53 protein-coding genes and 2 pseudogenes (2 of these 55 running past the window's edge) are annotated in these 57,421 nt (G+C 62.6%); 25 read left to right on the forward strand and 30 right to left on the reverse strand.

The genetic code is table 11. The features are described 5' to 3' along the window. Positions 1 to 186 carry the final stretch of a CoA transferase gene (locus D5400_RS04185; protein ID WP_126007958.1) on the forward strand. 1,227 nt of this gene lie to the left of the window's left edge, so the window shows 186 of its 1,413 coding nt (coding positions 1,228-1,413); the start codon falls outside the window, past its left edge; it ends in the stop codon at positions 184 to 186. Here D5400_RS04185 and D5400_RS04190 read toward each other — a convergent pair. After that, positions 170 to 859, reverse strand: coding sequence for a GntR family transcriptional regulator (locus tag D5400_RS04190; protein ID WP_126007960.1), 690 nt, complete (start codon positions 857 to 859; stop codon positions 170 to 172). The two genes, D5400_RS04185 and D5400_RS04190, sit on opposite strands and share 17 nt — an antisense overlap. A gap of 251 nt (positions 860 to 1,110) precedes the next feature. Here D5400_RS04190 and D5400_RS04195 point away from each other — a divergent pair, with 251 nt between their 5' ends. The 6 genes from D5400_RS04195 to rraA all read left to right on the forward strand — a co-directional run bounded on the left by D5400_RS04195 (position 1,111) and on the right by rraA (position 6,122). Next, positions 1,111 to 2,181, forward strand: coding sequence for an AbrB family transcriptional regulator (locus D5400_RS04195; protein ID WP_164527788.1), 1,071 nt, complete (start codon positions 1,111 to 1,113; stop codon positions 2,179 to 2,181). Between the two features lie 117 nt (positions 2,182 to 2,298). Beyond that, positions 2,299 to 2,451 carry a hypothetical protein gene (locus D5400_RS21055; protein ID WP_164527789.1) on the forward strand — a complete coding sequence of 51 codons (153 nt, stop codon included), beginning with the start codon at positions 2,299 to 2,301 and terminating at the stop codon, positions 2,449 to 2,451. 120 nt (positions 2,452 to 2,571) lie between these two features. Beyond that, entirely contained in the window at positions 2,572 to 3,489 is a 918-nt protein-coding gene (locus D5400_RS04200) for a LysR family transcriptional regulator (protein WP_164527790.1), read from the forward strand. A gap of 87 nt (positions 3,490 to 3,576) precedes the next feature. Next, positions 3,577 to 4,668, forward strand: a complete 1,092-nt coding sequence (locus D5400_RS04205; protein WP_126007967.1) for an Ldh family oxidoreductase — start codon at positions 3,577 to 3,579, stop codon at positions 4,666 to 4,668. Beyond that, positions 4,665 to 5,627, forward strand: a complete 963-nt coding sequence (locus D5400_RS04210) for a D-2-hydroxyacid dehydrogenase family protein (protein WP_126007969.1) — start codon at positions 4,665 to 4,667, stop codon at positions 5,625 to 5,627. The genes D5400_RS04205 and D5400_RS04210 overlap by 4 nt, the downstream gene beginning before the upstream one ends. Before the next feature lie 12 nt (positions 5,628 to 5,639). Further along, positions 5,640 to 6,122, forward strand: a complete 483-nt coding sequence (gene rraA, locus D5400_RS04215; protein ID WP_126007971.1) for a ribonuclease E activity regulator RraA — start codon at positions 5,640 to 5,642, stop codon at positions 6,120 to 6,122. A gap of 19 nt (positions 6,123 to 6,141) precedes the next feature. Here the strand turns inward: rraA and D5400_RS04220 are convergent, their stop codons facing one another. The 15 genes and pseudogenes from D5400_RS04220 to D5400_RS04290 all read right to left on the reverse strand — a co-directional run bounded on the left by D5400_RS04220 (position 6,142) and on the right by D5400_RS04290 (position 22,483). After that, positions 6,142 to 6,867: a permease gene (locus tag D5400_RS04220; RefSeq protein ID WP_205665513.1), complete on the reverse strand. Its 726-nt coding sequence runs from the start codon at positions 6,865 to 6,867 to the stop codon at positions 6,142 to 6,144. A gap of 17 nt (positions 6,868 to 6,884) precedes the next feature. After that, positions 6,885 to 7,592, reverse strand: a complete 708-nt coding sequence (locus D5400_RS04225; RefSeq protein WP_164527791.1) for a siderophore ferric iron reductase — start codon at positions 7,590 to 7,592, stop codon at positions 6,885 to 6,887. Positions 7,593 to 7,677: 85 nt separating this feature from the next. Continuing rightward, a complete protein-coding gene (locus tag D5400_RS04230) occupies positions 7,678 to 9,768 on the reverse strand; it encodes a TonB-dependent siderophore receptor (RefSeq protein WP_126007976.1) in 2,091 nt (696 codons plus the stop codon). A gap of 103 nt (positions 9,769 to 9,871) precedes the next feature. Then, positions 9,872 to 11,074, reverse strand: a complete 1,203-nt coding sequence (locus D5400_RS04235; protein ID WP_126007978.1) for a BaiN/RdsA family NAD(P)/FAD-dependent oxidoreductase — start codon at positions 11,072 to 11,074, stop codon at positions 9,872 to 9,874. 136 nt (positions 11,075 to 11,210) lie between these two features. After that, a complete protein-coding gene (locus D5400_RS04240; RefSeq protein ID WP_126007981.1) occupies positions 11,211 to 12,800 on the reverse strand; it encodes an FGGY-family carbohydrate kinase in 1,590 nt (529 codons plus the stop codon). 16 nt (positions 12,801 to 12,816) lie between these two features. Next, complete coding sequence (locus tag D5400_RS04245; protein ID WP_245451424.1) at positions 12,817 to 13,512, reverse strand: HAD family hydrolase; 696 nt, start codon at positions 13,510 to 13,512, stop codon at positions 12,817 to 12,819. Between the two features lie 11 nt (positions 13,513 to 13,523). Further along, complete coding sequence (locus tag D5400_RS04250; protein ID WP_126012715.1) at positions 13,524 to 14,999, reverse strand: mannitol dehydrogenase family protein; 1,476 nt, start codon at positions 14,997 to 14,999, stop codon at positions 13,524 to 13,526. A gap of 36 nt (positions 15,000 to 15,035) precedes the next feature. Continuing rightward, the gene (locus tag D5400_RS04255) at positions 15,036 to 15,809 is read right to left on the reverse strand and encodes an L-iditol 2-dehydrogenase (RefSeq protein WP_126007983.1); all 774 of its coding nucleotides are present in this window, start codon (positions 15,807 to 15,809) and stop codon (positions 15,036 to 15,038) included. Beyond that, complete coding sequence (locus D5400_RS04260) at positions 15,806 to 16,819, reverse strand: ABC transporter ATP-binding protein (protein WP_126007985.1); 1,014 nt, start codon at positions 16,817 to 16,819, stop codon at positions 15,806 to 15,808. Before D5400_RS04260 ends, D5400_RS04255 begins: the two co-directional genes overlap by 4 nt. Positions 16,820 to 16,830: 11 nt before the next feature. Further along, positions 16,831 to 17,661 (reverse strand): carbohydrate ABC transporter permease, encoded by an 831-nt coding sequence (locus D5400_RS04265; protein ID WP_126007988.1) that lies wholly within the window; start codon positions 17,659 to 17,661, stop codon positions 16,831 to 16,833. A gap of 13 nt (positions 17,662 to 17,674) precedes the next feature. Beyond that, positions 17,675 to 17,995 (reverse strand): annotated as a pseudogene (locus D5400_RS04270) (carbohydrate ABC transporter permease); the annotation flags it as partial. Positions 17,996 to 18,035: 40 nt separating this feature from the next. Beyond that, positions 18,036 to 19,264, reverse strand: a protein-coding gene (locus tag D5400_RS04275; protein WP_245451425.1) for an IS3 family transposase whose coding sequence is annotated in 2 segments (ribosomal slippage) — positions 18,036 to 18,916 and positions 18,916 to 19,264 — 1,230 coding nt in all. Because the reading frame shifts where the segments join, the coding sequence is not laid out codon by codon here. A 57-nt stretch (positions 19,265 to 19,321) separates the two neighbouring features. Continuing rightward, positions 19,322 to 19,894: pseudogene (locus D5400_RS04280) on the reverse strand (carbohydrate ABC transporter permease); the annotation flags it as partial. A 179-nt stretch (positions 19,895 to 20,073) separates the two neighbouring features. Then, the gene (locus D5400_RS04285) at positions 20,074 to 21,396 is read right to left on the reverse strand and encodes an ABC transporter substrate-binding protein (protein ID WP_126007990.1); all 1,323 of its coding nucleotides are present in this window, start codon (positions 21,394 to 21,396) and stop codon (positions 20,074 to 20,076) included. 145 nt (positions 21,397 to 21,541) lie between these two features. Then, the gene (locus D5400_RS04290; protein ID WP_126007993.1) at positions 21,542 to 22,483 is read right to left on the reverse strand and encodes a sugar-binding transcriptional regulator; all 942 of its coding nucleotides are present in this window, start codon (positions 22,481 to 22,483) and stop codon (positions 21,542 to 21,544) included. A 206-nt stretch (positions 22,484 to 22,689) separates the two neighbouring features. Between D5400_RS04290 and phnD the strand changes: the two genes are divergently transcribed. The 10 genes from phnD (at position 22,690) to D5400_RS04335 (ending at position 31,150) form a co-directional block, all read left to right on the forward strand. Then, positions 22,690 to 23,637, forward strand: coding sequence for a phosphate/phosphite/phosphonate ABC transporter substrate-binding protein (gene phnD / locus D5400_RS04295; RefSeq protein ID WP_126007995.1), 948 nt, complete (start codon positions 22,690 to 22,692; stop codon positions 23,635 to 23,637). 80 nt (positions 23,638 to 23,717) lie between these two features. Continuing rightward, a complete protein-coding gene (gene phnC / locus D5400_RS04300) occupies positions 23,718 to 24,548 on the forward strand; it encodes a phosphonate ABC transporter ATP-binding protein (RefSeq protein ID WP_126007997.1) in 831 nt (276 codons plus the stop codon). After that, positions 24,548 to 25,363, forward strand: a complete 816-nt coding sequence (phnE, locus tag D5400_RS04305; RefSeq protein WP_126008000.1) for a phosphonate ABC transporter, permease protein PhnE — start codon at positions 24,548 to 24,550, stop codon at positions 25,361 to 25,363. Before phnC ends, phnE (D5400_RS04305) begins: the two co-directional genes overlap by 1 nt. Beyond that, positions 25,363 to 26,178, forward strand: a complete 816-nt coding sequence (phnE, locus tag D5400_RS04310; RefSeq protein ID WP_126008002.1) for a phosphonate ABC transporter, permease protein PhnE — start codon at positions 25,363 to 25,365, stop codon at positions 26,176 to 26,178. The genes phnE (D5400_RS04305) and phnE (D5400_RS04310) overlap by 1 nt, the downstream gene beginning before the upstream one ends. Before the next feature lie 115 nt (positions 26,179 to 26,293). Next, positions 26,294 to 27,043, forward strand: a complete 750-nt coding sequence (locus D5400_RS04315) for a FadR/GntR family transcriptional regulator (protein WP_245451426.1) — start codon at positions 26,294 to 26,296, stop codon at positions 27,041 to 27,043. Further along, complete coding sequence (locus D5400_RS04320) at positions 27,040 to 27,846, forward strand: ABC transporter substrate-binding protein (protein ID WP_245451427.1); 807 nt, start codon at positions 27,040 to 27,042, stop codon at positions 27,844 to 27,846. Before D5400_RS04315 ends, D5400_RS04320 begins: the two co-directional genes overlap by 4 nt. Beyond that, entirely contained in the window at positions 27,801 to 28,034 is a 234-nt protein-coding gene (locus D5400_RS21470; protein ID WP_245451428.1) for a hypothetical protein, read from the forward strand. Before D5400_RS04320 ends, D5400_RS21470 begins: the two co-directional genes overlap by 46 nt. 76 nt (positions 28,035 to 28,110) lie before the next feature. Further along, positions 28,111 to 29,094 carry a Bug family tripartite tricarboxylate transporter substrate binding protein gene (locus D5400_RS04325; protein WP_245451429.1) on the forward strand — a complete coding sequence of 328 codons (984 nt, stop codon included), beginning with the start codon at positions 28,111 to 28,113 and terminating at the stop codon, positions 29,092 to 29,094. A gap of 28 nt (positions 29,095 to 29,122) precedes the next feature. Continuing rightward, a complete protein-coding gene (locus tag D5400_RS04330) occupies positions 29,123 to 29,641 on the forward strand; it encodes a tripartite tricarboxylate transporter TctB family protein (protein WP_126008004.1) in 519 nt (172 codons plus the stop codon). 24 nt (positions 29,642 to 29,665) lie between these two features. After that, positions 29,666 to 31,150: a tripartite tricarboxylate transporter permease gene (locus D5400_RS04335; protein ID WP_126008006.1), complete on the forward strand. Its 1,485-nt coding sequence runs from the start codon at positions 29,666 to 29,668 to the stop codon at positions 31,148 to 31,150. 64 nt (positions 31,151 to 31,214) lie between these two features. On the opposite strand, the gene D5400_RS04340 is transcribed toward D5400_RS04335, so the two are convergent. The 7 genes from D5400_RS04340 to gpmI form a co-directional block, all read right to left on the reverse strand. After that, complete coding sequence (locus D5400_RS04340; protein ID WP_126008009.1) at positions 31,215 to 33,014, reverse strand: NAD(P)/FAD-dependent oxidoreductase; 1,800 nt, start codon at positions 33,012 to 33,014, stop codon at positions 31,215 to 31,217. Between the two features lie 65 nt (positions 33,015 to 33,079). Continuing rightward, positions 33,080 to 34,153, reverse strand: coding sequence for a 2,3-butanediol dehydrogenase (locus D5400_RS04345; RefSeq protein ID WP_126008011.1), 1,074 nt, complete (start codon positions 34,151 to 34,153; stop codon positions 33,080 to 33,082). Between the two features lie 18 nt (positions 34,154 to 34,171). Continuing rightward, positions 34,172 to 34,960, reverse strand: coding sequence for a glucose 1-dehydrogenase (locus tag D5400_RS04350; protein WP_126008013.1), 789 nt, complete (start codon positions 34,958 to 34,960; stop codon positions 34,172 to 34,174). Positions 34,961 to 35,124: 164 nt separating this feature from the next. Continuing rightward, positions 35,125 to 37,011: a sigma-54-dependent Fis family transcriptional regulator gene (locus D5400_RS04355; RefSeq protein ID WP_126008015.1), complete on the reverse strand. Its 1,887-nt coding sequence runs from the start codon at positions 37,009 to 37,011 to the stop codon at positions 35,125 to 35,127. Positions 37,012 to 37,109: 98 nt separating this feature from the next. Next, positions 37,110 to 38,729, reverse strand: a complete 1,620-nt coding sequence (locus tag D5400_RS04360; RefSeq protein WP_126008017.1) for a GMC family oxidoreductase — start codon at positions 38,727 to 38,729, stop codon at positions 37,110 to 37,112. A gap of 29 nt (positions 38,730 to 38,758) precedes the next feature. After that, positions 38,759 to 39,976, reverse strand: a complete 1,218-nt coding sequence (locus D5400_RS04365) for an acyl-CoA dehydrogenase family protein (RefSeq protein ID WP_126008019.1) — start codon at positions 39,974 to 39,976, stop codon at positions 38,759 to 38,761. 110 nt (positions 39,977 to 40,086) lie between these two features. Further along, complete coding sequence (gpmI, locus tag D5400_RS04370; RefSeq protein WP_126008021.1) at positions 40,087 to 41,613, reverse strand: 2,3-bisphosphoglycerate-independent phosphoglycerate mutase; 1,527 nt, start codon at positions 41,611 to 41,613, stop codon at positions 40,087 to 40,089. A gap of 245 nt (positions 41,614 to 41,858) precedes the next feature. Between gpmI and D5400_RS04375 the strand changes: the two genes are divergently transcribed. From D5400_RS04375 to D5400_RS04385, 3 genes are all read left to right on the forward strand, one after another. After that, a complete protein-coding gene (locus tag D5400_RS04375) occupies positions 41,859 to 42,695 on the forward strand; it encodes a universal stress protein (RefSeq protein ID WP_126008023.1) in 837 nt (278 codons plus the stop codon). Between the two features lie 11 nt (positions 42,696 to 42,706). Beyond that, a complete protein-coding gene (locus D5400_RS04380; protein WP_245451430.1) occupies positions 42,707 to 45,007 on the forward strand; it encodes a heavy metal translocating P-type ATPase in 2,301 nt (766 codons plus the stop codon). 87 nt (positions 45,008 to 45,094) lie between these two features. Beyond that, a complete protein-coding gene (locus D5400_RS04385) occupies positions 45,095 to 45,931 on the forward strand; it encodes a universal stress protein (RefSeq protein ID WP_126008028.1) in 837 nt (278 codons plus the stop codon). 32 nt (positions 45,932 to 45,963) lie between these two features. Here the strand turns inward: D5400_RS04385 and D5400_RS04390 are convergent, their stop codons facing one another. From D5400_RS04390 to D5400_RS04415, 6 genes are all read right to left on the reverse strand, one after another. Then, positions 45,964 to 46,584, reverse strand: coding sequence for a Crp/Fnr family transcriptional regulator (locus D5400_RS04390; RefSeq protein ID WP_164527792.1), 621 nt, complete (start codon positions 46,582 to 46,584; stop codon positions 45,964 to 45,966). Between the two features lie 139 nt (positions 46,585 to 46,723). Beyond that, a complete protein-coding gene (locus tag D5400_RS04395; RefSeq protein ID WP_126008033.1) occupies positions 46,724 to 47,947 on the reverse strand; it encodes a glycoside hydrolase family 18 protein in 1,224 nt (407 codons plus the stop codon). Between the two features lie 2 nt (positions 47,948 to 47,949). Then, positions 47,950 to 49,239 (reverse strand): polysaccharide biosynthesis/export family protein, encoded by a 1,290-nt coding sequence (locus tag D5400_RS04400; protein WP_164527793.1) that lies wholly within the window; start codon positions 49,237 to 49,239, stop codon positions 47,950 to 47,952. Positions 49,240 to 49,348: 109 nt separating this feature from the next. Further along, complete coding sequence (locus tag D5400_RS04405) at positions 49,349 to 52,759, reverse strand: polysaccharide deacetylase family protein (protein ID WP_126008038.1); 3,411 nt, start codon at positions 52,757 to 52,759, stop codon at positions 49,349 to 49,351. Positions 52,760 to 52,987: 228 nt separating this feature from the next. Next, on the reverse strand, positions 52,988 to 53,656 hold the full coding sequence (locus D5400_RS04410; RefSeq protein WP_126008040.1) for a response regulator transcription factor: 669 nt from the start codon (positions 53,654 to 53,656) through the stop codon (positions 52,988 to 52,990). A 324-nt stretch (positions 53,657 to 53,980) separates the two neighbouring features. Continuing rightward, positions 53,981 to 54,574 carry a sigma-70 family RNA polymerase sigma factor gene (locus tag D5400_RS04415; RefSeq protein WP_425364900.1) on the reverse strand — a complete coding sequence of 198 codons (594 nt, stop codon included), beginning with the start codon at positions 54,572 to 54,574 and terminating at the stop codon, positions 53,981 to 53,983. Positions 54,575 to 54,831: 257 nt separating this feature from the next. On the opposite strand from D5400_RS04415, the gene D5400_RS04420 reads away from it, so the two are divergent. Further along, complete coding sequence (locus D5400_RS04420) at positions 54,832 to 55,152, forward strand: BON domain-containing protein (RefSeq protein WP_164527794.1); 321 nt, start codon at positions 54,832 to 54,834, stop codon at positions 55,150 to 55,152. 30 nt (positions 55,153 to 55,182) lie between these two features. Here the strand turns inward: D5400_RS04420 and D5400_RS04425 are convergent, their stop codons facing one another. Then, positions 55,183 to 55,386 (reverse strand): hypothetical protein, encoded by a 204-nt coding sequence (locus tag D5400_RS04425; RefSeq protein WP_126008045.1) that lies wholly within the window; start codon positions 55,384 to 55,386, stop codon positions 55,183 to 55,185. A 192-nt stretch (positions 55,387 to 55,578) separates the two neighbouring features. Here D5400_RS04425 and D5400_RS04430 point away from each other — a divergent pair, with 192 nt between their 5' ends. The 4 genes from D5400_RS04430 to D5400_RS04445 all read left to right on the forward strand — a co-directional run. Then, positions 55,579 to 55,863, forward strand: coding sequence for a hypothetical protein (locus D5400_RS04430; protein WP_126008047.1), 285 nt, complete (start codon positions 55,579 to 55,581; stop codon positions 55,861 to 55,863). Between the two features lie 19 nt (positions 55,864 to 55,882). Then, positions 55,883 to 56,470 carry a DNA-3-methyladenine glycosylase gene (locus tag D5400_RS04435; protein ID WP_126008049.1) on the forward strand — a complete coding sequence of 196 codons (588 nt, stop codon included), beginning with the start codon at positions 55,883 to 55,885 and terminating at the stop codon, positions 56,468 to 56,470. A gap of 98 nt (positions 56,471 to 56,568) precedes the next feature. Next, positions 56,569 to 56,802, forward strand: coding sequence for a DUF6894 family protein (locus tag D5400_RS04440; RefSeq protein WP_126008051.1), 234 nt, complete (start codon positions 56,569 to 56,571; stop codon positions 56,800 to 56,802). A 77-nt stretch (positions 56,803 to 56,879) separates the two neighbouring features. Further along, positions 56,880 to 57,421: the 5' portion of a Crp/Fnr family transcriptional regulator gene (locus D5400_RS04445; protein ID WP_126008053.1), read on the forward strand. The gene runs 178 nt beyond the window's last position; 542 of the gene's 720 nt are visible here — the first part of the coding sequence; its start codon is at positions 56,880 to 56,882; the stop codon falls past the right edge of the window.

A 57,421-nucleotide genomic window follows, 5' to 3' on the forward strand; every position in this document is an offset into this window, starting at 1 on the left:
GACGACAGTTCCGTGCCGCCATCGAACCCGAGTTCGAGCGACATCGCAGATTTGATCGCGATGCACGAGACAAGGTTCGGAACCGTGCGCGCCGTGCGGCCGCCCTTGAAGATCGGCGGGCGTTCGGCTGAATTCCGACGCCCGCCCGTGCCGGTTGGCAGCGACCCCGCTACCTGGCCGGCCTGAAGACGCCGACGGCCTCTTCATGGTCGGTGATGGCAAGGCGCGTCTCCAGCGCCTTGCGGATGTGATTGATGCCGGCGGCCTCGGCTTTCAGCGTGTCGCGGGCGCGGATCGCATCGATCAGCTCCTTGTGCTCGCCATGGGCGATCACGGTGCGGCCTTCCTGAACGAAGGTGGTTTCCGGCAGAAGTGCGATCGTCTCCTGCAGATCCTCGACCGCCTGGCGGAGATAACGGTTGCGCGCCGCATCGTAGAGCCGAGCGTGGAACTGGCGGTTGATCAGCGCGGCGAGCTTGGGCGTGCCATCCGCCTTGAGAAACTGTTCGTTCAGCCGTTCCAGATTGGCGATCTCGGCTTCCGTCGCATGCTGCGCGGCAAAGCGGGCAACGAGGCCCTCCATCTCCTGCCTTATCGCATAGAGCTCGAAGATCTGCTGCATGGAGAGAACCGCAACGGCGACGCCGCGACCGGGTGCTGCTTCCAGCAGGCCCTTTTCCTGGAGACGGCCGAGCGCCTCGCGCACCGGCGTGCGGCTGACGCCGATCCGCATCGCGACTTCTTCTTCGCGCAATGGGTCGCCGGGCTTGTAATGCCCGTCACGGATCGCTGCCAGAATGGCTCGATAGGCGTTCTGGCCGCGCGTTTTGCTCAAATCTTCAGTTCGGTTCTCTGTCATCGCGCCATCGTCCTTAAGCTTTCCCGGCCGCACTGAAAAGTTGCTTCGATGCCGCATCGCGGTTGGCCATTTCGTATGCGGCTGTGTACAAAAGATTCTGAATTCCCGCCATCTACCATCAATCGACAATTCGAATGCGATCGGCAATGACCCAAAAAGGCAATACGCACGATGCGGGTGCGTCCCCGGCGGATAGCTTGCCTTCGCCCGGCCCGCTGGCACCAAAGAAGAACCGCCCGGGGCCGGAAGGCATGCGCGGTTTCATGATCCGCCTTCGCACGTTGGCCGTCGGCACGATCGGTGGATATTGCGGCTATCGGCTCGGCATTCCGCTCGGCTGGCTGCTCGGCGCGATGATTGCGACCATCCCGCTGTCGATCGCCGGGGTCGACATGCGCTCGTTCCGCAAACCGCGCTTGGTGATGATCGCCGTCATCGGCCTGATGGTCGGCAGCGCGTTCACGCCGGAAGTGGCGGCGCGCATCCCGGACTGGTGGCCGAGCCTTCTCGGCGTGCTCCTCTACGTCGTGATCGTCGCGCTCGTCAGCATCGCCGTCTGCTGGCGCCTCGGTGCCATGACGCCGGCGACGGCGGCCTTTGCGGGTATGCCGGGGGGCTTGAGCGAAATGGTCATCATCGGTCCCGTGATGGGAGCCGACGTCCGCTCCGTCAGCCTGGTTCACGGGACGCGTCTCGTGGTTCTCATCGCGATGACGCCGACCTTGCTGGCGGTCTTCGGTCTGATCGGCAGCGGTGCCGGGGATGGTGTCAGTCGTGCCATCCAATGGTTTCCGAGCATCAGTCTGTTCGATGTGGCGCTGCTTTCCGCCTGCGCGGTGATCGGCTTCCTCATCGCCAAGAAGATCCGGCTGCCTGCCGGCAATCTGACCGGGCCGCTCATTCTCAGCGCCCTCGTTCATGTCACGGGCATCACCGACGCGCACATTCCAGACGCTTTGCTTGCTGCCGCACAGATCGTGATAGGTTCGGTCATCGGCCAGCATTTCGCCGGGATCGCGCGCCGGGTGCTTCTGACGGGTCTGCTCTTGGGCGCGCTTCTCACGGTCTTTTCCATGGCGCTCGCCGGCGGTTTCGCATTCGCCTTCGAGCAGCTGCTTGGCGTCCCTTTCGCCATCGGGCTTCTATCGCTCGTGCCGGGAGGCCTGCCCGAGATGAGCCTGATCGCCATAACGCTTGATGCCGATCCGGCCTTTGTGAGCCTTCATCATCTCGCGCGTGTCGTGCTGATCCTGATCACCGCGCCGGTTCTCATCCCGCTGTGGGTGCGTCGGTTGGAGAAGCGCCGTATTGCCAGAGGTTAATGCAAAGTTAGCCGGTCATGTCGAACCGCGATGGCCCCCTGCCTAACCAGCGCTGCCGATCGCCAACACTTGAGCGTATCTTTCCTCCATCAACAATTGCCTGCGATGGAGTAGACCATGCGGATCACATCCTTTTTCACCCGCGCGATAGACGCGCTCAGCGACCATTTCGAAGGTGTGCGGCGGTACGAGACGAACCGGCTGGTTGGCGCGCGCCGCGACATGTGGCGGGGCCTGCCCAACGCCGTGCCTTCGAAGGTCAAGCGATAAGGATCGCCTGCCTTTGTGGCAGTCGGCACGAAACCGTCTATGTTCCGGGTCATGTCGTGGTCTGCTGGTCGATGATGAGCGGCGCCCGATCCATCGATGACCCAGCAAGGCGGGATAGACATGCAAACCTTCGACCCGGTGACGGCGCGGCTTCTGGTCGTGCTTGCCGAAAGCGGATCGATCGGCCGCGCAGCGGATCGTCAGAACATCGCGCCATCGGCCGTGAGCCGGCGGATCAGCGATCTTGAGGCACGGCTCGGCGTGTCGCTGTTCGATAGATCCACGCAAGGCGTCCGACTGACGCCCGCCGGCCGCATCTATGTCGAAGGCGTTCGCACGATATTGCGGGAAATCGCCGATCTCGATACGGCAATGGCGGATTTCGCCGAGGGCCGCCGCGGCAATCTGCGGCTTGCCTGCACGAGCTCCGCGCTGGCCGGGCGCCTGCCGGAGCTTTTGGCCGATTACGCGCAGCGCTATCCGACCATCGCGCTCGACATCCAGGAGATGAATGCCGCCGGCGCTCTGCTTGCCATCGACGATGGGCAGGCTGATCTGGCGATCGTCGCCGACAACAACGATTTCAGCCGTTACGACACGCGCGTTTTCGAAGACGACCAGGTCTATGTGCTGAGCGCTCCGGACCACCCGATCGCCGAGCGGCTGCGGACCGGGAAGCCGATCGCCTTCGAGGAAGTCGCGGGCCATGAGGTGGTGGGCATCCACCATTCCGGCGCGCTCGACCGGCTGCTCAGCCAGGCAGCCGCCAGTGCCGGCCGTACGCTTGGCGAACGCGTGAATGTGGAAAGTTTTCCTTCACTCGTCCGCATGGTGGAAGCTGGCTTCGGCATTGGATTTCTGCGAGCAACGAGCCTGCATCTCCTCACACCCACCGATCTCGTCGCAGCACCTCTCGAAAACGATTGGGCGAAGCGGCAGCTGCTTGTGGCGCATCGACGTTCCGGACCGGTCTCGCGGTCCATGGCCTCGTTCCTGGACCTGTGCACGCAGACCTACAGGCCGACCGCGATATCGTAAGCTCCAGTATTGCATGCGGCTGTATACATAGCGGGCAAACCCTGATAGCGAGGACGCATTGCGTGATGCCAGGGGAGGATATGCCGCATGCCCGCTTCAGACGTGTCTTTGAACGTCGATCCCGTCCGGCTGACCGAACTTGTCGCCCGCATCTTCGCTTCAGTGGGTGTGTCGACGAACGATGCGCGCACGGTAGCGGACTGTCTCATTCTGGCGGATTTGCGCGGTGTCGGATCCCACGGCGTCAGCCGCATGCCGATCTATCTGGAGCGTCTGCGCAAAGGGCTCGTGAACGCGGCACCGACGCTTGCCGTTCACGAGATTGCAGCCGCCTGCGCCAGGATCGACGGCGACAACGGGCTGGGTTTCCTCGTCGCCAGGAAGGCAATGGCGGAGGCCTGCGCGCGGGCCGGAACCTATGGTGTGGGCGTGGTGGCTGCGCACAACAGCACCCATTTCGGCATGGCGGCGACCTATATGATCGATGCGGCCAAGGCGGGCTACGTCTCTTTCGTGTTCACCAACGCCTCGCCGGCAATGCCGATCTGGGGCGGCAGGAAGCCGTTTCTCGGCACCAGCCCGTTCGCGTTCGGCGCCCCCGGTGGCGACGGCACGCCGCCGGTGATCCTCGACATGGCGACGTCGGTCGTGGCGCGTGGCAAGATCCGCCGCGCCGCGCAGAAGGGCGAACCAATTCCGGCTGGCTGGGCGCTCGATGCCGACGGCAATGAAACGACCGATGCGCAGAAAGCCTATGAGGGCATCATCCAGCCGCTCGGCGGGCCGAAGGGTTCGGGGCTGTCGTTGATGATGGAAGTGGTCGCCGGCGTCATGTCCGGCTCGGCCTTTGGTGGCGAGGTCGGCAACCAATATGCCGATTTCGATCGCCCGCAGGATGTCGGCCACATGTTCGTCGCGCTGAAGCCGGATCTCTTTCTCGGCGAGGGGGATTATCGCACCCGCATGGGCGCGCTTGTCTCCCGCGCCAAAGGCCAGCCTCGCCTGCACGAGCATCAGCCGATCCTGATGCCTGGCGAGCCGGAATCGATGCGCGAAGCGGAGCGGCGGCGCAGTGGTCTGCCGATGTCGGTCGAGGACATCACGATGCTCGAACAAGAAGCCAGTCGTGCCGGCATCGCCTTCGTTGCCGACGACCTTGCCTTGCGGAGTGCGGCATGAAAATTGCGATCCTCGACGACTACCAGAATGTCGCGCTGTCGCTTGCCGACTGGGCGTCGCTCGGCACCGATGCTTCGATCACTGTCTTCGATCGCAATCTGTCGAGCGAAGACGAGGCTGCGGCAGAATTGGCCCAGTTCGACGTGCTGGTGCTGATGCGCGAGCGGATGGCGATGCCTGCCTCGCTAATCGCGCGGCTGCCAGCACTCAAGCTCATTGTCGTCACCGGTGGCCGCACGCGCACGATCGACATGGACGCGGCGACGACACGCGGCATCACGATCTGCCACACGCATCCGGGTGAATCGCCGATGGCGACGCCGGAACTCGCCTTCGGGCTCATCCTTTCCGTTGCGCGCTCGATACCGCAGGAACATGCGCGTGTTCGTGATGGTGGGTGGCAGGAGACGATCGGCATGTCGATCGGCGACAAGACGCTCGGTCTCGTCGGGCTCGGCAAGCTCGGCAGCCGCATGGTTCCGATCGCGAAGGCCTTTGGCATGAAGGTGATTGCCTGGAGCCAGAACCTGACCGACGAACATGCGGAGAGCCTGGGCGCTCGCCGCGTGGACAAGGAGACGCTTTTTCGCGAGGCCGATATCGTCTCGCTGCATCTCATTCTTTCGGAACGCTCGAAGGGCATCGTCGGCGCCGCCGACCTTGCGCTGATGAAGCCGGGCGCCGCGCTGATCAACACCTCGCGCGGCGGGCTTGTGGATGACGCAGCATTGATCGAGGCGCTGACGGAAGGCCGCATCCGCGCCGGCCTCGATGTCTACAGCGAGGAGCCGCTGCCGGAAGATCATCCGTTGCGCGATGTGCCGAACGCGGTGACGACGCCCCATCTCGGCTACGTGACGGAGGGCGCCTACGCTGCCTTCTATCGCGACGCCGTCGAAGATATCGCCGCATGGCGTGCGGGTGCTCCCGTGCGCGTGCTTGCGGCGCCGAAAGCCTGAGGAGATTTTAATATGCGCGACATCAAGACGGCCGACCTGGTCGACGATTACGAAGACAAGGTCCGGTTCTGCGATGCGACATGGCAGCGGTTCGGTCGGCGCGCTTCAGCCTACGGTCCGATTTCGACGCTGAAGGTGTTCGAGGACAACGCGCTGGTGAAGCAGACTCTGTCAGAGCCGGGCGAGGGTCGGATTCTCGTTGTCGATGGCGGCGGTTCGACGCGCACGGCGCTTGTCGGTGACGTGCTCGCCGAAATCGGTCGCGCCAGCGGCTGGGCGGGCATCATCGTCAATGGCGCCATCCGTGACGGCGAGGCGTTGGACGGCATGGATTTTCTCGTGTTCTCGCGGGGCCGGTCGCCGATCAAGAGCACCAAGACCGCTGCCGGACATCGCGATCTGCGCGTAACGTTCGGCCAAGCCGATTTCATCCCAGGCCAGTGGGTCTACATGGATGCGGACGGCGTGCTGATTTCGGAACACGCGCTCTTCTAGGCGCTGGTGGCTCTCTATCTCACCGCGTGGAAACCGTGACCAGCGCCACCGGAATGAGAACCGCGAGAGCGATCAAGCCGCCGACCAGCACGGTGCCCAGAGACAGAGCAAATCCGCGCAGCCGCCGCATCGGTCCGTGCACGACAAACCATTCAGTCAGTGCGCCGAGATACCAGATCAGCCCTGAGAGGAAGAGCGTCCATGCGGTGATGCTGGACCACGCGTGGTCCAGCTGACCGATCATCAGTGCCATATCGAGGCTGAGTGTGAACGGAGCCGCCAGATAGCATTGGCTATAAAAGGCCGGCCGCAACGTCGATCTGGTCAGCTTCTGGTTCTTCTGGTGGACGCGCTGGATACCGACCAGCAAGGGCAGCAGGCTGAAGATGACCGCCCTGAACAAGAGCAGATTGCGGTCGTCGGACAGAACACCGCTCAGTTCCGGCTGTGCGACGCCGATATTCATCTGGAACAGATGGGCGATCACAAGCGTCAGGAACAGGAAGAGCGGAGGAGACACCGTGTCGACGAACTGCTCTTCGGGCGGATCGGTCAGTTCCCGCTCCGCATAGATCATCATGCGGACAGGGTGCCTGACGCAGCGCCAGAATGTCAGCGGATAGAAGATGAGCCAGGATACGATCTCGTAGAGGAGTGCCTCTGCGGATCTTAGAAGGTTCATGAGATCCATGGCGTCCCCGAGACCCTGCGGTTCATCGCATTCTGCGACGATCTGCCGAGCCATGGCAATCCATGGCGCGGCTATGCGTCGTCGGAGATGTTCCTGCCCGACAGCTTCGGACATGAGGCGCAGAGCGCTCCGGGTTCCGTCCGGTAGTGCAGGCAACAGGCCTTGCGCACGAGCTGCGGTCGAAATCTGCCATCTTCGGAGGTTTTGAGCGCGATATCGCTTGCGCCTTCCAGGCCCATCGCGTCCAGCCACCGCCTTTTGGCCGATAGCAGCGAAACGGCGTCCTCGTCGCTCGCAAACGATGGGTGGGCAAGCATCACGCCGAGCAGACGGTCCGCGAGCAGCCGTTCGGCGTAGATCCGCTTGATCTTGATGATGCCGCTCAGGCGCCAGAAGAGCGTGTCGGTCAACCCGCTCAAGGCCTGCGCGGTCGCGGTCAGAGGATCGTCCGTGGTGCCGATCGCCGTATCGCAAAACCGGTAGCCGGCGACGAGCGTGCCGTCGACACGCTGCTGCATGCGGTCGACCGCCAAGGCGCGATCGAGATCATGAACGGCGAGGATCGCGAGCACGCATGGCTGCCAGATCAGCATAGACCAGGCGCGGGCAGCCCAATAGGCAGGACCGGCCGCCTGATGCGCCTCGGCGGTGACGCGAACGAGAGCAGCGATCACACCGGCGTCGGCGTCGCTGCCATCGAGATAGCCAACCGACCAAGGCTCCATCCTGCCGTCAAGCAGGGGGGTCTGACGCCGGGCAAGCTCGAACAACGCGTCCATGCTTGCTGCGCCCTCCGGCGAAGCGTCCATTTGCAAGGTGCGAGGATGTCGGAGCATGGCGTTCACGGCGTCGGACCTTTTCTCGTCAGAACCGCGTTGCGAGTTTGAAATTCACCGTGCGGCCCTGGCCATAGAAGCAGTCGCCGCGGGCAAGGCAGGTCGTCAGATAATCCTCGTCGGTGATGTTCTGCACGTTGAGCTGTGCCGACCAGCGTTCGGTCTCATAACCGACGAGCGCGTCGGCGAGCACGAAGGACGGTGTTTTCAGATTGTCGGCGCCGTCGAGGCTCGACCCGACATAGCGCAGTCCGCCGCCAAAGAACCAGCCCTCGAGCTGGTTGCCCTGGGGCCGATAGGTGACCCATGCGGATGCCTGATGCGTCGGCACGGAGGCGAGCTCGAAGCCGGTTACCTTGTCTTCCGTGTCGAGATAGCTGTAGCCCGCGAGAAGTTCGATATCGCGGTAGCGGGTCTGCGCCTCCAGCTCGAAACCGCGGATCGTCGTTTCGCCGTTCTGAACGAATTCCGGCCCCGTCGGACTGCCGACGGGATTGGGCAGCCGGCGGTCGGTCTGGTCGATCTCGAAGACCGATGCGGTGAAGAGATGAGGCGTGCCGACCGGCTGATACTTAATGCCGGCTTCGATCTGGCGGCCGGTGACCGGATCATAGGTGAAGCCGCGCGAGTCCGCCGGCTGTGGCTCGAAGGCGGTCGCATAGCTGACATAGGGCGCGATGCCGTTGTCGAAGCGATAGAGCACACCGGCATTGCCTGAGAAGGCACGCGTCTCGACATCGGCGGCATCATTGTACCAATCGTGGCGCAGGCCGAGCGTCACGAACAGCCTGTCGTCAAAGGACAGATTGTCGAAGGCATAGATGCCCGTTTGATCGGTCTGCTGTTCCGGTCCGCGTGTCCGCGTGAAGCTTGGGATCGGCGTACCATAGATCGGGTTGATCATGTCGATCGGGCTGAAGGCCTGCGAATAGCCATCGGAGCGCGTGGTGGAATTCTGATAGTCGAGCCCGAAGGAGATGGCGTGGTTGATGGCGCCGGTATCGAAATCGGCATTGAGCCTGGCGTCGGAGACGAAGCTCTGCGCCTCGTTGCGGGCCGAATAGAGAAGCCGCGGCACCGTGTCTCCAGTCACGTTCCAGGGAAACGGGTAGACCTGATCATACTTGGCATTGCTGTCGGTATAGCGCGCCGCGACATCCATGCTGAAGGTCTCGTTGAAACGGTGCTCGAAGAGACCCGTGATGGAGGCGCGCTCGGCAGCATACCGGTCAAAATCGGGCTCGCCGAGGAAGGTGCCCTTGTCGACGAAATTGCCGTTGTCGGTCGGCAGGAGTGACCCTTCGATCGGCACGAAGCGCGATGTGAGACCGCCGTCATCGTTCTGGTAGAGGCCGATCACTGTTAGCTTGGTGTCGTCGGTCGGCTGCCAGGTGATCGAAGGATTGATGAAAAGCCCGTCATCATCGACGAAATCCACCTGTGTGCCGCTCTTTTGACCTGCACCGACAAAGCGGTAGAGGAGGTTTCCATCCGCCGTGACCGGGCCGGTGAGGTCGACGCCGATGCGTGCGCGGTCGTGCGTCCCGACTTCGACGAAGACTTCGCGCGCCGGCACTTCCTGCGGCAGCTTGCTCGTCAGGTTGACGATGCCGCCAAGGGCGCCGCTGCCGTAGAGCGCGCCGACAGGACCTTTGATGACCTCGACGGCGGAGAGCGCGTAGGGATCGATGCGGCTGTTGTTGTAGAACGAGAAATCGTTGCGCAAGCCATCGAGAAACTGCGGGGCGGAGATGCCACGGATCGTCTTGGAATCGACGCGCGTGTCGGGACCGAAGGTTTCGGCATAGACACCGGGAACGTAGAGCAGGGCATCGGAGACATCGTCGACGCCCTGGTCGGAGAGACGCTGTTCACTGACGACGGAGACGGAGCGCGGTGTCTCGGCGATCGGTCGGTCGCTCTTGCCGACGCTGACCTGACGGATGATCGTTTCACCCTTCGGCCCGCCCGTGGCCTGGTCTGCGGAGACCGCTTCGTCTTCCACGGTCAACGTTTCCAACACCGTGGCTTCCTGCGCGAAAGCGCCAGCCGATACGGACATCAAGGCTGATGCGAGAAGCGCGCGCTTCAGGTGAACAATCGACGACAAACGTACCACGGTAACCCCCACTCAACTGGTCAGGACTCCGCACTACGTAAATATGAGTATGTTTGTCAACAATCGAATCGCGCGGCAGATGATTTGCTGCACGATGCCCGTTTCAAGCAGTGGCGATGGCCGTTCCCGCCGCCCAGCCGGACGACCACGCCCACTGAAAATTATAGCCGCCAAGCCAACCCGTGACGTCGACGACTTCCCCGATGAAATAGAGGCCATCAACGGCCTTGGCCTCCATGGTCTTCGAGTTCAGGACGGCTGTGTCGACCCCGCCCAGAGTGACTTCCGCGGTTCGGTATCCCTCCGAGCCGATTGGGTAGACTTCCCAGTGCTTCAGCTTGTCGGCGACAGCGCCGAGCACCTTGTCGCTCATATCTGCAAGCGGTCCGTCCGATCCGGCGAAACGCGATGCGTAGGCCGCAAGGCGCTTCGGAAGAATCTCACCGAGCGCCGTGGCCAGCGATCTCTTTCCATTGGCCTTCTTTGCCGCTCGGAGAGATTCGAAGATATCTTCCGACGGGAGAAGCGAGATCTCGATCGGTTGGGTCTCGCGCCAGTACGATGAAATCTGGAGAACCGCCGGACCGGACAGGCCGCGGTGGGTGAAGAGCATCGCCTCGTCGAAATGCGCCTTTCCGCAGGAAATGCGCGCATCCACGGCAAGCCCGGCCATCTCGCGGAAATCGACCAGCACGTCCTCGCCGAATGTCAGTGGAACGAGAGCCGGCCGCGTCTCCACGATCGGCAATCCGAACTGCTCGGCGATCTGATAGCCCCGGCCGGTCGCGCCCATTTTCGGAATCGACTTGCCGCCGCAGGCGACGACGAAATTGCGACAGTGCACCGTGCTCGTGTCCGAGCCGGCAAGCCGCACTTCGAACCCCGTCGCGCGCCGCTCGACGCTGTCGATCGATGTTGTGAGGCGCAGTTCGCAGCCAACGGCGTCCATTTCCGCCAGCAGCATCGCGATGATGTCTTTCGCCGAATTGTCACAGAAGAGCTGCCCGAGTGTCTTCTCGTGGTAGGCGATGCCATGGCGTTCGACGAGCGCGATGAAATCATGCTGGGTGTAACGGCTGAGCGCGGACTTCGCGAAATGCTTGTTCTGCGAGATGAAGTTCGCGGCGCTTGCATGAAGGTTGGTGAAGTTGCAGCGCCCACCGCCCGAGATGCGGATCTTTTCGCCCGGGGCTTTCGCATGGTCGACGACAAGAACGCGGCCACCTTTGGAAGCGGCTTGGATCGCGCACATCATGCCGGCAGCGCCGGCGCCGAGGATCACGGTATCGAATTGTTCAGCGGGCATTGATGCGCCTTTGCGCGAAATTGGTGTCCGAGGGCAGATCGAGCTTTTCCTCGTGTTCGGTGCCCGTTAGCAGCGTCCGGCAAAAGACGCCATGCTGCCTCTCCCGTTCTGCGACGATCGGCGCGGGGAGCAGGCCCTATGTCGACAGGCGCTCGATCTCTGCCCGTTGCGCCTGCATCAGCTTGAAAATCGCGTAGTCGCGGTCGAAGCGGCTTGTCATGGCGGGATCGGGGTGGCGGACGGTACCGGGTTTGACCATGGCGCTACAGCAGGCGGCAAGCGTATCGTGCCACCCCGCGGCGGAGGCGGCGGTCATGGCGGTGCCGAGCAGCATCGCGTCTTCTGCGGCAGGCGTCACGGTGTTGCAGCCGGTCGCGTCCGCATAAAGCGCCATCAGCACCGGGTTGCGCGTGTGCCCGCCGACCACGTGCATCGTGTCAATCGAAAGCCCGTTTTCGTTCATCGCCTCGACGATCTGGCGAATGCCGAGCGCTATGGAGACGGCGGTGCGCCAATAGAGCCGACAAAGGCTGTCGAACGATGTGTCGATCGACAGGCCGCTGACGACGCCGAGCGCGTGCGGGTCGCCGAGCGGCGAGCGGTTGCCGTGGAAATCTGGCAGAAGGTGGATGCGTCCGCCGAGATCTGATCCTTCAGTGACGAGCAGCTCGGCGATGCGGGCACAAATGCGCTGGTGGGCGGCCTTGTCGGGCTTGAGACCGCTCCCATGCGTTTCGATGATGTGATCGAGCAGGCCGCCACTCACTGACTGGCCGCCCTCGGAGAGCCAGAAATCGGGAAGGGCAGCGCCGAGATACGGGCCCCAGATGCCGTGGATGGGACGTGGGCTTTGCGTGAGGGCGGTGACGCAGCTCGAGGTTCCGGCAATCAGCGCGACGCGGCGCGTCATCTCGGAAGCGTCGCCGGAATAGCCGCCTAATGCGCTCAGCGCACCGGCATGGGCATCGATCAGGCCGACACCGACCTGGCAATCGACCGTCAGTCCAAGATCTTGCGCGGCTTCGGCGGTGAGCGGGCCGAGATTGGCGCCGACAGGGGCAGCCTGCGCCGGCAGGCCACCCCTCGTTGTCATGTCCTCGATGCCGATCGCCGCGAGATAATCATGCGCCCATGGCGATGGGTCGTGAGCGAGAAACGTCCACTTGCAGGTTAGCGTGCATTGGGAGCGCGCGGTGGAGCCCGAGGCCTTCCATGTGAGGAAATCCACCAGGTCCAAAAAAAGCGCGCTTGCACGCCAGCTTTCCGGCAGGTTGCGCTTGATCCAGGCGAGTTTCGGGGTCGCCATCTCGGGCGAAATGGTGCCACCCGCATAGTCCACCACGCGGTGGCCTGTCGCTGTCGCTTCATCGGCTTCGGCGATCGCGCGGTGATCGAGCCAGGCGATCGTGTCCCAGCGCGTGTCCCCTGTGGTCGAGACGGTGACCGGCTCGCCGTTCCTGCCGCGCAGCACGATGGAACAGGTCGCATCGAAGCCGATGCCGGCAACGTCCTCGGCGGCGATGCCGGCTTCGGTCACGGCATCGCGGACGGCGCGGCAGACGGCATTCCAGATGTCTTCGGAATCATGCTCGGCATGGCCGGGCAGCGGACGGTGCATGACGATCGGATGCTCGGTGCGCGCGAGGATGTCGCCATGCGCATCGAAAATGCCGGCGCGGGCACTCCCGGTCCCGACATCGACCGCAGCGACGAATGCGCGCTTCACCAACACAACTTTCCCGTCAGGTTCTTGTCCCCAGCAGCGCCGGGAGTTGGCGCATGTTATCGAATATCAAGTCGGGCTCAAGGGCGGCGACACGGGCGTGAAGGTCGAATTGCGCCGCGTGGGAGCCTCCCGTGAAGGCGAAAACTCGCATTCCCGCGCGTTTGGCGGCTTCCACGCCGGGTGCGCTGTCTTCGACAACAAGACAATTTGTGGGGTCGACACCCATTGCAGCCGCAGCGTGCAGGAAGAGATCGGGCGCAGGCTTGCCGTTTTCGACCATCGTGGCGCTAAAGATGTGAGGCGCGAGCTGATCGAGAAGGCCGGTAACCTCGAGCGAAAGGGCAATCCGTTCCGGCTGGCTGGACGAGGCGACGCAGCAGGGCATCGCCAGTTTGCCGATCGTCTCGGCAATCCCCTCGATGGGTCGAAGGTCGCGGCGGAAGCGCGCGTAGAGCGCGCTTCGCATGGCTTCGAGATGTGCCTCAGTCACGGCGATACCCGGATCCTCGCCGAGCGCGGTGCAGATGCTGGCCATGCTTTTCCCGAGAAAGCGCTCATAGGCGGCCTGCTCGGGAAGTTCGAAGCCGATGCCTGCGACAAGCTCTATCAGCACGGCAATCGAGATCGGCTCGCTGTCGACGAGGACGCCATCGCAGTCGAAGATCACGAGATCCGGCTGGTCGTTCAAACGGGCGCTGATCTCGATCGCCAAGGCCTCGCTCCCTATCCATCGCTCAGGAATTTCTGCAGCGTCGCTTTCGTGCCGTCCCGCCAGAGTGCCGTCAAATGATCCGCGAATGCCTTGGCGAAGACCGGGTTCGTGCCGACCGTGCCGAAGATGTCCGAAAGCGCCAGAAACTTTGACGGATCGTCGCGGGCATCGAGTGCGGCAGCTTTCAAGCGTTCGTGGCTGGCATCGTTGGGCGGGATGACGCGGCCGCTGTCGGACATTCCGGCGCAGTAACGGCACCAGAGCGCCGAAACGAGCGCAAGGCCATCGACGGACTTGCCCGCTTGCAGCCGGTCGGCGGTCGAAGGCAGGATGAATTTCGGCTGGCGGTTGGAGCCGTCGAGGCAGAGCCGCGCCACGGTGTCGCCGATCTTCGGGTTGGCGAAGCGGCGCTCGATGAGCGCGAAATAGTCCTGCAGGTCCGTATCTGGCACCGGGGGGACGCAGGGAATGATCTCTTCGCGCTCGACCTTTTCAAGGAAGCCTCGCACCAACGGGTCTTCCATCGCCTCATGGACGAAATGGATGTCCAACAAAGCAGCAGGATACGCGATGGTTGCATGCCCGCCATTGAGGATGCGGATCTTCATCAACTCGTAGGGAGCGACATCCTCGACGAAGGTGACACCGACATCCTCGAGTGCAGGACGCCCGGCCGGGAACTTGTCTTCCAGCACCCATTGCTTGAAATCTTCGCAGAAGACCGGCCATGCGTCTTCGATGCCGAACTCACCGGCCAGGATGCCGATCTCGCGGTCTCCCGTCGCCGGCGTGATGCGGTCGACCATGCCGTTCGGGAAGGCGACGTTGGCGCGCACCCACTGGGCGAGTTTCGGGTCGAACTGGTCGGCAAGACCCGCGACGGCGTTTTCGGTCACATGGCCGTTGCCGGGGATGTTGTCGCAGGACATCACGGTGAAGGCCGGGGTGCCGGCCTTTCGCCGTACGGCGAGGCCCGCGAGCATCAGCCCGAACACCGTCTTGGGTGCGGCCGGATTGGCAGCATCGTGGCGCATGTCGGGATGGTCGGGATCGAAGCGGCCGGAGGCGGGATCGATATAATAACCACCCTCGGTGATGGTGAGCGAGACGATGCGGATCGCCGGATCGGCAAGCTTTTCGATGATCGCTGCCGTATCTCCCGGCTGGATGTAGTCGATCATGGCGCCGGTTACGCGCGCGGTCGATTTATCGGCCTCCTGTTCGACTACGGTCGTCAGGTAGTCCTGTTGCCTGAGCTTTTCGCGCAGCGGCTTGTCGGATGGAAGGATGCCTGCGCCGACGATTGCGAAATCCAGATCACGGCCCTGGTTGAAGAGCTCGTCAAGATAGACCGCCTGGTGGGCGCGGTGGAAATTGCCGATGCCGAAATGGAGAATGCCAAGCGACAGCGCGCCGCGGTCATAGGCCGGAAGAGCGGCCTTGCCTTCGAGTTCGGGTAACGTGGCGAGCGATAGTTTGGTCAGCATCATTTTCATTCCTCAAACGCAGCCTTCAAGGGCGCGTCAGCTCATCCAATTGCCGCCATCGACATTGTAGGTTTGTGCAACGACGTATTCGCTTTCGGGACCGGCCAGGAAGATCGCCATGCCGACGAGGTCCTCGGCGGTTCCCATGCGCCCGAAAGGCACTTCCGCGCCCACAAGGCGCTTCTTCTCGCCACGCGGCCGGTTCTCGTATTGCGCAAAGAGCGCATCGACGCCGTCCCAATGCTCGCCATCGACGACGCCTGGGGCGATCGCGTTGACGTTGATGCGGTGGCGGATCAGGTTCAGCCCGGCGGATTGAGTGAGGCTGATAACCGCCGCCTTCGATGCGCAATAGACGGCGACGAGCGCTTCGCCGCGGCGGCCCGCCTGGCTTGCCATGTTGATGATGCGACCGGGACGATCCTGAGCGATCATCGAGCGCGCGGCCGCCTGCATCATGAAGAGCGTGCCGGAGACGTTGATGCGGAAGACGCGGTCGAAGCTTTCGCGCGTGATATCGACGATCGGCGCAAGATCGAAGATCGCTGCATTGTTGACGAGAATGTCGAGGCCGCCGCACCGTGCTTCCACGGCTGAGATCGCCGCGTCGATCGATGCCTGATCGGTCACGTCGAGAGCGACGGCATAGGCTCCGTCACCGATTTCCGCCGCGGTTTTCTCAGCGCGCTCGACATCGATATCGGCGATCGCGACCGTTGCGCCCTCGCGGACATAGGCTTCCGCAAAGGTGCGGCCGATGCCGCGCGCCGACCCAGTGATCAGCGCGGATTTTCCTTCCAGTCGCTTCATTTGATTGCCAGGCCCTGCGCATCGAATTTGTGGATCTTATCGGCCTGCGGCGTGAGGTAGACCGTATCGCCGTGTGCGAGCATCACTTCGCCGCCGGTGCGCACGGTGATCGTCTCGTCATTGGGTCCTGCACCATCGCGGTGGACATGCAGGAACGTGTCGGAGCCAAGATGCTCGGAAACGCCGACCTTGCCCTTCCACAACCCCTCCGTCGTCGAGATGTCGAGATGTTCCGGCCGCACGCCGATGGCGCTCGCGTCGTGGCGCTTGGCTTCGGCGCCCTCGACGAAGTTCATCTTGGGCGACCCGATGAAGCCCGCGACGAAACGGTTTGCGGGGTGCTTGTAGAGATCGAGCGGCGAACCGACCTGCTCGATTCGCCCGGCCTGCAGCACGACGATCTTATCGGCCATGGTCATCGCCTCCACCTGGTCGTGGGTGACGTAGATCATCGTCGTCTTGAGCTGCTGGTGAAGCTCGGAGATTTCGAGCCGCATGTTGACGCGCAGCGCCGCATCGAGGTTCGACAGGGGCTCGTCGAAGAGGAAGGCTTCCGGCTCGCGCACGATCGCACGGCCGATGGCGACGCGCTGGCGCTGGCCACCGGAGAGCTGGCGCGGCTTGCGGTCGAGATAGTCGGTGAGGTTCAGGATGCGCGCCGCATCGCCGACCTTTTTGTCGATCACCGCCTTGTCATTGCCGGCCATCTTCAGCGGAAAGGCGATGTTCTGGCGCACGCTCATATGCGGATAGAGCGCATAGGACTGGAACACCATCGACAGGCGCCGCTTGGCGGGTGCGAGGCCCGTCGCGTCCGTGCCGTCGATCATGATCCTGCCGCTGGAGACGTCCTCCAGCCCGGCGATCAGCCGCAGCAGGGTGGACTTGCCGCAGCCGGACGGGCCGACAAAGACGACGAACTCGCCGTGGTCGATTGCAAGATCGATGTCCTTGATCACATGGGTCGTGCCGAAGGATTTTGAGACCTTGTTGAGCGTGATGTTTCCCATGTCTGTCTTCCCTACTTCACGGCGCCGAAGGTGAGGCCGCGGACGAGCTGCTTTTGCGAGAACCAGCCGAGAATGAGGATCGGTGCGATGGCGAGCGTCGAGGCCGCCGACAGCTTCGCGTAGAAATTGCCCTGTGGGCTCGAATAGGACGCGATGAAGGTCGTCAGCGGCGCGGCGTTCGACGTCGTCAGATTGAGCGTCCAGAACGCCTCGTTCCAGGCGAGGATCACGCTCAAGAGAACGGTGGAGGCAATGCCCGGCACCGACATCGGCGCCAGCACATGGGTGATCTCCTTCGAGAGCGACGCTCCGTCCATGCGCGCGGCTTCGAGGATCTCGCCGGGAATTTCCTTGAAGTAGGTGTAGAGCATCCAGACCATGATCGGCAGGTTGATCAGGAACAGAACGATGATCAGGCCGACGCGGCTGTCGAGCAGGCCCCAGTCGCGGAAGATGAGGTAGATCGGAATCAGCACGCCGACAGCCGGCAGCATCTTGGTGGAGAGCATCCACAAGAGCACGTCCTTGGTGCGCGGTGTCGGCGAGAACGCCATGGCCCAGGCGGCCGGGATGGCGAAGATGAGACCGAGCGCGGTGGAGCCGAGCGCGAGATAGACCGAGTTCCTCATGAAGCGGAAGTAGTTCGAGCGCTCCTGGACCGTGGCGTAGTTCTCCAGTGTCCAGTCGAAGAAGATCCATTTCGGCGGGATGGAGATCGCGTCGAGCTCGGTCTTGAACGAGGTGAGGATCGTCCAGAGGACCGGGAAGAAGATCAGCAGACCGACCGTCCATCCGATGATGGTGAAGGTGATCTTGCGGCGGGTGGACACTGCGCGGGCCATGATCTCAATCCCTTCAAGCGTCGAGGTTCTTGCCGATGATACGGACGAGGAAGAAGGCAACGATGTTGGCGAGGACCACCGCCACGATGCCGCCGGCGGATGCGCCGCCCACATCGAACTGGAGAAGCGCCTGGCTGTAGACGAGATACGGAATATTCGTCGTCTGCAGGCCCGGTCCGCCCGATGTCGTCACGTAGATCTCGGCGAAGATGGAGAGCAGGAAGATCGTCTGGATCAGGATGACGACAGTGATGGCGCGCGCCATGTGCGGCAGCGTGATGTACCAGAAGATCGACAACGCACCGGCGCCGTCCATCTCGGCCGCTTCCTTCTGTGGAGTGGACCCCGCTTCACCGGACAGTCGGCGGTTGGGTTTAGGCACTAAGACGCAGGAACTCGCGTGGTGAGCGGAACCTGAGCCCAGAGTGCGGGTGGACCTCACAGTAGTCGTCGATCCAGTCGGGCAGCAAGGCCAGGATGGTGTCGGCGTCTGGGAGGATGGCGGTCGAGGCGTAGTCTCTTTTCAGTGTTTTGACGAAGGCCTCGGACATGCCGTTACTCTGCGGGCTTCGAACCGGTGTGAAGAGCAGATTGATGCCGAGGGCAGCGGCGACCTGCGCGGTCTGCCTGGCAATATAGGCGCTGCCATTGTCCGAAAGCCATTCCAGTCGGTGCGGGACCTTAAGGGTCTTGAAGCGGCGTTCGACCGCCGCGATCATCAAGTCACAGACCATTTCACCAGAGATGCCGGCATTGACCACGGCTGACCAGGCGATGATCTCCCGGTCGCAGGCATCGATGACGAACACAATGCGGACCACCTCGCCATTGCGGGCACGGATCTCCAGATGATCTGAGCACCAGCGGATGTTGGAGCGCAGTGCAACGACGACACCGTCGTGGGTGCGGGTAGGCCGCAGAGCCGTATGCTTTTGGAGCGTCAGCCCGTTTTGCTGCATGACCCTGAGCACGCGCTTGGCGTTGACCGTGGGCAGGCCATCCCGTCGCCTCTGCCGGTTCAGCAATGCCGTCACCCGGCGATATCCATAGGTTGGCCGCTGGTCGATGATCGGCCGCAGCTCCGCCAGGAGAACGATGTCGTCGGGCTTCCGATAAGACCCGCGTGGCTTGGACGATTTGTTGGTGCGTTCGATCAGATTGGACCGGGAGACGCCGAGTGTTCTGGCGATCGCACTCATTGGGAACCGTCCTCTGGATCGCTCCACGACAGCAACGGCGGCGTCCGTTTTTTTGGGCGAGCGAGTTCAAGGGCTTCCTTGAGGATCTCGGCTTCCATGGTTTTCTTGCCCAGCATGCGCTCAAGTTCGCGCACCCGCTTCTCCAACTCGCGGACCTGGGAAGCGCCGACAACGTCCTCATCCGCGTGAACGGCGGCATGACCACCTTCGAGCATGCGACGCTTCCAGGCGAAGAGCTGGGAGGGGGAAATGCCGGCACGACGTGCCACGTAGGAAACACTCATTCCCGGCTGCATGGCTTCCTCCACCAGCCGAACCTTCTCGGCCACTGACCAGCGCCGGCGGCGCTGCACGGAGGTGACCACTTCGATCCGCTGAAACGGCTCATCAGAACTCTTGGACATAGTCGTACTCATAGGCGAATGCCTATGCCTTATCGGCTATGCCGACTGTCCGGTCAAAATGGGGTGCGCTCCATTCTGCTCTTCCGAAAGCGATTGCAGCGCGGTCAAGAGGATGAGTGTCGCAAAGGGCAGCCATTGCCAGGCAACGATGATGATGATGGCGGTCAGAGGTGCATTGGAGAACCAGTCGATCGCGCCGATACCGATCCAGTTGAGAAATTGACCGATGACCCCGTAGACCGGGTTCATCATCATATTCTTCCAGACGAGTGCCGCCACCGTCGGCATGACGAAGAAGGGCGCGATGACCAAGAGGCGCACGATGTTGACGCCGTAGAACACCTGGTCGAGCAGAAGCGCGAGAAGGATGCCACCGCAGACGGTGATGAAGAGCACGCCGACCACCAATGTCAGCGTGTTGCGCAGTGCGGTGAAGAAGGCGGGATCGGACAGGAAGAAGCGGTAGTTGGTCAGGCCGATGAAGGGCGTGTCGGCGGGATTGAACAGATTGTAGTTGAGCGTCGAGAAATAGAGCGTCAGCGACAGCGGCACGATCATCCAGATCAGCAACGCGATGACGGCGGGTGCCATCATCAGGCGTGCGGCGGATTTCGTCTGCAGGGTTGCCATGGCAAGGCCGTCCTTGGCGGATCGCTATCGATTGCTGCGCGAAGCTTGAGCGTTTCGAGGTGATATGGAAACCGGTTCACCGTTGCGAGACGCGATATGTCGAAAGCCTGCAGGTTGCGGCTGCCGACGAAGATGGATCCCGCCCGACGGAGGATCTGGTCGGGCGGGATCGGGCGGGCTTACTGAATGTAGCCGGCCCGTGTCATTTCGCGCACCGCTGCCTGTTGGGCAGACTGAAGCGCCTGTTCGACCGTCATGCTGCCGGAGACGGCTGCGGCCATCTGCTGGCCAACCGCGGTACCGAGACCCTGGAACTCGGGAATGGCTGCGAACTGCAGGCCGACATAGGGCTTGTCGTCGGTGATCGACGGGTCGGCATTGTTGATCGCGGCAAGCGTCTGCTCGGCGAAGGGCGCCTCGGACGTGTACTGCTCGTTTTCATAGAGCGAGGTGCGCGTGCCGGGCGGAACGTTCGACCAGCCTTCGTTCTCGGCCACCAGTTCGAGATAGGCCTTGGAGGTTGCCCAGGAAATGAAGGTCTCGGCAGCCTCGGCCTTCTGCGAGCCGGCAGGGATCGCGAGCGACCAAGCCCAGAGCCAGTTGGCGCCCTGGTTCGGGCAGTTTTCGACGCCGCAGGGGAACGGCGCGAAGCCGACATTCTCGGCGACCTGGCTTTCGTCAGGGTTGGTCACGAAGGAGGCCGCAACGGTCGCATCCATCCACATGGCGCAACGGCCCTGGTTGAAGAGCGTCAGGTTTTCGTTGAAGCCGTTGGAGGCTGCGCCGGGAGGCCCGTAATTCGTCATCATGTCGACATACTGGGTGACGGCCGTCGTCCAGCCTTCGCTGTCGAACTGCGGCTGCCAGCTGGCATCGAAATAATTGGCGCCGTAAGAGCGGGCCATGGAACCCAGGAAGGCCATGTTCTCGCCCCAGCCCGGCTTGCCACGCAGGCAGATGCCGTAGACATCGTCATTGGCTTCGGAAATCTGGCGTGCGGCGTCAGCGATGAAGTCCCATGTCGGAGCCTCGGGCATCTCGATGCCTGCTGCCTCGAACAGGTCGGTGCGATAGAGCGTCATTGCGCTTTCGGCGTAGAACGGTGCTGCGTAGAGCGTGCCATCCTTGGAAAGCGCTTCGCGGATCGCGGGGATCAGATCGTCGACGTCGTAATCGTCGCCGAGATTATCAAGCGGAAGCAGCCAGTCGTTTTCGGCCCAAATCGGCACTTCGTAGGTGCCGATCGTCATGATGTCGAACTGGCCGCCATTGGTGGCGATATCGGTCGTGACGCGCTGGCGCAGCACGTTTTCTTCCAGCGTCACCCAGTTCAGCTGGATGTCCGGGTGCTGTTCGGTGAAGGCGTCGGTCAGACCCTGCATGCGGATCATGTCGCCGTTGTTCACGGTCGCAATCGTCAGCGTCTCCTGCGCGGACGCGCCAACGCTGGTGCCGGCAAGCATGGCCGCGCAGGCGGCAAGAAGCGAAAACCTGTGTCTCATGAGTTCCTCCCAAATGAGTGTCGCCGGCAAGAGCTTCTTGAGCAATTGCCTATGCTGTGAGCAATTACTCACATGTTGGCGAGCGATGTCAACGCAGATTAGTCGCTGCAGCGCAGCATCTGCAGGAGACGATTGCGGCGATGGCTTAGGCGAGGAGGGCGGTGGCCGTGTCTTCGTCGGTGATCAGGCCGTTGATCAGCCGACCTTTCAGAGCAGCGGCGATGCCGGGCAGCTTGAGCGGTCCCTTGGCGATGCCGACGACGATGCAGGTGTCGCGCGACGGGATGGGCGAACTCGCGACCCGGTCGTTGATGATGCCATCGATCTGGTGCCCTTCGCGGTCGATCGCCCACCCGACGATCTCGGCCACGGCGCCTGCGGCGGTCAATTCTTCGAGCTCGGCCGGGCTGATGAAGCCATCGATGACGAGCGGTGCACCCGGTCCGAGATCGCCGATGCCGACGAAGGTGATGTCCGCCGTTGCCGACAGTTTGAGGGTTGCCTGGATCATCGGCTGCTGGTGCAGCAATTCACGCTCATGCATCGAGGACGCGATGACAGGGAGCGGCATGGGAAACGACCGGCACTTCACCTTGTCGGCCATGGTGAAGACGACGTTGTAGAATGCGGCGGAGCCGTCCGGCGCAATGTTGCCCGTCAGCGACACGACCTTGTGCTGCGGGCAATCCATGCTCGGCAGTTTTTCGATCGCGGCCTTCAGCGTGCGGCCCGTCCCGATGGCGATCGTCACGGGTTCCGGCGCGGACAGGCGTCGCTCCAATTCAGCGGCTGCGGCTTCGGCAACGCCGACCGTGGTGGATTGGGAACCCGGATCGCTCGGCACGACTTCGACCAGCTTCAGGTCGAAGCGCTGCTTCAGCCGCTGTGCAAGTTCGAGACAACTCGCGATCGGATGGTCGATCCGGACCTTGACGAGACCTTCTTTCACGGCAAGCGAAACCAGACGCTGCGCCGATTGCCGCGAAACACCCAGCTTGCGCGCGATGTCGTCCTGCGTGTTGCCGGCGACGTAATAAAGCCAGCCGGCGCGGGCGGCGTCATCCAGTCGCATGGTGGGTGTCGTCATCGGTGCGTGTTCTGCCAATTGCACATGTCTTCTACGTATCTACGCGCGCGGCGGCGCGCAATCGGGAACGGGAGCTTCGGGGCTTACCGGGGGCACCGACAAGTCTGTCACGGAATCATCATCGATATGTCACGGACCTGTAATGGGCACGGTCAATAAGCCTGCAGCACCGCCATTCGACGACCCGCCACGAAGAGGAAAAGCCCATGAAACTGTTCGCCGCAGCACTCGCCCTTTCGGCTGCCTTCATCCTTCCCGCTCAAGCCCAGTTCGCGCTCGACTCTCGTTTCACCGATGCCGATGGCGATCTGATCGCCGACATCCCGACCGACGCTGCCGATCTGGTCGACCCGGACACGCTGATCTTCACCTACACGCCCGTTGAGGATCCGGCCGTCTACGCCGATGTGTGGCAGGGCTTTATGGACCATCTTGCGGAAGCCACGGGCAAGAACGTCGAGTTCTTCCCGGTTCAGTCGAACGCCGCGCAGCTTGAAGCGATGCGTGCGGGCCGCCTGCACATTGCCGGCTTCAACACCGGTGGCAATCCGATTGCCGTTGCCTGCGCCGGCTTCCGTCCCTTCGCCATGATGGCTTCCAATGACGGCTCGTTCGGCTACGAGATGGAAATAATCGTACCGGCCGACAGCGAAGCGCAGGAGATCGAGGATCTGCGCGGCAGCGAGATCGCCTTTACGCAGGAGACGTCGAATTCCGGCTTCAAGGCGCCGTCCGCCATTCTTTCGAGCGAATTCGACATGGTTGCGAACGAAGACTTCACGCCGGTCTTCTCGGGTTCGCACGACACGTCGATCCTGGGCGTTGCCAACGGCGACTACCCGGCTGCCGCCATCGCAAACTCGGTCATGACCCGCATGATCGACCGCGAAGTCGTGTCCCCCGATCAGATCCGCTCGATCTACCAGTCGGCAACCTTCCCGACGACGGGTTACGGCACGGTCTACAATCTGACGCCCGAGCTCCAGCAGCAGATCCGCGACGCGTTCTTCTCGTTCGAGTGGGAAGGCTCCGCGCTTGCCGAAGAGTTCAACGCGTCGGGCGAAGAGCAGTTCATCGAAATCAGCTTCCAGGAAGACTGGGAAGTCATTCGCCAGATCGACGAGGCGACCGGCGTCTCCTATTCCTGCCAGTAAGCTCTGGCTAACACAAAGCGGGGGCGCAGCTTCGTATCTGCGTCCCCGCTTCGCATTGAGGCAGAGGCGAGAGGTCAGGCATGCTTGAGGTGGACAGTCTCGAGAAGCGCTACAAAACGGGCGACATGGCGTTGCGCGGCATTTCTTTCACGGTTGCCAAGGGGCAGGTCGTTGGCCTCATCGGGCCTTCGGGCGCGGGCAAGTCATCACTTATCCGCTGCATCAACCGACTGGTGGAACCGACAGGCGGCGCCATTCGTCTGAACGGGCTCGATCTCACGAAGCTGTCCGGCGGCAATTTGCGCCAAGCGCGCAGGCGCATCGGCATGATCTTCCAGGAATATGCGCTGGTCGAGCGTCTGACCGTCATGGAGAACGTGCTGTCGGGCAGGCTCGGCTATGTCGCCTTCTGGCGCTCCTTCTTCCGGCGCTTTCCGCAGACGGATGTCGACAAGGCCTTCCAGCTTCTGGATCGTGTCGGGCTTCAGGATCACGTGGACAAGCGCGCGGATGCGCTTTCCGGCGGCCAGCGCCAGCGCGTCGGCATTGCGCGTGCGCTCGAGCAGGACCCGGAACTGCTGCTGGTCGACGAGCCGACCGCATCGCTCGATCCGAAGACATCGCGCCAGATCATGCGTCTCATCTGCGAAGTCTGCCGCGAGCGCGACCTTCCGGCGATCATCAACATTCACGATGTGGTGCTGGCCCAGATGTTCGTCGATCGCATCATCGGCCTGCGCGCCGGCGCGGTGGTGTTCGATGGTCCGCCGACGGATCTTACGGACACGGCGCTGACCGAGATTTACGGCGAAGAAGACTGGCATGCGATGCGCAAGACGCGCGAGGAAGATGCGGCTGACGAAAGCGAGACGAAGGCGTTTGAAGCCGAGCGTCTGGCGGAGCTGGTCTAGTGGTCAGCGCAGTTGCACCCGCCGCTTCCCGCCGCTGGCGCCGGCCGCCGGTCTTCATCAAGAGCCGGTTCTGGCGCATTGCCATCTATGGCGGCTTTTTCGCCTATCTCGTGCTGGCGCTCTGGTCGATCGACCTTGACTGGACGCGCATCGTCCAAGGCCTCGACCGCGGCCGCCGCTTCATCGAAGGCTTTCTGACACCGGACTTCACGAGCCGCTGGCGCGACATTCGCCAGGGCATGGTGGAAAGCATCACCATGACGGTGTGTGCAAGCGTTGTCGGCATCCTCATTTCCATCCCGATCGGCATCGGCGCGGCGCGCAACATCGCGCCCTGGCCCGTCCATGCCGTATGCCGCAGCATCATCGCCATTTCTCGCGCGTTTCAGGAAATCATCATCGCGATCCTGTTCGTGGCCATGTTCGGGTTCGGGCCATTCGCCGGTTTTCTGACGCTCTCCTTCGCGACGATCGGATTCATCTCCAAGCTGCTTGCCGACGACATCGAGGAAGTCGATGAGGCGCAAGCCGAAGCCATCCGCGCCACCGGGGCCGGTTGGTGGCAGATCGTCAACTACGCGATCCAGCCGCAGGTCATGCCGCGACTGATCGGGCTTTCGCTCTACCGCGTCGACATCAATTTCCGTGAAAGTTCGGTCATCGGCATCGTCGGTGCAGGCGGCATCGGTGCCACGCTCAACACCTCGATGGAGCGATACGATTACGATACGGCGGGCGCGATCCTGATCCTGATCATCATCTTCGTCATGTTGGCCGAATACGGCTCAAGCCACATCCGCAAGAGGGTGCAGTGATGCCGATTGGATCGAACGCCGCCGATAACACCTGGTCGAAGCACACCCGTCGGGGCGAATGGATGATCTGGGGCGGCTGGTTCGCACTCGCGGTCGTCTTCGTCCTGTCCTGGCAGGTGATGAACGAGCGGACGATCTGGGCGTTCGTCGAGGATGCTCCGCGCCAAGGCGCCGACCTTCTCTCGCGCTCCTGGCCGCCGCGCTGGGATTATCTCGGAAATCTTTGGCAGCCGCTTTGGGACACATTGAACATGGCGACGCTCGGCACGCTGCTGGGTACGGCCATGGCCGTGCCGTTGGCGTTCATGGCGGCGCGCAATACCTCGCCGAGCCTGCTCTTCTTGCGGCCGGTCGCGCTGTTCATCATTGTCGCTTCGCGCTCGATCAATTCGTTGATCTGGGCGTTGCTGCTCGTCGCGATCATCGGTCCGGGCATTCTCGCCGGAATCATCGCCATCGCGCTTCGATCCATCGGATTTGTGGGCAAGCTGCTTTACGAGTCGATCGAGGAAATCGACGAGACGCAGGTGGAGGCCGTTCGTGCGACAGGAGCGGGCCAGCTGCAGCTGATCGATTATGCGATCGTGCCGCAGGTGCTTCCCGCATTCGTCGGCATGACGATTTTCCGCTGGGACATCAACATCCGTGAATCCACAATCCTCGGGCTGGTGGGTGCCAGCGGCATCGGGCTGCAACTCCAGGGGTCGCTCAACACGCTCGCCTGGTCCCAGGTCTCGGTGATCTTCGCTGTCATTCTTCTGACGGTGATCGTCGCGGAATGGGTGTCGTCCAAGGTTCGCCGCGCCATCATCTGATCGCCGATTTATCAGCGCGCATTTACAAGCAATCGCTCAATCAGGAGTCGTGAAGATTCCTGTTGCTGATCAATCCGGATCAATATAGCGTTTCATCGTGGGGTGGAGCGACGCGATGCCGATGACGGCGATGCATGTGGATGCGGGCATGACGACCGCTGACAGTGAAGATGAGATCGATCGCCACAGTGCGGTCGTCTCGGACAGTGCCGCGCTGGTGCAATTGCGTGCCTATATTCAAAACGCTGGGTTTCAGCGGGGGCAGAAGCTTCCGCCGGAGCGGGTGCTCGGGCCCGAGCTTGGCTTGCGGCGCTTCGAGCTGCGCAAGGCGATGGAGACGCTTGTCGACGAGGGCGTGCTCTGGCGCCATGTGGGCAAAGGCACCTTCATGGCCCGCCCGACCGATCAATCCGACCAAAATGATCTCACGGCTCTGGCGCGCACCATCAGTCCGGTCGATGTCATGCGCGCGCGCCTCAGCCTTGAGCCGGCGCTTGCGCGCGAAGCCGCAATCCACGCCCCGGCGTCGGCGATTGCGACGCTCAGGCTGACCATGGAACGCAGCCATCTTGCAGGCACCTGGCGGGAATATGAGGCGCTCGACAACGATTTCCACCGCCAGATCGCCGAGGCGAGCGGTTCGGTCGTGCTTCTCGCGCTGTTCGATCAGCTGAACACGCTTCGGCGCATGGTCGCCTGGGGCAATCTCGCCCGCACCGGCGCGCGGCCGCCGCGCAGCCATTCGAGCTTCAACGAGCATGACATGATTACCGACGCCATCGAGGCGCGCGATGCGGACGCTGCCCACAATGCCATGCGGACGCATCTGCGTTCGGTCGAAGATCGATTGTTCCGCGCATCATGAGCACGCTTCCCAAGATCACGGTTGCCTGTTTCGACCACGACCGGGTGATGCCGGTGATGGACGGCCGCGTGCCGGTAGAAGGCTTCGAGATCGAGCCGCATGTGCTGCCGACGTCGAAATTGTTTCCGCTTGCGGTGCAGGAAGCACGGTTCGACGTGACCGAACTGTCGCTGTCGAGCCAAATTCTGCAGGTGGCGCGGGGCGAGGGGGCATATGTCGCCATCCCGGCGTTTATATCGCGGGCTTTCCGCCATAACGGCTTTTTCCGGCGCACCGATAGCGGCGTCGAGACCCCGGCGGACCTCAAGGGTCGCCGCGTCGGTGTTCCGGAATACCAGATGACCGCTGCGCTCTGGATGCGCGGCATCCTCAAGGACCAATACGGCGTCGAGGCAACCGATATCGAATGGCGCACGGGCGCGCTCGATGCCGGTGTGCGGCACGAGCGGCTGCAACTGACGCCGCCACCGAACCTCAAGATCACGCCGATCAGCGAGGGCGAGACGCTGCAGTCGCTGCTGCTGGACGGCCAAATCGACGCGCTGCTTGCGCCCAATCCCCGAAGGCTTTCGCCGAGGGCGATCCAAGGATCGAGCGCATCTTCTCCGATTTCGAACGGGTCGAGCAGGACTATTTCGCCGAAACCGGGTTCTTCCCAATCATGCACGTCGTGGCGGTGCGGCGCACGCTTGCGGAAAAGCATCCGGAGCTGCCGATGGCGCTTTACGAGGCATTCTCGACGGCACGAGACGAAGCGTTGCGCCGTCTCGAAGACATCTGGCTCGGCTCGGCCAATCGTCTGAGCCTGCCATGGCTCAATGCATCGATGGAGCGTCTGCGCGCGACGATGGGCCGGGATTACTATCCTTATGGCTATCGCGGAGCGGAACGCGAAGTCGAGGCCATGTGCCGCTATTCGGTCGAGCAATATCTCGCGCCGCGCCGTGTTTCGGCGTCCGAATTGTTTCATTCGTCACTCATCGAAACCTGAAAGGAGGGCCATTCGAAAGCAGCCGGAGCCCGATCAGACGGAAGACATCAATCATTATCTTGGGAGGAGACCAATAATGAGCTTTTTCAAACTTAGTGCTTCACTGGCGCTGTGCGCCACGCTTGCCGGCACCCCGGCCGCTTTTGCGCAAGAGGAGATCCGCGCGCCGGAAGGCCCGATCGAATTCACCGTCGGCGCCGGTGCGGGCGGATCGCCCGACATCATCATGCGCACCATCGCCCAGATCATGAACGAGGAAGGGATCGTCGAGAACCCGATCGTCATCCAGAACCGCTCGGGCGGCGGGCATTCGAACGCATATAACCACGTGCTCGGTCTGCCGGGCAACGAGACGACGCTGCTGACGCTGGCTTCACCGGTCTTCACCACGCCGATCGTCCAGGGCACCGATTCCGTCATCGATCAGATCACGCCGATTGCCGGCTTCGTGCAGTCGGAACTCGTGCTGCTAACCACGCCTGACAGCCCCTACAACTCGCTGCAGGATTTTGTCGCGGCTGCTACGGAACAGCCGGGTCGCGTGCGCATCGCTGGTGGCGCCTCGGGCGGCAACGACCATGTCGCAACGGGTCTGATCGAAAAGGCGGCGGGGATCACGCTCACCTATATTCCTCACGAAAGCGGCTCTGCTGCACGTGCGACATTCCTCGGCGGCAACGTCGAAGGCCATTTCGCAACGCTCGCGGAAGGTCTCGAGGCGATCAATGCCGGCCAGGCGAAGGCGCTTGCGATCCTGTCTGCGGAACGCCGCACGGAAGAAGGCTATGCCGACGTGCCGACCGCGACCGAGCAGGGCGTCGATGTCGTCTATACCCAGTTCTGGGGTGTCGGCGGACCGCCGGATCTCGATCCTGCCGTTGCCGCATGGTGGGCCGACAAGTTCGAGCAGGCAACGCAGACGGCACGCTGGCAGGAAAGCCTCGAAGCCAACATGCAGCTCGGCGAATTCTACGGTCTCGACGAGGCCGGTGAGTATTTCGCACGGGAGCAGGAAACCTTCCGCACTGTTCTGACCCAGGTCGGTTTGGCTGCGCAGTGATGCGCCCCAGACCCAGTGAGGGCATATCATGAGCCAACCACTCGCCCCTCTGGCGGCATCTCCGGAAACGGAGGTGCCTGCCTCACCTGTCTACAGGATTTCGGCGCTCGACTACGTGCCGGCAATTGCGATGATTGCCTTGTCGATCGCAATTTTCGCCGGAACTGCGGGTCTCAAGTACTGGGATAATGTCACGCCCGGCGCTCGCTTCCTGCCGATCTGGCTGTCTGCGGCGGGCGGTCTTCTCGGGCTCCTGCTCTTCATCTCGCTTTGGCGAGGCGGGGACGGTGGGGTTCTCGATCTGCCTGATCGCGTCGGGTTGCGGCGCGCGGTTCTGGCGCTCTCCGCCATGGCGATCTTTGTCGTTGCGGCGCCGGTGATCGGCATGGTTCCGGTCGCCGGGATCTTCATGCTGTTCATGCTGCTTGCCGTTCTCGGCCAGCGCCTCGTTCCGAGCCTCATCACGACGGCCATCGTCGTCTTCGGCCTGAAATTCATTTTCGCTTACGGGCTTTCGGTTCCGCTTCCGGCACCGCTCGGCTTTTGACGCGACCATCTGGCGGGACAAGCCATGATCGATCTTCTGCTTCAGGGATTTGCGGTTGCGTTCCAGCCGAGCAATCTCGCTTTCATCTTTCTGGGTGTCCTGCTCGGGCAAGTCATCGGCGCGCTACCGGGCGTGGGGCCTGCCGCCGGCATGGCGCTTCTCTTGCCGCTGACCTTCGGCCTGGAGCCCGCAACGGCGATCATGATGCTCGCCGGCATCATGTATGGCGGCCAGTATGGGGGCACGCTCACCTCGGTGCTGATCAACGTGCCCGGCGAAGCATCGGGCGTCATGACGGCGGTCGACGGCCACCAGATGGCCCGCAAAGGGCGCGGCGGGGCTGCGCTCAGCGTTGCGGCCATCGGCTCGTTCATCGCTGGCATCGGCGCGGTTGCGGCGGTTGCCTTCATCACCCCGGCGCTGTCGGGCTTCGCGCTTCGGTTCAACGCACCGGAATACTTTCTGCTTGCCGCACTCGGCATCATCGCGACGGCAAGCCTTGGCGCCACTCCCATCCGCTCGCTAATGGCCGGCGTGCTCGGTCTGATGATCGCACTTGTCGGGACCGATCCGCTCGCCGGTACGCCGCGGCTTACATTCGGGCAGCCGGCGCTTTACGAGGGCATCGACTTCATTCCCGTCGCCATCGGTGTCTTCGGCATCGCCGAAGTGCTCGCCTCGTTGGAACGCGCCCATGGCATGCACCCGATCCGTACGCGGCTGAAGGACATGTGGCTGACATCGGCGGAGTGGACGCAAAGTCGGATGGCGATTGTGCGCGGCGGCTTCATCGGCCTCTTCGTCGGCATCATGCCGGGCGCCGGCGCCTCCATCGCCTCGCTGCTTGCCTATCTCACCGAGCGCCGCTTCAGCCGCAATCCGGAGATGTTCGGCAAGGGAGCGATCGATGGCGTGGCAGCTGCAGAAGCTGCGAACAACTCCGCCTCGCACGGCGCGATGATCCCGATGCTGTCGCTTGCCATTCCGGGCAATGCGAGCACGGCCGTGCTTCTTGCCGCGCTGATCCTGCATGGCGTGCGGCCGGGGCCTATGTTGATGACGCAGGAGGCAACGCTCGTCTGGGGGCTCATCGCCAGCATGTTCATCGGTAACGTCATGCTGCTGATCATGAACCTGCCGATGGCACCGCTTTTCGCTTCGCTGCTGCGCATCCCCTATGTCTATCTCGCACCGGGCATCCTCGTGATCTCGCTCGTCGGTGCCTATGCCGCGACGCTCGATTTCGGCACGGTGTGGATGTGCATCTTTTTCGGCCTGCTCGGCTGGCTGATGATGAAGTTCGACATTCCGCGGCCGCCGCTGGTTCTTGCGCTGGTGCTTGCTCCGCTTTTGGAAACGTCGCTCAGGCAGTCGCTGCTGCTCTCCTTCGGCAGCCCGATGATTTTCGTCGAACGGCCGATCTCGGCGGTGCTTCTGGTCGTCGTTGCTTTCGCACTGATCCTGCCGGTCTGGAGCGCGGTGAAGCGCAGGCGCAACCGCATCGCCTGACCAACGGTGCTCGATGAAACAAAACGGGGGCCAGTGGCCCCCGTTGTCGTTTAAGGCTCTCGGCTCAACCCTTGTGGTGGCTTTCCTGCAGTCCGTAGACCGGGGTGGGAATGCCTTCCATCCGCGCCTTCAGCTGAAGCGACAGGAACTGCGAGTAATGGCGCGACTGGTGCAGATTTCCGCCATGGAACCAGAGCGCTTCCTGCTGCGTCGGCTTCCACATGTTGCGCTGCTCGCCTTCCCACGGGCCCGGGTCCTTTGGCGTTCCAGAGCCGAGGCCCCAGCACTTGCCCACCTTGTCGGCGGTCTCCTGGTCGATGAGATCGGCGACCCAGCCATTCATCGAGCCGTAGCCGGTGGCGTAGACGATCACGTCGGCCGGTATCTCCTGGCCGTTGTCGAGCTTCACACCGGTCTCGGTGATCTCCTCTACCTGGCCAGCGACGAGCTTGATCTTGCCGTCGATGATCAGCTGCGAGGCGCCGATGTCGATGTAGTAGCCCGAGCCGCGGCGCAGATACTTCATGAAGAGACCTGAATCGTCGGCGCCGAAATCGAGTCGGAAGCCGGCCTTTTCCAGATCCTCGTAGAACTTCGCATCGACCTCGCGGATCTTGTCGTAAACCGGCTTCTGGAATTCGTGCATGATGGCATAGGGCAGAGAGGCGAAGATGAGATCGGCCTTCGCCGTCGTCATGCCGCCTTGAACCGCGCGCTCGGAATAAAGATCGCCAAGGCCGATTTCCATCAGGCTGTCGGATTTCACGATATGGGTCGTGGAACGCTGGATCATCGTGACATCAACGCCGGCTTCATAGAGCGCAGCGCAGATGTCGTGCGCCGAGTTGTTAGAGCCGATGACGGCTACCTTCTTGCCCTTGTAGCTGTCCGGTCCCGGGTGCTGCGAGGAATGGTGCTGCTCGCCCTTGAAGCGATCCCGACCCTTGAAGTTCGGGATGTTTGCCTTGCCCGACATGCCGGTCGCGAAGACCAGCTGCTTCGGCTTCAGCGTGATCTCCTTGCCGTCGCGCTCGACGACGACCGTCCATTCCTTGGTCGTTTCGTCGTATTTCGCCGATTTGGCCGTGGTGCTGGTCCAGTAATTCAGCTCCATGACCTTGGTGTACATTTCCAGCCAGTCGCCGATCTTGTCCTTCGGCGAGAAGACTGGCCAATTCTTCGGGAAGTCGAGATAAGGCAGGTGGTCGTACCAGACCGGATCGTGCAGGCAGAGCGACTTGTAGCGCTTGCGCCACGAGTCCCCGGCACGTTCGTTCTTCTCGATGATGATCGTGGAAACGCCCAATTGGCGCAGCCGAGCACCGAGCGCAATACCGCCCTGGCCGCCGCCGATGATGACGACATAGGGCTGCTTCTCGTAGCCGAGCGTGCGCAGTTCTTCCTCGCGTTCCTCGATCCAGTTCTTGGTGCCGACATCCTGGCCGTGCTTTGCGCCGAGCGGGCGGGTGAAACCGGATTTCTCCTCGTGGCCCTTGAGCTCGACCATCGTCGTCAAGAGCGTCCATATCTGGCCGTTCTTCACCCGGATCAGGCCATAGCCGCGAGCGACGTCCGTTTCGAAGGAAATCCAGCTTTCCATCAGGCCGTCACTGTCGGTGGCGTCCTCGCCCTCGGCGATCTGCCAGTTCGTCGGCTTTACCTCGGCAAGCCGCGCTTGCAGCATGTCCTTGACCTGGGCGCGACCTTCCATGGTCTTGATGTTCCAGGTGAAGGCCACGAGATCGCGCCAGTAGCACTGGTCGGCGAACATGCCGACCGCCTCGTCGATCTGGCCGGCCTCGATCGCCCTGCCGAACTTGTCCAGAAAAGCCTGCATGCGCGTGCTGGGTGTCTTGTCGAGCATTTCTCTCTCCCTCTGCTCTCAAGTGTATCGGACGGCTCCTCCGCCGCCCGGATGGATCGATCGTCCTAGCGTGACAGGTCGATCATGATCTTCAGGTGCCGGCCGGCCGGGTCGAGCAGTTGATCGAACCCTTCCGCAACGGCCTCCGATAGGCTGATGAATTTGGTGACGATCTTCTTGGCCGGTATCTGACCGCTGGCAATCAGGCGGGCGACGCGCGGCCAACAATGCGTCGGGTATGCCCAGGAGCCTCGAATATCGATGTCCTTGAAGGTGACGTCGAACCAGTTGAGCGGGTTCTCGCCGGGATGCAGCCCCGTCTGAACGACCACACCCTGTTTGCGGACCGCATCTGCGCAGGCCTTCAGAGCGTGTTCGTTGCCCACGCATTCGATCGCGACATCGCAGCCGACGCCGCCTTCGGTATGGGCGCGAACGACATCGCCGACCGACTGTCCTTTCGGGTTGATCGTGATGAGGTCCGGGATGGTCTGGCGGGCCATGTCCAGCCGTGTGTCGTTGACGTCGGAAACGAAGAGCTGGGTGGCACCGGCGGCCCGTGCAGCCATCAGGGTCAGCATGCCGATGGGTCCTGCGCCCGTGACGAGCACGCTTGCCCCGGCGGTGACGCCGGCACGGTCGCAGGCATAGACCGCCACTGCGGTCGGCTCGATCAGGGCTGCCTCCTCATCCGACAGATCGTCCGGGATGGGCTGGACATTGTAGTCGTACAGCAGTGCGGCCTCGGCCATTCCGCCCGAATTCCAGGAAAGGCCGGCCAAAGCGAGCTGGCTGCTCAGGTGAAACAGCCCACGCTCGGCATAATAATCGCCGACGCGGGGCATAATCAGCGGCTGGACCGACACCCGGTCGCCAGGCTTCACATGGCGCACATCGGACCCGACGGCCTTCACGATGCCGCCGAACTCGTGCCCGAGCACCTGCGGGCCACTTGCCTTGGTAAAGGGGTGAGGTTCCTTCGGAATGAAGATCGGGCCGTAGGCATATTCATGCAGATCGGTCCCGCAAATGCCGCAGAACCTGTTCTCGATGATCACCTGATCAGGGGCCGGATCGGACGGCAATGGAACGTCCTCGATCCGAAGATCCTTCGCGGCGTGGAAACGAAGTGCTTGCATGGTTCTTCTCCCGGACGCTCAGACCAGCACCATGCCGCCGTCCACGACGAGCGACTGGCCGGTCATGTAATCGGAGGCAGAGGATGCGAGGAAACGGCTGACGCCGACCAGATCGTCGGAATGAGACGGCCGGCCCAGCAGAATGCCGGAGGAAAAATTTTCGAATGCCTCGTTATCCCTGCTGGTCAGGCCTTCATCCTTGAAGCCCTTGTCGATCAGTTTCCACATGTCGGTGGCGACCACGCCGGGACAGATCGCATTGACGCAGATTCCGTCGCCGCCAAATGCGCGGGCGGCCGCCTGCGTCAAGGCGACAACGGCAAACTTGCTTGCGCAGTAATGGGCGAGGGGCTCGTAGCCCTGCTTGCCGGCAATGGAGGCGGTGTTGACGATCTTGCCGCCGCCGCCTTGGCTCTTCATCTGGCGAACGGCTTCCTGCATGCCGATCAGCACACCGAGGCCGTTGACGTCCATGACCTTGTGCCAATCGTCTTCGGTGATATCGAGAAACGGCTTCACCTGCGCGATGCCGGCATTGTTGAACATGACGTCGAGCCGGCCGTATTTTTCGACCGTTGCGGCAATCATCGCGCGCACGCTCTCCCGGCTTGTCACATCGACCTCAAGCGCAACGGCCTTGCCGCCTGCGCCATTGATGCCGTCCGCGACCTTGCCGGCGAGATCGTGCTGGATATCCGCTACGACCACGCGAGCGCCGGCATCCGCCAGACCACGCACCATGGCCTCGCCAATGCCGCGGCCGGATCCGGTGACGATGATGGAACGGTCTTTCAGGCTGTCCTGCATGTCTTTCCTCCTCATTTGCTCCCGAAGAGGTGGTGAGCAAGCACCATGCCAAGAGGCACACATCGCTGGATCGCCCACGAAACGGTGCCTTCGCTGCTTTCAGCGACACGCACGCGTGAGCCGATGCAACAGGGAAGCTGCAACAGGTGTTGCAGCTGTTGCACTCAGCGGTTCAAACGACGGTGGATCGTGGAGCGGTTGACACCGAGCTTGCGGGCGAGGGCGGAAATGTTGTTGTCGCAGGCCTGCAGCGCGGCGCGCAGTGCATCAGCGTCGGATGTCTCTGCTGAATGTGGCAGTCGATCCGGCTGCAGATCGTCGGGAAGGCAGTCCGGCCCGATCAAGCCGCCATCGGAAAGCGCGGCGGCGACCTTCAGCGTGTTGGTGAGTTCGCGCAGGTTTCCAGGCCAGTCATGGCGGCGAAGGGCGTCGAGGGTCGCCGGCTGGAGACGGTAGGTCTCGGCATTGTCGCGGCCGATGCGCACGAGAATCTGATCCACGAGGGCCGCGAAATCCTGGCGCTCCTTCAAGGGTGGCAGCCGCAGCGTCGCCGCGTTGATGCGGTAGAAGAGGTCGGCGCGGAAGCGGCCCGCATCGATCAACGACTGCAGCGGCTGGTGGGAGGCGGACACGAGCTTGAAGCGCACCGGGCGTGGCTTGAGGGCGCCGACTGGCACCACTTCGCCCTCCGAAAGCACACGCAGGAACCGGCTCTGCAGCGCAAGCGGCATGTCGCCGATCTCGTCGAGGAAGAGTGTGCCGCCGCTTGCGGCTTCGATCAGGCCGGTCTTGCCTTTCGGGGCAGCGCCGGTGAATGCGCCCGGCGCATAGCCGAAGAGCTCGGATTCGATCAGGTGTTCGGGGATGGCCGCGCAGTTTACCGCAACGAACGGGCCGCCATCGCTGCGGCTGTCATGGAGTGCACGTGCGAGATATTCCTTGCCGGTGCCGGTCTCGCCCTGGATCAGGATGGCGATGTCTCGACCGGCAAGCTTGGCGGCCTTTGCCTGCACCGCTTCCATGGTGGGATCGCCCAACGAGAGGTCGCGCAACGCGCGCGGTACCGGTTCTTGTGCTTTCGAGAGTATCCCGCCCGCTTGGCGCGAGGTGACGACGGGCGCAAGCGAGCTTGCGAAGAACACAGCACCGTCATGGGCGCGCAGCATGCGCTCGCCACCCGTCTTGCCGCGCATGAAGCGGGGCAGATCATCGATCTCCATCTCGAAGAAGCTGTCGATCTTTTCGCCGATCAGGTCGCTCGCCGAAAAGCCGGTGAGCTTCATGGTGCGCGCGAGTGCGTTGAAACCGCCATGGGTCAGTCCCGTCACGCGGCCAGCGCCGTCAAGCGCGATGGCCGCATCGGGATCGACATCGAGGAAATCCGGCGAGCGGGAGAGGCGCAAAACCCAGTCGTTGCGCGTGCGGGCCATGAGGTTGGCGAACTCGATGCGCCGGGCCGTGGCCGCAACGAGATGCAGCGCAAGCTGCTGGCTCGCTTTTGCCGTGGGTGAGCGCAGTTGCGAGATATCGAGCACGGCCGTCAGGTCGCCCAGCGTGTCGAAGATCGGCGCTGCGGTGCAGGTGAGGCCGATGTGGCTCGTGTCGAAATGGTCGTCCTGGTGGATGATCACCGGTTCGCCGGAGACGATGCAGGCCCCAACCGCGCAGGTGCCGGCCCGGCTTTCCGACCATTCCGAACCCAGATAAAGCCCGGCCTTGCGCAGTTGATTGTCGAAGGTCGGGTCGCCCATGAAATCGACGGTGACGCCGCGCGCATCGGACAGGAGAAGCACATAGTGCTGCTCCGCGATCTGGTTGAACAATGTTTCGAGTCCCGAGCGGCCGATGCGGATCAGTTCTTCCGCCTGCTCGCGGTGTTCCTTCAGCGTCGTTTCGGGAACGATGTAGGCTTCCTGGGCGCTTGCGGGATCGAGCTGGTAATCGTGGACGCAGCGCAGCCATGACTGGACGACCGGCGTATCGCGGCCGCTCGCCTGGCCGCCAAGAGCCACGCGCTCAATCTCCTTGATGTGCGACAGCGTCGACACCATGGCCTATCCTCCCGGCCGGGATGCTGGCACAGCGCGGCGCACGCGACAAGCACACTAACGGATAGTTGATGCAGTGAGACTTCTTCTCACTGCGCGCGTCAGCGGCGATCCTCGAGGATCATGGCGGCGCCCTTTTCGGCGATCATGATCGTCGGCGAGTTGGTGTTGCCGGAGGTGATCGTCGGCATGATGGAGGCGTCGATGACGCGCAGGCGATCGATCCCGCGCACCCGCAGTCGTTCGTCGACGACGGCTTGCGTATCGTCCGCCAGGCCCATGCGGGCGGTGCCGACGGGGTGGAAGATCGTCGTGCCGAGGTCGCCCGCTGCCACGAGCATGTCTTCCTCGGATTCGATATGCGCACCTGGCTTGTGCTCTTCGGGCTTATAGGGCGCCATGGCCGACTGGCCGACGATGCGGCGCGCCCATTTGAGCGAGTCCACCGCAACGCGGCGATCTTCCTCAGTGGAGAGATAGTTGGGACGGATATCGGGCGCGTCCGAAGCTTCCGTGCCTGAGATATGAATGGAGCCGCGGCTCGAGGGTCGCAGATTGCAGACGCTTGCCGTGAACGCATCGAATGGATGCAGGCCTTCGCCCCAGACATCCAGCGACAGCGGCTGGAAATGGAATTCGAGATTGGCCGTCTCGTATTCGGGACTCGAGCGTACGAAAGCGCCCATCTGCGACGGCGCCATGGTGAGCGGACCGCGGCGGCGCAGTGCGTAGTCCACACCCATCAGAGCGCGGCGGAAGAGCTTTGCATAGTCGCCGTTCAAGGTGCGGATGCCGGTGACCTTGTAGACGGGGCGGATCTGCAGATGATCCTGCAGATTGGCGCCGACGCCCGGCAGATCGACGATTGGCGCGATTCCGTGAACTTGAAGAACCGCACCCGATCCGACGCCCGATCGTTCCAGGATGCCGGGCGACGCCACGGCACCGGCGGAAAGAATGATTTCGCCGGTCGCGCGGGCGGTCACCCGGCGTCCGTTCTGTATATAGGAAATCGTCGCCGCACGGCCGTTCTCGATGCCGACCTTTTCCACCAGCGCGCCGGTTGCGACGATCAGGTTCTGCCGCTTGAGTGCAGGGCGCAGAAAGCCGCGGGAAGCACTCCAGCGGCGTCCGCGCTTCTGATTCACCTGAAAATAGGATGAGCCGGAATTGTCGCCGGAATTGAAGTCGTCGATCTTGGCGATGCCCGCCTGTTCTGCGGCGTCCCGCAGGCGGTCGAGGATCGGCCAGCTGATGCGGGGCTTTTCCACGCGCCATTCGCCGCCCTGCGCATGAAAGCGGTTCGGCGGCGCTTCGTGGTCTTCATGCTTCAAGAAGAAGGGCAGCACGTCGTCCCAGCCCCAGCCGGTGAGGCCCATCTGGCGCCAGCCATCGTAGTCGCGCGCCTGGCCGCGCATGTAGATCATGGCGTTGATGGCCGACGAGCCGCCGAGCACCTTGCCGCGCGGGTAGGCGAGGCTGCGTCCGTTCAGCCCCGGCTCGGCCCCCGTCTTGAACAGCCAGTCGGCGCGGGGATTGCCGATGGCGAAGAGGTAACCGACGGGGATGTGAAACCAGATCCAGTTGTCGCGGCCGCCGCCTTCGAGCAGCAGGACGCGGTTGCGCGGATCGGCCGAAAGCCTGTTCGCAAGCACGCAGCCGGCCGAGCCGGCGCCGGCGATGATGTAATCGAACTGGCCGTCGTAACGCGTTTCCTCCACGCGGTTCTCCTCTTTGCGTTCGCCTTAGCTTACGAATTTCGCAACTGTTCGTCCGGCCATTGCCAGAAGGTCCGCTCCTCTTTCTCCAGGAAGCGGCTCAGCACCATCTTGTGGACCTCGTCGGCACCATCGACCAGCCGCGCCTGGCGGGCGTAGCGGTAGATCCATTCCAGAACCGTGTCCTTGGAATAGCCACGCGCGCCGTTGATCTGGATCGCGACATCGGCAGCGTCATGCAGGAGATTGGCGACGTGCACCTTCGCCATGGAAACCTCCTTGCGGGCGTAGCTCCCCTGGTCGAGCTCCCAGGCGGCCTTCATCACGAGAAGCCGGCCGATCTCGATGCGCATGGCGAGGTCGCCCAGCATCATCTGCACGCTTTCGCGCTTTGCCAAAAGCTCGCCGAAGGCGTGGCGTTCGGAGGCGTAGGCGCGGGCGATCTCGACGCAACGCTTAGAAAGGCCGAGCCAGCGCATACAATGGGTGAGGCGTGCGGGTCCGAGCCGGATCTGGGTGACCTTCAGGCCGTCCCCTTCGCCCATCAGCACGTCATCGACCGGTACTTCCAGGCCGTCGAACACCAACTCGCAATGGCCGCCATGTTCTTCCGGCCCCATGATGTCGATGCGGCGCTCGATCCGCCAGCCCGGTTGATCCTTGTGGAACATGAACGCCGTCAGGCCACGGCGCGGGTCGTCGGAGGTGCGCGCCATCAGGATGAAGTGGCTCGCCTCTGCGGCGCCCGTGATGTACCATTTGCGGCCTGAAATGACGTAACGGTCGCCCTTCCGCTCCGCGCGTGTCAGCATCATGGAAGGGTCCGAACCGCTTCCGGGCGCAGGCTCGGTCATCGCAAACGCGGAGCGCACCTTTCCGTCGACGATCGGAGCAAGCCAGCGCTGCTTCTGCTCAGGCGTCGCAACGGCTTCGAGAACCATCATGTTGCCGTCGTCGGGGGCCGCCGAATTGAAGATGACGGGCCCGAAGATCGACCGGTTCATCTCCTCGTAGCAGACCGCCATGCCGACCTTGCCGAGACCGCGGCCGCCGGTCTCCTGCTTCAACTGCAGGCACCAGAGGCCCTCCGCGCGGGCCTGAGCGCGAAGTTCATCTGCCAGATCGATGCGGATGTTCTCATGCGCATCGTAGGAAGCCCGGTCGGCCTCGAGTGGCAGAATGTGGGTTTCGATGAAGCGGGCGATGCGATCGCGGTAATCGGTGATCTCGCGCGGCAGATGAAAGTCCATGCATGCTCCTCCAGTCGGACGGATGCTCCCACACCCGGCCTCGACGCTCTGGATAGCGATCTAAGGCGCTGGCTCCAACCCCGGCTTTTGGCGAGGACGCACGCTTTCGCTCAATCTTGCCGCGTGATCAGCGACTGGCCCGTCATGGCAGCGGGCTGGGGAATGCCCGCCATGGCGAGGAGTGTCGGTGCCACATCGGCGAGAATGCCGTCCCGGATGCTGCACTTGCCGGGCATGCGCACGATCACCGGCACTGGGTTCAGCGTGTGTGCCGTGTGCGGTTGACCGGTGACGGCGTCGATCATCTCTTCGCAATTGCCGTGATCGGCGATGACCAAAAGCTGGCCACCAACCCGGTCGAGAGCCGCGCAGACACGGCCGATCGCATGGTCGACTGTCTCGACGGCCTTTATGGCGGCGTCGATGATGCCGGTGTGGCCGACCATGTCGGGGTTGGCATAGTTGATGACGATGACGTCGAAGCGGTTGCTGTCGATCGCGCTCACCAGCCGGTCGGTCAATTCATGTGCCGACATCTCGGGCTGCTTGTCATAGGTCGCGACCGCCGGCGATGCGACGAGGATCCGGTCTTCGCCTTCAAACGGTGTTTCGAGACCACCGTTCAGGAAATAAGTGACATGCGGGTACTTCTCGGTCTCTGCCATGTGCAACTGCTGCAGACCCGCCTTGGAGACCGTTTCAGCCAAGCCGTCTTCCAGCGTCTGCGGCGCAAAAAGCGGGTGAACCAGCGGGTCGAGTTCGCTGCCATAGGACACCATGCCGATGGTCGACGAGAACGCGATCGGGCGCTTGCGCTCGAAGCCATCGAAATCTGGGTCGGTCAGTGCACTCAGGATCTGGCGCGCGCGGTCGGCGCGGAAGTTAAAGAAGATCAGCCCGTCGCCATCATGCATCCCGGCATAGTCACCGATCACCGTCGGCAGGATGAATTCGTCCGTCAGGCCGCGAGCCGTGGCCGTTTCGATGGCGTCGCTGGCAGATACCGCGTGTTCGCCTTCGGCGTCGACCATGGCGCCGTAGGCCTTCCCGACGCGCTCCCAACGGCGGTCGCGGTCCATGGCGTAGTATCGGCCGCTGACGGTCACGACCCGGGCGCCGGCCGGAAGTTCAGCCTCGAATGTCGCGAGAAATTCGCGTGCCGAAGCCGGTGCCGTGTCGCGGCCATCGGTGAAGGCGTGGATGAGAACCTCGAGGCCCGCCTCGGTAAGGATACGGGCGAGCGCCACGGCATGGTGCATATGCGCATGGACGCCGCCATCGGAAACGAGGCCGGCGAGGTGGCATCGCCCGCCGGCTGCCTCAATCTTCTCAAGAATGCCGCTCGCCACGACGGCCCGCTTAAGCTCTCCATCAGCGATCGCGGTGTCGATGCGGGGCAGGGTCTGCATCACGATGCGGCCGGCGCCGATATTGAGGTGGCCGACCTCGGAATTGCCCATCTGGCCTTCGGGGAGACCGACGGCCGGACCGAACGTCGTCAGCGTCGCATGGGGGCACGTGGCGCGCAGCTTGTCGAAATTCGGCGTGCTGGCCAGCGCGACAGCGTTGCCGGTGGTCTCGGCGCGCTCGCCCCAGCCATCGAGGATCATGAGAAGTGTGGGCTTTGCGCGCTGCATGATCGGCATCCTCTGGTCCAGGTCTTTCATCTGCTTCATACGCGATGAGACCGTATGAAGCGCTGATGCCGCCCCGCGGAGCAGATGTCAAACACTAGCGCATGCGCGCCCGCAAGCTTGATAAAGAGCAAGCCGGCCGGTCGCCTGGCGGCGCAAAGGCCAAATCTTGATCGTGATCAAGAGGCGCTGTCCGGCGCAATGCTAGCGTGCAGCTGAAACTGCATGTCAGCCAGCAGGCGACTTTCATGAAATCCCGCGTCCTCCTGTGCTTCATCGAAGAAAATGGCCCTTCGGCGCTTCTGGAGAACGCGATCGCCATGGGGCAGGACGACGGTCTTCATGTGCGCTGCGTCGTGGTCGCAGCTGCACCCTTGATGCCGATCGGGACGCGTCGTGCGGAGACGTGGCAGCACTGGAAAGAAGCCCAGAAGCAGGTCAAGGCGGCGCTCGAACATCGGGTGGCCAGCGTTTCGGCGCAGTTGCAGCGTCATGACGTGGAGGGCGAGGTGCTGCATCTCATTATCGAGGGCAACACGATCGCCGATGTGGCGGGCCTCTACGCGCGCTACGCAGACATCACCATCGCGGCAGCGCCGACGAAGGCGTCCAGCAGGTTTCACCGCGAGATTGTGGAAGGGCTGATCTTCCGCAGCGGGCGGCCCTTTCTGCTGGTGCCGGAAACGTCGTCGGCGACATTGAAACCAAGACGCGTTCTCATCGGCTGGAATGGCTCGATCCCGGCTGCACGGGCGCTGACGGCATCGCTCGACATGCTGGCGAGTGCCGAGGCTGTGACTGTCTGCATGATCGATCCCGTTGCGCGCGAATGGGCGAATGGCGAAGAACCGGGCTTCGACATTGCCGTCTATCTCGCGCATCATGACATTCGCGCAGATGTCGAGATTGTCGATTCCCGGGGCCAGGATGCCGGCCTCGTCCTGCTCGACAAAGCCCGCGAAAAAGGTGCCGACCTGCTGGTCATGGGTGCGTATGGCCATTCGCGGCTGGTGGAATGGATCATCGGAGGCAGCACGCGGGAGGTGCTGGCGGCGGCACATCTGCCGGTCCTGTTTGCCCATTGAACGGCTATTCGGTGCGTTCTCGATCGCCGCAGTTCATCGACAAGCTCATCTCACCGAAAGTGCATCGCGTCGTCGCGGCGCTGGCCGTGTTGTCGCTTGGAGCAGGCTTCGGACTTTGGGTCGTCGACGCACAGACCGTTGCGCATCAAGTCTGGATGGCTGGCACAGTCCCGGCGGTCGCACTGCTCGGCCTCGTCATCCTTTGCTCGATCCTCGAAGGGCGTGTGGGTGTCGACGGGGTGGCGCTGATCGCCATGGGGGCAGCCCTCGTTCTCGGTGAGCCGTTGGCGGGCCTGATCGTCGCGATCATGTACACGGGCGGTACGCTTCTGGAAGCCTATGCGACGGGCCGGGCCGAGCGGGATCTCAAGCGCCTGGAGGATCGGGCGCCACGGGTTGCGCATCGGGTCGTGGATGGACAGGTCGAGACAGTGCCGGTCGGCTCTGTCGCAGTCGGCGATCTCCTGAGGGTGCGCGCGGGAGAGATCGTACCGGTCGATGGTATCGTGGAGGGCGAAGCCCTGGTCGACGAGGCGGCGGTGACGGGCGAGCCCTATGCGGTTGCCAAGACGTCAGGGCAGGCCGTCAGAAGCGGCACGGTCAATGCCGGGGAAGCTTTCGGGTTTCGCGCGACGGCCATTTCAGAAGAAAGCACCTACGCCGGCATTGTGCGGATGGTGCGCGCGGCCGGTGAAGCCCGGGCGCCGTTCATTCGAATGGCGGACCGATATGCCGTGCTTTTCCTGCCATTCACGCTGATCGTGGCGGGTGGAGCTTGGGCGGCCTCGTCGGATCCCATCCGCGCATTGGCGGTTCTCGTCGTCGCCACGCCCTGCCCGCTGATTATCGCCGCGCCGGTCGCCTTCGTTGCCGGCATATCGCGGGCCGCGCGGCGCGGCATTCTCATCAAGGGTGGCGCGGTGGTGGAAGCGCTGGCGGACGTGCAGTCTGCGATCTTCGACAAGACCGGAACGCTGACGCTCGGCGGCGCGCGGATCGTGGCTATCGAAACGGCGCCGGGGGTTGATCCTGACGCCGTTCTGCAGCTGGCTGCATCGCTCGAACAGGCGTCGCGTCACAGTCTGGCAACGACGATCGTGGAGACGGCCCGCATGCGCGGATTGCCATTGGTCCATCCCGGTCAGGTTAAAGAATATCGCGGCTCCGGTCTCGAAGGCGTGGTGGGCGATGTTGCCGTCAAGGCAGGCAGCCTCTCCGTGGTGCATGCGGGCGAAGACCTTCCGCAATGGGCCGAAGTTGCGCTGCGCCGTGCCCGGTGGCGGTCCGCGCTCACGGTCTTTGTGGCTGTCGATGGCAAGCTGAGTGGCTGTTTGCTGCTGGCAGATGAATTGCGCACCGAAGCGCCTGGAGCGCTTTCGAGCCTCCGGGCGCTTGGCATTCGTCCGCTGACCATGTTGACCGGCGACGATCCGGATACGGCGGCGATGCTGGCCTCGGGCCTGCCGCTCGATGCCGTCCAGGCACATTGCACACCTGCCGACAAGATCGAGGCGGTTCGCCAGCGGCAGGCGACAGGCTCGGTTGCCATGATCGGCGATGGGATCAACGACGCTCCGGCGCTTGCGGCGGCCAATGTCGGCATCGCCATGGGTGCGCGCGGCGCAAATGCCTCGACCGAGGCCGCCGACGTGGTGCTTCTGGTAGAGAATTTGAACCGCGCGCCGGAGGCCATTGCGATCGCGCGGCGAACCCGGCGGATTGCTTCGCAAAGTGTCATCGGCGGGCTCGGTCTTTCCGTCATCGCGATGGGCTTTGCCGCACTCGGCCATCTGCCGCCCGTGGCCGGTGCGCTGATCCAGGAAGCAATCGACGTCGTCGTCATTGCGAACGCGCTTCGGGCGCTGTCTGGAGCACCCGGACGGCTCCTGCGCATGGAAAGCGACGATGTGAGCGCGGTCGCCCACGCGCATGCATCGATCAGCCAGGCACTCGCCACATTGCAGGCGCTGGCCGATCGGCTTGAAACCGCAAGCGGCAGCGATGCGGCAGCGCTGATCGGAGAAGCAAGCGCGGTCGTCGACAGCGTCATCCTCGTTCATGAACGTGAAGACGATCGCGTTCGATATCCGGCACTCTTGTCGTCGCCGCATCACGCTGCCCTGCTGACCTCGCTCGGTTACGCGCATAGCGAGATCATGCGCATCGCAGGTCTGCTGTCGATGATGACCCGCGACCTGGGTGAGCGCGCGCCCGATCCGTCGCTGGCTCGCGACGCGCAGCGAGCGATCGAGCGCCTGGTCGTCCTCGTTCAACTGCACAACCGACAGGAAGATGCCATCGCCGGCGATTGAAAGTTGTCGGAAGTTGATCTTGCGCAAGGTGCCCCGGGCCCGGCCGGTCTATGCACGATACGCGGCTGTGACCAAGGAGATGCGACCATGACCTTCAAGACAGTGCTGAACATCGTCGGCCATGAGCAGGGCGACGGCGACATCAAGCTTGCGATGGACCTGTGCGAGAGCGCCGACGCGCATCTCAGCCTGCTGGTGATGGGCATCGCCGCGCCGCCTCCGATCGGGGACTACGCCTCGGTGATCTCTGACGCGTGGCTCGAGGAACGCCAGGCGGATATGGAGCGGCTTGGCGAACGCGCGGAGGAAATCGAGGCTCTCGTGGCGGTGCGCGGCGTTTCTGCCGATCTCAGCTCGGAATATGTGGAGACGGCGGCCGCCGACGACGTGGTGGGGCTTCGCGCACGCTACTGCGACGTTGCGGTCATGGGGCCGGACCTTCTGGCAACCCACCACCTCAAATATCGTGTTGCCAACGGCGTGCTCTTTCACGCGCAGCGGCCCCTGCTCCTGATGCCGGCCGGCGTGCCCGCGACGCTTTCTCCGAAGCGCATCGTCATTGGCTGGAATTCGACGCTCGAATCCGCACGTGCCGTGCGCGAGGCCTTGGACATGATCGATGGCGCCGATGACGTTCGGGTGGTGCTGGTCGATCCAAAAACCTCCGATCGAGCGAATGGGCCGGAGCCTGGGGCAGATATCGCCGCCTATCTGGCGCGTCACGGCGCCAAGGTCACAGTCGAGCGGTTGCCAAGCGGTGGCGAGATGGCGGGCGCCATCCTGATGCAACACGCCCGGGACGTCTCTGCCGACATGCTGGTTCTCGGCGCATACGGGCACTCGCGTTTACGCCAACGCATGTTTGGCGGTGTCACAAGCATGATGCTCGACGCGCCTGAACTGCCGACCTTTCTGGCGCGCTAGGGAGCCTCTGCGGCTAGTCGGTAAAATCCCGTCTAATCAAAATCGGGACCGAGACCAGCGCGGCGCTTCAGCTGATCAGGTTCCAGAATGATGACGTTGTGCGGCCCGGCGGCGTCGATGACGCGGTCGGACCGCAAGCGTTTTAATCCGCGGCACACTGTTTCGACCGTCAGGCCGAGATGATCCGCGATGTCGACGCGTGACATGTCGAGCCGCACCCTGCTGCCGCGGCTGATCGGGCCGTTAAGCCTTCCTGCCAGCCTCACCAGGAAATAGCTGATGCCTTCATCTGCATCCTTGTGGAGATGCATTAGGGTCTCGGCCTGGATGTCCCAGGGTTCCCGATCGAGCGCAGCCTTCACCGCTTCGGCCTGGTCGGCTGGCAGATGCGAAAGCTCCACGCGGTGCACCCGACGCAACCGGCATTCCTGCAGGGCCTCGGCGGTCAGAAGCCGCATGCCATCATGGGAGAGGCTGAAAACGCCGTTGCCGACGACGAAGCTTGCAATCATGCGCTTGCCGTTCGGCTGGATGTGCGAGAGCGCGATCAGCCCGCTCTCCAGAAGATGGATATCGCTGCCGGAATCGCCCTCCACGAATAGTGCCCGACCCGCTGAGAGTGTCTCCGAACGATGCGCGGAAAATGCGCTCAAGAGGGGGCTCGTCGGCACCTGCTGCAACCGGGGCGGCGGGCTCATGTCGTGATCGAGCCCAGCCGGATTTGGCGGTCCAGGCGTCCTTTTTATGTCTCTGAGATGGATTTGCACGGGTCTGTCCTCGCGTCCTGTGAAATCAATGTGTCTTGCTGAGCGTTCCTCCAACCGCATCGAGCAGCGTGCCGTCATCCGACCCAAGCTCCCACAGGATCACACCAGCATGACCCTGACGGCGGGCGAACTCGGTCTTCGCGGCGACGGAACGGGCGTTGTCGTAGGAAATCCAAACGCCCTCGACGGCGTTGTAGAGGTAAGGCACCTCTGCCTGCTCGTTCCAGAACACCTGGAAGCCCTGTTGGAGCGGTCGAGCGGTGACAAGGTCTCTGTAGGCAATGCCGTCGCCGCTCCAGATGTCGGTGCCTGCAGGATCGCCGGGCCGGAGCAGGCCATCGCCTGACCCCGACACCTGCGAGAATGCGCGCCCATAGAACGGAATTCCAACCGCAAGCTTGGAGGCGGCAACCCCGGCTGCCTGCCAGGCTGCCATGCTGGCCGCGATGTTCGCGTCGGACTTTGGATCGCCGGGGATCGGCGCAAGCGGCGCGTTGAAATTGGTGACCGTCGCGCCAGCGTGATAGTCGTAGGTCATGACGTTGATGCGGTCGACGTGGTCCGCGAGATCCTGCGGATAGGTCAATGCGATCATGCCGGGGGAGGCCGCAACGGCGACGGTGAGTTCCAGCGCATCGCCATCGCTGAATCCATCCAGCGCTTCTCGAATGTCAGCGAGCAGCAGGGACAGGTTTTCGCGATCGGCCGGCGTTCCTTCCTCGAGACCCCCGGCGACGGGGTACTCCCAGTCGATGTCGACACCATCGAAGAGGCCGGGATAGGGACGGAAGAACACGTCGAGGATCGATTGTGCAAAGCGCGCCCTGCCGTCTGCCGTGGAGGCCAGGCTGCTGAAGGGCGCCGATCCGGTCCAGCCTCCAAACGCCACGAGGATCTTCAGGTGCGGATGCGCCTGTTTCAAAGCGTGGAGGCGCTGAAAGGTGCCTGAGACCGGGATGCCGGTCGTTGATGCATCGACCCGTTGCGGCTCGTCTTCACAAGCATCGATCTCCGAGCAGGGATCGGCGAGTGCCGCCTCTCCATCCTCGTCGATCGCGCCAAACGCGTAGATGATGTGCGTCAGCTTGTCGGCAGCGAGGTCATCGAACAGTTCGGGCCGATCGGCGGCGCTCCACCATGACAGATAGCCGGCCACGGTGAAGTCCTCCGCGCGTGTCGTAACAGCCGAAGCCGCAGCAAGCAGCATGCTCGCTGCCATAACGCTGATGAGATGCCGCCGCCGCGCCATCGTCACAGTCCTGCCGTCTGGCGCTCGTCCTTGGCGCTGATGATGTTGAGCAAGTCTCCCGGATGCATCTCGGTGAAGCTGTGCGCCGGCAGGTGCTCCAGACCATCCGGCGTGCGCCGTACGATCTCCATGCGCATGTGGCCGTCACCCTCTTCAAAGGCGGCTGTATCGAGCGTCGCCACGCGCGCGAGCACCTGAGCGAGGCTCGACCGTGTAGCTTCTTCCTGGGCGACGGTTGCGCGCAAGGTCTGCAACTCGCGCTCGACCGCGATCTGTTGTGCGATCTCGTCATCACGCTCCTGGAGCTGGACTTCGGTAATGTTGCGCTCGAGCCGCGTCATCGCTGCGCGCAGTTCGTTCCAGGCCGCGCGAGCATTGGACAGTTCGCTCCGTGCCACATGCACATTCTGGTCGGTTGTCGCTCCACGTCGCCGCAATTCGTTCAGCACATCGACCCGCTGGATCTTTTCCATCATGGTCTCTTCGGCATCCGCGATGCTCTGCTCGATGAGCGCACGTTCGGCGGAGAGTGACGTCAGCATGGTGGCGCGTGCCGCACGGCGGGCTTCGACGCCGTTTCGCTCCAGATCCCGCAATGCGGAAGCTTCCGCCCGCAGATCTTCCGCGGCGCGGGGACCGGCGACATTGCGCAACTGTTCGACGAGCCGAGAACTGCTGCGGTGTGTTTCGTCGGTCAGTACGGATGCGCGGGCCAGGACACCCTTGAGCCGGGATTCGGCCTGGCGCACGCGTTCCCGTTCGCGCATCAGATCGAGCTGGCGCCACTGGTCGCCATCGATGCGGTCGCTCGCTCCGGCAAGAGCAAGCGCGTGCAGCACCGTCATGCCAGGAACGTAGGGAAAATGACCCGGCTGCGGGATCGCGCCCGCCACATAGACCGGCTCGCGCGCGGTCAGCTGGATTGCGACCGCGACCTCGCCGTTGAAGAGCTCCTTGAACTGCTTCTTCAGCGTGTCTTCAAGTTGCGGGCTCGTCAGCATCGCGGTCTGAACGGGTCCGATCAACGGCAGGAAGATGAATCCATCCTGCTGGATGACATATTCGCCGGTGAGTTCCGAGCGTTCGACGAGGGCAGAGAGAACGCCGGCGTCGACGCCGGCCATATCCTCGCCGAAGCGCTCGAAAAAGGTGATGCGCAGCGTGTCGCCGATCGCGAAAGCCGTGCGGGCCTGTACGGTCGATGGCGGAAGCGCGGCTTGCTCGATCGCGGAGTGCAGCACCAGGTCTTCAGCCGAGATGGCAGGCGCTGGCGCAAGGGCCAGGTATGTCATGGCAGCCCCGGCGAGCAGCCGTGTGAGCGACAAAGGCCTTTGAAAAAAGCGATTTGATTTCGGAGAATGCATAGGTCTCATTCCTTGTATCGCGGTGGCCGTGAAGCATTCAGGTCAAGGGCTGCATGACGCGACCGGTGCGCACCAACTTGCCCCAGCCGACGAAGGTGCCTTTGAAGGCTGCAAGCAGCGCCCGAATAGCGGTGACGTAGAGAAGCTGGCGGTAGGTGATGCGCTGCAGCAGCACCAGAAACACCGTATCGAGCGTGACGCGCCCGCCGCCGAGACGGACCCCTATGGAGGCTGCGATCAGGTCGAGCGTCTGGAATCCGATCCAGAAGGCAGCAAGCAATTGAAGCGTCGGCGCGTCGATCGGTTCCGCCGACAGCATCAGTGATGCGGCTGTAGCGACGAGCAGCAGGAGAAGCGCTGCATCCATGATCGGCGCCATCAGCGTGAACAGGAATTGCAGGATGATGTTGGGCAGTGTGACAAGCGATATGCCGCTTGGCCGCGCCGCCATGGCGCCCTTGTGCTTCCAAGCGATCTGCAGCGTTCCGAAGAGCCAGCGAAACCGCTGCTTGAGGAACGGGCGCAGGGTCTCCGGCGCTTCGGTTAGGGCCACGGCATCGAGGGCATTGACGATTTTCCAGCCCTTGCGCTGGAGAGCGACGGTCAGGTCGCCATCCTCGGCGAGCGTGTCGGTGGAGTAGCCACCCACCTCCACGATTGCCGTGCGGCGCCAGGCCCCGATGGCGCCGGGCACCACGCCGATTGCACCGAAATATTCGAAGGCGGAGCGTTCCAGTCCCTGGCCGATGAGATATTCGAGTGCCTGGAAACGCGTGAGAAGATTGATCGTGTTGCCGACCACGACCTTGCCCGCGACCGCGCCGATCCGCCCATCGGTGAATGGACGGATCAGCTTCTCCACAGCGTCAGGCAGAAGCACGGTGTCCCCATCGATGGCGACAAGCACGTCTTCGCGGGACATGGCGATGCCGTAGTTGAGGGCCGCCGCCTTGCCCCCATTCTCCTTGCGGAAGACACGCACGCGGGAATTGCCGGCGAAGGTCTCCCGCACGACGTCGCTTGTGCGGTCGCTGGAGCCATCGTCGATCACGGTGATGGTCAGGCGCTCGCCAAGCGTCGATGCCAGCAATCCTGCGACCGTCTTGGCAATGACCTTTTCCTCGTTGAAGGCGGGAACGAGCACCGCGACGCTGCCGGCGAAGGGCGGCCGCATGATCTGGCATTGCCTGCGCCGGCGCTGGAGGAATGCGGCCGCAATGATGAAGGCGAGACGGGCCGTTCCGATGACTGCAGCCGTGATGGCAATCAATGCAAGGACACCGCCGAACCGGGCACCCACTGCCATCGCGGTTGCGCGGATACGGCTGCCGGCACGATTGGCGAAGGTCTCAGGCACATAGGGCTGGATCAGCGCTTCTTGCGCAACGCCGACGAGCTCGTGGGTGGACACGAATCTGTAGCCCTCGGCCGTCAGCGTATCGATGATCTTGGGCAGCGCTTCGATGGTTCCGCGTCGATCGCCGCCGGAATCGTGCAGCAGCACGACCTGGCCGTTGCCGTCGCTGACGTCGTCGATCACGCGCTGTGCAAGTTGATCGCCGGTCCAGACGAAGTAGTCGAACGCATCAATGTCGAGGCCGCCGAAGAGATATCCGAGCCGTGTTGCCTCACTATAGAGAGCCGGAACGCCTTCCAGGTAATCGTAACCCGTCATCGCATAAGGCGGGCGGAAAAGCACCGATCGAACGCCGAGTTCGGATTCGAACGCACGCTGCGTCGCGGTTAACTCGGCGGCGATGCGCTCGGCGCTGCTTTGGAAGAGATTGGGGTGCAGGAAGGAGTGGTTGCCGACATCGTGGCCCTCGGCTAGTGCGCGCCGCGCGATCGCGGGATCATTCATCACCTTGCTGCCGATCATGTAGAAGGTGGCGCGGGCGCCGCGTTTCTTCAGGATGTCCAGAATCTGCGGCGTGAACACCGCATCGGGTCCATCATCGAACGTCAGGGCGATCGCTTTGGGATCTGCAGGGAACCAGGCCGCGAATTCCGTCTGGCGCGGGATATTGGGCATGGTTTGGCCGACAATCAGGCCGAGGCTTTCGTTGAAGGTGAGACTGCGGGTGCCGGTCGTTCCCGGCGCTGCCGAGAGAAGCACGCCCTTGGCCTGCTCGAATGCGCCATAGCCCGCGTCCGTCGGGGTCAACGCGGCGCGCGTTTCGGCGTTTGGAATCAGGCCTTTGGCAAGGAAGCGCCACACGCCCGGATCTTCCATGCCGAGCCGCCAGATCGCGATTCCGGCGGGGGCGCTGGCAAGAGCGACGCTTGCCTGATTGAAGACGGTAGCGGCATCCAGCATCCAGACGGAGCGCGCTCTCCCAAGGGCATCCGTATAATCAAACGTCGCGTTCAGCGAAGCCGGATCCATGCGTAGCGCCGCGCCGCTGGCCGCCATGCGATCCCACGCCATTTGTACCGACACCAGTTCGCTGGTGCCGTGGGCCTTCCAGTCGTAGGCGAAGGAGCCGATCGACATGATCAACTTCTCGCGCGGCAGCACGCGCGTTACCTTCGCCAAGTAATCTTCGAACCATCCCTGGCTTGCCGTGGGGCCGGACCGATGGCGCTGACCCGTGTTGTCGTGCGCCTGGACCAAGACATAGTCGGTCGCCGACGAGACGCTGGCGATTTCGGCCATCGATGCGCCCGCCGGGGCAATGAAGATAACCTTTCGGCCGGTGGGCTGCAGCGCTTGCCGCAGCGTGGCGATGAATAAGCGCGTGTCGCGATGGCCGGCCGGCAGGGCTTCGGAAAAGTCGAGCGCGATACCGGCAGCGCCGAGCGTGTCCAGTTGAGCACCGATGCGCTCGACCAAGTCCTGACGTGTGCGCGCAGAGGCGAGGTAGCGGAGCATGTCGCTGGTTGAGGCTTCTGCTTTCAGCAGCGGATAGAGCGCGAGATGCGGCGCGTTCTGCTTGATCCACGGCAGTGTCGGAATCTCCGTCAAAGAGCTGACGATCTCCGGCCGGCCGCCAGCCGTTCGCAGGCCCAGCCATTCCGGGATGATGCCGTCGAGCCGGTCGGCATTGCGCATCAACGAGACGAAAGCGCCGGTATCCTCTTCTGCCAGAAACGCGAGGCGAAGCGCCTGGCGTCCGGCTTCGCCGACCCGGCGGTTCCGGGTCGCAACCAGCGCGGGCTCGTTTTTGTCATGCACCAGTCTGCCGGTCTCGCGGGCCTTCAGCTCTGGATGAAATCCAACCAGTTCGCGGAGCGTTGGAGCATTAACGATGCCGTAGGCGACCACGGCAAGGCCGGTGCACAGGGTGAAGACCAAAGCAAGCATGACGGCGTTGGCGAAGAGCGCCCGGCGACCGGAGCCGTCGAAAAATATATGGCCGGCTCTATGAGTAGTTTCGGCAGGTCCGACGGATGGTACCGTCGCTGCTGGCACGACATTGCGCTCTTCGCTTTGGCCGTTATCTGCCATGTTCCCAGCCTCGTAGGCATGCGCCAGCAATCGACCGAGCTGTTGCGCGGTCAGCTTTTACGATCAGCAAAGCGATGTAGTGTTCACCTATTGGATTGGATTTACGTGTCCAATCCGCCCTTAATTTGTAGTAGATATTACATACGTAATTAAAAAATTTTGTATTTACGTGATATTAAGAATGATAACATCGAAAATTATTGATGTAATCGGCGTTTTTACTAGGTATCAATACGTATGCGACGCGCTGCGCTGTTGACGGTGCCGCGTCGGATCAATGGCGAAATCGCCCTCGACGATCATGGCGAGACGCACGAGTTCGGCCACGTTGCGCGCATTCATTTTGGCCATCACGTTGGCACGATGAACCTCGACCGTGCGGGGGCTGATCCGCAGTTCATGGGCGATCGACTTGTTGGGAAGCCCATCGACCACACCACGCAAAACGTTGACTTCACGCGGCGTGAGTCGCGAGAGGCGCGCTCGGACGTCGGCGATCTCATCAAGCTCCTCGGTGTCATTGATCGCATTGTTTGCAATCGCTGCGCGCACCGCATCGACAAGTGTGTTCGGTTCGAACGGCATCTGCAGGAAATCAGCGGCGCCGGCTTTCATGGCCGCGACGGCGGTTTGAACATCGCCTTGCTGAGCGACGAAGATTACCGGAAGCTGCGTGCCAACCGCTCGAAGTTCGTGCAGACACTGCGCCTCGGAAGGCGTTCCCGTGTCTCGTCCGACGACCAGACAGCCCGGTGACAGACTTCTTGGAACAGCCAGGAACTGGCCGAGATTTCCATGAAACCGCACCGCATACCCAGCGAGAGCCAACATGAAGCTGAGTGAATGCCGCACCCCGTCATCGGGATGGATCACGTGTATGACGATTTCTTGGCCCATAAGCGTGCCTCGGAACGGGCGATGACGGCTTGAATTGGGGCTAAACGGGCAAGCCTGAAATCGCGTGTTTGCTAATGCAAATCACCTGCAGCTTGATAATGGTAGCACCGACTATTCGGGCTTTCTGCGGACGAAGGTCGGGTCCATTAGCCCGACTTTGCGATCAAACTTTAATTCGTTGGTCTCTGCACCTCTGTCGGCTGTGGAGGCGAATACCGTCGCCGCACGGTCAGCGAGAGGGTAAAATTGACGGAAACGCCGACGCTGTCGTTGATCTTGATCAGACAGGATGCGGGGCCATCGGAGACGGGAACTCGGGCATTCTCAGGCGGGCAGCAGCTGTTCACGATCTCCGGCGTTCACCATAGCCTGAGCGGATGCTTCGCCTGAAAGCTCGATGAGATGAAGCCGTGCGCGGTTGAGCCGGCTCTTGATGGTGCCGATGGCGCAGCCGCAGATTTGAGCGGCGTCGATATAGGTGATGCCCAGCATCGAAATGAGAATAAGCACTTCGCGCTGCTCGTAAGGCAGTTTGCGGATGGCCTGCGTGATTTCATGGCCGCGCATGGTCCATTCCTGTGTCGGGCTCATCACCGGCTTGGAGGACGCGCAGTCGGCCACTCCCGGGCTCTCGCGGGCATAAATACGTGCCTTCGTGTAGAAGGTATTCCGCATGATGGTGAAAAGCCAGGACTTCAGGCTCGTCCCGGGTGTGAACTGATGGATGTTCGCGATGCCTTTCAAGAGTGTTTCCTGCACGAGGTCATCGGCATCATTGGGGTTTGGGCAGAAGGTTCGCGCAAAAGCGCGCAGCGGCGCGATCATCGCGACGATCTGGCGGTCCGTGTCCTTTTCACGCGGCAAGCGAATGGGTGCACTCGTCGCCGCCCCGGTCGAAATAGTCGGAATCATGTTCATGTCCCTTCACTCCACGCTTGTGGCCTCCCCAGCATGGTCGCTCAACGGGTGGTTATTATCGTCGTTCCACAAGAATAACGCTGAGGGAGATCTTTCTTTTTACTGCGAATTAACATGTGTTATTGACCCAACTTGTCTGGCCGGCCAAGCACTGTCGCAGTTGATTAGGCTTTGCTGACGCACAGGGCGCTCTATTTTGAAGGCCGATGAACTTCATCCTGTGTCATGCGTTGGGTGCCATTGACGGAGTACAGTCCATGGCACGTAAGACACCTTCGAACCTTCGATCCGGCCCCCATCCCCATGGGGATACGCCGCGTGAGGAAGCGACCGAGCCGGCAGAGGCTCTTCCCCCGTATTCGGATGCGGAGCTGGAGCGCAGCCTCAGCACTCTGATCGGTGAGGATGCTGCGATGGACGGGTCGAACGTTTCCATCCATGTCGTTGACGGTGTGGCGCAATTGTCCGGGGAAGTGGCGACCGCGAGCGAAGTCGAGAGGGCGGGGGAAATCGCTGAGGGCTTGCCCGGCCTAACTGCCGTCCACAACGCGCTCATCGTGAGAAGCGGCTCGCACTGAAGGGTAGCCTCCAAGCGGACGGCTATCGGCTCAGTTGTGGCGGTTTCCGAATTCCAAGGCAATTCCGCCGATCGTCGCTTCGTCGATGATCATCTGCTCGATGATAAGCGCATCGAGCTGGAACCGGAGCGCCAGCGCAGCGACGAGATCGTTGACCTGAACGGGTGCATTGTCATTGCGGGCATCGTTCATGACTCGGGAAATTTCTGCGCCGATCCTGTCGTTGTCATTCATCAAAGCTCCCTCCGGTTGCGCCCAAGACCCTAGGTGCAAGCACATAGGACGGCACTAACATATGTTCCTTTCAGGCGCGCCGAGCTTAGGTTGCTCTCAAATCTGCGGATTTGGCAGCCATTAACCTTTGTTATTGCGACGCCTGGACGCAAACATGATGGTCCGGGTCCGTTCTAATGGAAGGACAGCGCCATGGACATCGCCCATGAATTGATCACGATCATCGACGATCCAGCCATTCCAGACAAAGATCGCATCATGAAGACACGGTCGCTGGTCGAGGCGATGACCGATCGGCTGGACGACAGTGAGGCCGCCGGTCGGATGCGACGAACCTTCAACGATGCCTATCTCAATCTCCAGCTGGCCGTAATGGCTGACCATCCCAGCATGATCCAGCAGTGTCGCCAGCAGTGCCGATCAATCATCGCAGAGATCGATCTGGCCGCGCGGGCGGCTTCCGGCGAAGCGGCGTGAGGGGTCGCTTCTTGCTTTAATGCAAACCTCGAGCGATCAGCTGGTCGTCCGTTCCCTGGTGCAGCCGTCGTTCTTCGATGGTGATGCCGTTGCCCTTGCGCGGGCCCTCATCGGTGCCACGCTGTTCGTGCGTGGGGTCGGTGGACTTGTCGTCGAGACCGAAGCCTATCGACACGATGATGCCGCTTCGCACAGTTCCAACGGTGAAACGGTGCGCAACCGCGCGATGTTCGGCCCACCGGGACACGCCTATGTCTACCGGTCATACGGCATCCATTGGTGCCTCAATGTGGTCTGCGCCAGGGGGCAGGCCGTGCTGTTTCGAGCGATCGAGCCGGGCCTTGGCGTGGACGCAATGCGAGTGCGGCGAGGACGCGACAAGCTTGAGGATTTGTGCGCCGGGCCAGGGCGGCTCGGGCAAGCCTTGGGCATCGATCGGGCCGATGATGGGCAACCGTTCGATGGATGTGATTTGCAGATTCACGTCCCGTCGATGATGTCCCAACCAATACTCGTGGGGCCGCGCATCGGCATCACCAAGAATGCGGACCTCCCTTGGCGCTTCGGCCTGTCGGGGTCACCCCATCTGAGCCGCCGCTTCGCCTAAGCAAGATGGAACATCGAGAGTGCGCGTGGCTTTTGGTCTCGAAGGGATCGTCCGGCGAGGAGAGACGATAGTCCCTGCAACAACGCTTGGAGCCAGTCTTGCCGGTTTATCAGTTCAAGTTCACCAAACAGCACGGCACCGAAACGGTCGACGGGATTTTTCTGGCCAACGAAACTGTCCTCCAGCAGGAAGCAATTCGCAGCGCCCTCGATATTATGCATGAGGGGATAGACGAGGGGTTGGATCGCTCGCAGTGGGTCCTGCACGTGTTTGACGCGCAGGGACGTTTGGTGCTTCATCTTCCTTTCGCAAAACTGCTGCAGCCGGATTAGATCATCCCGCTTGCTCGGTCTCTTGATGACGGCCATGAAGGCGCCACTGTCAGTACAACTCGTTGAATGGAAGATGCATGCCGCATTGCCTCAAGCTCAATCTCTCTGCTCGCGACAGGTTGACCGATGCCGAGTGCGCGATCATCGATCAGATGGGAGCTCGGCAGAAGCTGGTTCCTGCCAAACACGACATCGTGCGTGAGGGCGATATCCCCACCGAAAGCTGTCTCGTCCTCTCAGGGTTTTCTGCGCGCTATCACCTTCTCGCAAACGGGAAGCGACAGATCAGCGCCATCCACGTATCCGGCGATTTCGTCGATCTGCACAGCCTGCTGCTGAACGAAATGGATCATGGTGTGGTAGCGTTGAGCGATTGCCAGGTTGCGCTCGTGCCGCACCGCATGTTGCGCGAGTTGACGGAAACCGAACCGCATCTCTCCCGGCTGTTGTGGCTGTCGACGCTGATCGATGCCGCCGTGCATCGGCGCTGGCTTGTCACCTCCGGACGTCTGTCCGCCAGCGCGCAGCTCGCCCATCTGCTCTGCGAAATCTTCCTCCGGCTGCAGGTGGTGGAACTGGTGGATGGCAACCGGTTCAGTTTCCCGATCAGCCAGGTGGA

The sequence above is a fragment of the Georhizobium profundi genome, assembly GCF_003952725.1.
Classification (GTDB): domain Bacteria; phylum Pseudomonadota; class Alphaproteobacteria; order Rhizobiales; family Rhizobiaceae; genus Georhizobium; species Georhizobium profundi.

Bases quoted from the DNA above. Each gene is read 5' to 3' on its own strand.
- D5400_RS04190 (WP_126007960.1), bottom strand. From the start codon at position 859: ATGACAGAGAACCGAACTGAAGATTTGAGCAAAACGCGCGGCCAGAAC.
- D5400_RS04195 (WP_164527788.1), top strand. From the start codon at position 1,111: ATGCGCGGTTTCATGATCCGCCTTCGCACGTTGGCCGTCGGCACGATC.
- D5400_RS21055 (WP_164527789.1), top strand. From the start codon at position 2,299: ATGCGGATCACATCCTTTTTCACCCGCGCGATAGACGCGCTCAGCGAC.
- D5400_RS04200 (WP_164527790.1), top strand. From the start codon at position 2,572: ATGCAAACCTTCGACCCGGTGACGGCGCGGCTTCTGGTCGTGCTTGCC.
- D5400_RS04205 (WP_126007967.1), top strand. From the start codon at position 3,577: ATGCCCGCTTCAGACGTGTCTTTGAACGTCGATCCCGTCCGGCTGACC.
- D5400_RS04210 (WP_126007969.1), top strand. From the start codon at position 4,665: ATGAAAATTGCGATCCTCGACGACTACCAGAATGTCGCGCTGTCGCTT.
- rraA (WP_126007971.1), top strand. From the start codon at position 5,640: ATGCGCGACATCAAGACGGCCGACCTGGTCGACGATTACGAAGACAAG.
- D5400_RS04220 (WP_205665513.1), bottom strand. From the start codon at position 6,867: ATGGCTCGGCAGATCGTCGCAGAATGCGATGAACCGCAGGGTCTCGGG.
- D5400_RS04225 (WP_164527791.1), bottom strand. From the start codon at position 7,592: ATGGACGCGTTGTTCGAGCTTGCCCGGCGTCAGACCCCCCTGCTTGAC.
- D5400_RS04235 (WP_126007978.1), bottom strand. From the start codon at position 11,074: ATGCCCGCTGAACAATTCGATACCGTGATCCTCGGCGCCGGCGCTGCC.
- D5400_RS04250 (WP_126012715.1), bottom strand. From the start codon at position 14,999: ATGCTGACCAAACTATCGCTCGCCACGTTACCCGAACTCGAAGGCAAG.
- D5400_RS04255 (WP_126007983.1), bottom strand. From the start codon at position 15,809: ATGAAGCGACTGGAAGGAAAATCCGCGCTGATCACTGGGTCGGCGCGC.
- D5400_RS04260 (WP_126007985.1), bottom strand. From the start codon at position 16,819: ATGGGAAACATCACGCTCAACAAGGTCTCAAAATCCTTCGGCACGACC.
- D5400_RS04265 (WP_126007988.1), bottom strand. From the start codon at position 17,661: ATGGCCCGCGCAGTGTCCACCCGCCGCAAGATCACCTTCACCATCATC.
- D5400_RS04285 (WP_126007990.1), bottom strand. From the start codon at position 21,396: ATGAGACACAGGTTTTCGCTTCTTGCCGCCTGCGCGGCCATGCTTGCC.
- D5400_RS04290 (WP_126007993.1), bottom strand. From the start codon at position 22,483: ATGACGACACCCACCATGCGACTGGATGACGCCGCCCGCGCCGGCTGG.
- phnD (WP_126007995.1), top strand. From the start codon at position 22,690: ATGAAACTGTTCGCCGCAGCACTCGCCCTTTCGGCTGCCTTCATCCTT.
- phnC (WP_126007997.1), top strand. From the start codon at position 23,718: ATGCTTGAGGTGGACAGTCTCGAGAAGCGCTACAAAACGGGCGACATG.
- phnE (WP_126008002.1), top strand. From the start codon at position 25,363: ATGCCGATTGGATCGAACGCCGCCGATAACACCTGGTCGAAGCACACC.
- D5400_RS04315 (WP_245451426.1), top strand. From the start codon at position 26,294: ATGCCGATGACGGCGATGCATGTGGATGCGGGCATGACGACCGCTGAC.
- D5400_RS04320 (WP_245451427.1), top strand. From the start codon at position 27,040: ATGAGCACGCTTCCCAAGATCACGGTTGCCTGTTTCGACCACGACCGG.
- D5400_RS04325 (WP_245451429.1), top strand. From the start codon at position 28,111: ATGAGCTTTTTCAAACTTAGTGCTTCACTGGCGCTGTGCGCCACGCTT.
- D5400_RS04330 (WP_126008004.1), top strand. From the start codon at position 29,123: ATGAGCCAACCACTCGCCCCTCTGGCGGCATCTCCGGAAACGGAGGTG.
- D5400_RS04335 (WP_126008006.1), top strand. From the start codon at position 29,666: ATGATCGATCTTCTGCTTCAGGGATTTGCGGTTGCGTTCCAGCCGAGC.
- D5400_RS04340 (WP_126008009.1), bottom strand. From the start codon at position 33,014: ATGCTCGACAAGACACCCAGCACGCGCATGCAGGCTTTTCTGGACAAG.
- D5400_RS04345 (WP_126008011.1), bottom strand. From the start codon at position 34,153: ATGCAAGCACTTCGTTTCCACGCCGCGAAGGATCTTCGGATCGAGGAC.
- D5400_RS04350 (WP_126008013.1), bottom strand. From the start codon at position 34,960: ATGCAGGACAGCCTGAAAGACCGTTCCATCATCGTCACCGGATCCGGC.
- D5400_RS04355 (WP_126008015.1), bottom strand. From the start codon at position 37,011: ATGGTGTCGACGCTGTCGCACATCAAGGAGATTGAGCGCGTGGCTCTT.
- D5400_RS04365 (WP_126008019.1), bottom strand. From the start codon at position 39,976: ATGGACTTTCATCTGCCGCGCGAGATCACCGATTACCGCGATCGCATC.
- gpmI (WP_126008021.1), bottom strand. From the start codon at position 41,613: ATGCAGCGCGCAAAGCCCACACTTCTCATGATCCTCGATGGCTGGGGC.
- D5400_RS04375 (WP_126008023.1), top strand. From the start codon at position 41,859: ATGAAATCCCGCGTCCTCCTGTGCTTCATCGAAGAAAATGGCCCTTCG.
- D5400_RS04385 (WP_126008028.1), top strand. From the start codon at position 45,095: ATGACCTTCAAGACAGTGCTGAACATCGTCGGCCATGAGCAGGGCGAC.
- D5400_RS04395 (WP_126008033.1), bottom strand. From the start codon at position 47,947: ATGGCGCGGCGGCGGCATCTCATCAGCGTTATGGCAGCGAGCATGCTG.
- D5400_RS04400 (WP_164527793.1), bottom strand. From the start codon at position 49,239: ATGACATACCTGGCCCTTGCGCCAGCGCCTGCCATCTCGGCTGAAGAC.
- D5400_RS04405 (WP_126008038.1), bottom strand. From the start codon at position 52,759: ATGGCAGATAACGGCCAAAGCGAAGAGCGCAATGTCGTGCCAGCAGCG.
- D5400_RS04410 (WP_126008040.1), bottom strand. From the start codon at position 53,656: ATGGGCCAAGAAATCGTCATACACGTGATCCATCCCGATGACGGGGTG.
- D5400_RS04415 (WP_425364900.1), bottom strand. From the start codon at position 54,574: ATGAACATGATTCCGACTATTTCGACCGGGGCGGCGACGAGTGCACCC.
- D5400_RS04420 (WP_164527794.1), top strand. From the start codon at position 54,832: ATGGCACGTAAGACACCTTCGAACCTTCGATCCGGCCCCCATCCCCAT.
- D5400_RS04425 (WP_126008045.1), bottom strand. From the start codon at position 55,386: ATGAATGACAACGACAGGATCGGCGCAGAAATTTCCCGAGTCATGAAC.
- D5400_RS04430 (WP_126008047.1), top strand. From the start codon at position 55,579: ATGGACATCGCCCATGAATTGATCACGATCATCGACGATCCAGCCATT.
- D5400_RS04435 (WP_126008049.1), top strand. From the start codon at position 55,883: ATGCAAACCTCGAGCGATCAGCTGGTCGTCCGTTCCCTGGTGCAGCCG.